Here is a 57,671-nt window from a genome sequence, read left to right as displayed (position 1 = left end):
GAAAAGTAACGGAAGAACTTTATCCTGCCCGACATTATGGCGGACACGTGAAAGAGAAGAAAGGTGACTGGATAAGGTTTGAGGATTTACGTGCGATAAATAAACTTGCTGTTCCCTTCTCCGGCTGGACGAAATGGCGTGAAAACGATACGATACTGTTTGAAGTTTTGAAAATGCAATAAGTGTATGAGGAAATGGACTGTTTACATATTACTGGCTGTATGTTTGTCGAGTTGCGGACAGGCGAGCGGAAATAAGCAGGTAAAGCAGGGAACAGATTCTTTGCAAAATGATACTGTTGCGTTCCATCCGGTGGATTCATTGGCATACGCTTATTTGGAAAGCGGAAATATAAAGTCTGGGAGTGGTGACAAATTGGGGGCTATTGCAGAATATAACAAAGCTATTGAGATTGATCCTCTTTATATGTTAGCCTATTATAATAGAGGACTAAGTAAATCAAAAGTAGATGATAATCAGGGGGCTATTGACGATTATACTAAAGCAATTCAAATTAATCCACAAGATTATAAAACTTATTATAATAGAGGGCTAATTAAATCAAAATTAGGTGATAATAAAGGAGCCATTGCAGACTATTCCAAAGCAATACAAATCAATCCTCAATATATAAAAGCATATTTTAATAGAGGAAATTGCAAATCAAGACTTGGTGATAATAAAGGAGCTATTAACGATTATAATAAAGCAATAAAATTGAATCCACAAGATATAGTAGTTTATATTAACAGAGGAAATTGTAAGTCTGATCTTGGTGATAACAAAGGAGCTATTAATGATTATAATAAGGCAATAGAAATTGCACCTCAAGATATTGATGCCTATATAAATTTGGGTGTGGCGCAATATGAAACAAGAGATTACGAGGGAGAAATAGCTACTTATCGTCTGGCGATAAAGAACTGCTCTCCCGATGCGGATTTGTATAATAATCTGGGGCGTGCGCTGTATGACCTGAAACGCTTCAAGGAAGCTGCGGAAACATACGGCGAAGGAATAAAGGCTTTTCCGAGTGACGGAAAGTTGTACTATGGTCGTGGGCTGGCACGTAACCAGTCGGGCGATAAGGATGGGGCTTGTGAGGACTGGCACAGAAGTAGTGAATTGGGATGCTTGCAGGCTAATGCGTTGTTGCCGTTGTGTGGTAAAAAATAACAAAATTACAAACATGAAATTAAGAAGTTATGAAAATGATCTTAATATTTATAGCCATAGTTCTGGCGGGAATACTCGCCAAACCATTATTCGATGCAATTGTATCGCTATCATTTCCAACATCCGGCAAGTATGACCCGCAGGGGGGTGGGGATGGTTATGGCATTGCGATAATCGGATTCATTGTAACTGTCTTGCTGCTTGCCGTTTTTCTAACGGCACTGATTGTTGCTGCTTGTAAAATATCCAATGGATGGGTACTTACCGGGGTATGGGCAGCAATCATTCTCTTATTTGCAATATATCCGACAATTCATTTTATTAAAGAGTATCCAGATAATCAATTTACGAAAAATCGATCCAAATTGTATAAAATGCTTGCAGACGGAGCGTCTGATGAAAAAATAAAACCACTTGCAGAAAAAGTTGCCAAGAAGTGTAGCGGGTGTGCCTTTGATAAATTGGTTACATACTTCAAGTTTGATATGGCTCGTGAAATGATTGAGAATGGATATGACATATCGAAGTCAAGCTATTTATTGAGCCATATGGTAGAAGAAGACTGCTATACCGACCCAGAATTTACGAGAGCTGTTTTCCTGATTGAAAACGGGGCTGATGTCAACGGAAAGGCACTTCGTGGCACTCCGATTTTTCATGCTATTGGATGGGGAAACCTAAAATCAGTAAAACTATTATTAGACAATGGAGCAGATGTAAATATTAAAAATCAAGAGGGAGATACGCCATTGTCTTTGGCTAAACGGCTGAGAGAAGGTGAGAGCGATATTAATGACCCCCAATTTAAGGCTGACATGTTACGGCAAGCAGATGAAATAATAGCGCTGTTACTCGAGTATGGGGCAACCGAAGACAATAAATGATGCACTCGGAAAGTTGTACTATGGTCGGGGGCTGGCACGTAACCAGTCGGGCGATAAGAACGGGGCTTGTGGGGACTGGCACAGAAGTAGTGAATTGAGATGCTTTCAGGCTAATGCGCTGTTGCCGTTGTGTGGTGAGAAATAGTTGATAAATATAAATTTGTAGGATTATAGAAACGTATATTCCGCCAGCAATCTGTCTGGCCGGAATATACGTTTTTCATTTATCACACATTCTTAATCAGGTGCGAAAGTTCGGGATCAGCCTTGATTCGCTCTATTTCGTCGGCAACAATCTGCTTGACCTCGTTCTTGATGCGGTAGTAGTTCTGTTCAATCTGCTGCTGCATGGTGTCGTTGCCGTCCTTGTCGGTGAAGTCGATAATCTGCGGTATCTTCACGTAACGGGCGGTTTCCCGTTTGACCTGCTCGTTATCCACGACAATCTCGGCGTGGAAAATCTTCTGCTCGATGCGCTCGTCGAAATTGTCCGCTACCGCCCCGACAAACATACCCTGTGTCAAGTTACTGATTTTGGATGCCGGGATAAGGCTATCCATTTGGGTATTGATGGAAACGGAAGTTTCGTTGCGGTTGATAGTCATGTTTTGCCGTTTCTGCAAGACCTTGCCGAAACGCTCCGACAAGGTTTTGGCGGTTTCGGCAACTACCTGACCTGCAAAGACATTGCCGACGGTATTGCAGATCACGGCACTCTCCTTGTCGCCGTAGTCCCTTTTTAACTGACTGAAATCCTGAAAGCCCAGCATGACAGCTACCTTGTTGCTTCGGGCGGTGGCAATCAGGTTATCCAGCCCACGCATGTAAATGGTGGGTAACTCGTCTATGATTACGGCGGATTTGAGCCGTTTCTTCTTGTTGATTAACTTCACGATACGGGAGTTGTACAGACCGAGAGCCGCACCGTAAATGCCCTGCCTGTCGGGATTGTTGCCGACAACCAGCACTTTCGGTTCTTCGGGGTTGTTGATGTCGAGCGTGAAATCATCCGCCGTCATTACCCAATAGAGAGCCGGGGAAATCATACGGGAAAGCGGGATTTTGGCACTGGCTATCTGCCCCTGCAACTGCTCCACCGCCGAGGATTCCCAAGCGTCCATAAAAGGACTTAAATAGTTCTCCAGTTCGGGGTAACTGGTGAGGATGGGGAAAATATCAGCGTACTTCCGGTTCAGGAACTCTATGGCATGGGGGAAGGTGCAATACTTGCCGTTCTTGTAAATTTTTAAATACCATATAATACTGGCTAACAGAATGATAGGAGATTCTACAAAGAAGTCGCCCTGCTTGCTGATCCAAGTGCGGTTCAAATTTAACATAATCGTGTACGCACTCTCGTAGGCATCGGATATGTCGGTCATAAAGTCCGGGTGAATGGGATTGCATCGGTGGCTACCCGCCGGATCATCGAAGTTTATCACGTAGAATTTCGGCTTGACCTTGTAACCGTCCAGATTGTTGAGCAGGTGGTTGTAAGCAATTTCGGAAAGATCGGGATATTTGAAATCGTACAAGAAAACGGAAAATCCTTTCTCTATAACCTGTTTAATGTATTGATTTATAATTGCATAGGACTTCCCGCTGCCCGGAGTTCCCAATACCATTGTCGCACGAAAAATATTAACAAGGTTAATCCACCCGTCATACGTCTTTCCCCTGAACCAAAAGCGAGTGCGGAGATTGACGGAATACTCGTTCTCTTTGAGTTCAGTTTCCTGCATAAAGCTCTCGTTCTCGATATTGAACACATCTTCAAGCAGGTTGGTTTTGAGCAGGCGGGACATCCACAGTCCTGCCATGAGCAGTAGGATATATCCTGCTGTGAGGGTGGCGATGTAGAACACCGTGTTTGCTGACAAGGGTAACGGGAGTGCGAGCAGCCACCAGTTGAAAAAGAACAACAGCAATCCCGACACACCGGAAAGAATAATCTTCCGCCAAGTGATCTTCTGCTCCTTCACGCCCTTTGTGCCTAAACAGGACAAGGCGAGGAACACCACGGCAAAGAATTTCGTCCAAAGGATATTGGAGAACAGCCCGGCGGTATGCTGGAAACCGAGCAGGATTCTATCGACCACGCCGATATTGATACCCCACTCCCGGATGGACTGGTAACAGAACCAATAAATATTGATAACTACAAATAAAATACTGATAGCACGCATGAACTCCATTACTTTGGCAAGTCCACGCAAATCGTCTTCGTTTTGCATATTGATATAAATTTTAAATTGAGTAAACTAAAAAACGGAAGGCTACTGCTGCCTGCCGTACCTGCGCTTCTTCTTCCTTTTCCGCTGCTGCGGTGCGGACTGGTCGCCGGATGCACCACCCTGCACGGGTGCGAACAGGCTGAAAGCGTTTGCCACATTTTCAGCGGTACTGTCCTTGTGGTCGGGCTGGTACGCTGTATCACGTTCCTGCCATTCAGGTGCGCCGGAATGTTCCTGCTGCTGTACAGAGTGCGTACCGTCCTGCCCAGCAAAAAGCTCGTTAAATACGCCTGCTGAAAACTCCTTGCCCAGACGGGAACCGTTGAAAACGGTCTTGTCGGCATGGTCGATAAAGGTTGCGCCATAGATGCGCCCGGCTTCGTTCTGACGGAACACCACACCGATACCCTGCCGGAGCAGTTCACGCTCGAAAAGTACCCGGTCATGCCCGGCGGTCTGCATGGCTGCCGCTATGCGGGCGGCGGTGTCGGCTGTAATGTCCTTGTGCTTCTTTACCCATGCAGCGGAAACCTGCATACGCTTTTCCAGTGCGTCGATGCCTGCCTCTTTGCCGAAGATGGAAGATTTGAAGGGCTTACCTACCTTGTTACCTTCCTTATCCGTTGCCGAATAGGACAAGCCGTGATACTCCCGTCCGCCATATTCCCCTTTGACTTCATTCACCGAAATACCGTAAAGCGAAAGTACGGCACGGTATTCGCCGAGCGACTGGAAACGCCATTCACGGGCTATCGGACGAATCACGCCCGCCAACTGCCCTTTGAGGTTGCCGCCCTCGTAATTGACGGGCGACAAGGGCAGCCCTTCCTTCCACTCCTTTTTGGTTGCCGGGGTAAGGCTGAACTGTTGTTCCAGTTCCCGGCAGACGGCCATCGAACGCTCGTGTTCGTAGCTGTCGGAAATGGCATGCCCGGTTTCGTCCACCCGGACGGAAACGATATGCAGGTGTTCCCTACCGATGTCGTTGTGGCGATAGACAATATAGGGCTGGTCGCCGAAGCCCATGCGCCGCATATACTCTTCCGCCAACTTGATAAACTGCTCTTCACTCACGCAATCTTTCGGATCGGGATTGAGAGAAATGTGCAGGATGGGTTTCTCGGTCTTGCGGTTGGCAGTCAGGTAGTCCTCGAACGAACGGGAAAGATGCTCTATTGTGTAGGGGTTATCGCCCTGCGGCTCGATAATCCGGTTACCGAAAAGCACGTCGGCATGAAGCTCGTCCACCTTTAACTGGTTGTACGAAAGCACGCCGTACAGACTGCTGCCGTGTGAAATCTTGGCTATCATCGCACCGGGTATTTGGTCTGAAACTCTTCCACCAGTGCGGAAATCTGTTTGCTAAGTTCCACCAGTTCGAGGGTGTACTGCTCCAATTTATAAAGGAAAGCGAGGGCTTTCTTCTCCGAGAAATTGGATTTGAGCGCACGCACGCATTGGTTATAGTTCACGCCGATGCTGCGAAACTGGGAGTGAAAAGAGGTCAGGCGCATGTAGAAATCCTGCGTGCCCTTATCGAGTTTCACGACCTTTATCTCCCTGCCGAAGAGTGCGGAAACGATAAATTCCGCACGGGTTGCCTTTCCTGATTCATCGAAAAGGGCAAGGAAACGGGCGTTGTCCCCGTCGTCCAGACGGAACACGTAGCGGTGGCGCATCTTGTCGGATTTGGGCTTTCGCCCGTGATTGTTGGAATACTTCTTCTGACTATCCATAGTCCTATCAAATTTTAAGTGAAACATGGGTTGAAACTGCCGTATGCCGGACGGCTCTCCCCCGCAAAGGAAAATCCGACTTCGGAGGATTTTGCACCAGCGGGGCAAGGTGGTGGTGAGGCACGGAAAGCGAAGCGAGTGCCGCAGCACACAACTTGCTATTTTCGGTTGAAAATAAAATCCGTCCTACCGGACAGATTGGGGATGCCCTTGTCTGTTGCGGACTGCCGGAACAGTCCTTCGGGCGGTTACTACTCTTCTTCATTTTCATGGTTCTTGGGTTCAACGCCGCAAAGTAACAGCCCTTTTCCCGTCCGGTCATTATGCCCGGATGCGACAACTATACAAGTAGAAAGACAATGCGTGACACGCTGATAATCAAGCGGATAATCTACCAATAATTTGATATTCCTTTGCGCCGTGGAAGCGGTAAAACGGCTATCCGACCGGACGGACAAACGGACGGTCAAGCGAGTGGATAACCAGACGAACAAGCAGTTAAACGGATGATGGTTTTGCCGGACGAATAAACGGACGAATGGCTGAACGGTTAGCCGGATGATTGGCTAAACAGCCAAATGACTAAACGGCTAAACGATTAAACGGATGAACAGCCGGATGATTGGGCGAATGAACGGGCAAACGGCTGAACGCATGATGAATTAGCCGGATGAACAAACAGCCAGAGGATTGGCTGACCGATTGAGTGACTGAATGAATGAACAGATAACCGATTGCTTAGGCAACCGAATGAATAACTAATTGATTGACGATATGGATAGACAGACATTGAACGTGGCTTTCGCCACACAAAAGGGGGGCAGCGGAAAGTCCGCCTTTACGGTACTGGTAGCAAGTTACCTACATTACAATTATGGCGTGCCGCTGGCGGTGATCGACTGCGACTTTCCCCAATACAGCCTGTACGAAATGCGGGAGAGGGACAGCCGGGAGGTACTGAAAAACGAATACCTGAAACAGATGGCTTACGGACAGATGCAGCAGCCGGGGCGTGCCGCCTATCCGGTGCAGAAGTGCCGGGTGGAGCAAGCCCCCGATGTGGCAAGGGAACTGACGGCGGGCGGAAACTATGACCTGCTGTTCTTCGACCTGCCGGGAACGGTGAACTCGTCGGGCATACTGCGCACCATCGCACAGATGGATTACATTTTCGCCCCGGTGGTTGCCGACAAAACGGTGCTGGAAAGCACGCTTGCCTTTTTAGACGTGCTGCAACGGATGATGTTAGGCAAGGAAACAAGCCGACTGAAAGGGCTTTACCTTTTCTGGAATCAGGTGGATAAACGGGAAAAGAGCAACGTGTACGAAAATTACGGGAAGGTAATCGCCGAAATGGGGCTGCCGATGCTTGCCACGCAGATTCCCGACACGAAACGCTTCCGCAAGGAACTGGACGCGGAAAACCGGGCGGTGTTCCGTTCCACGCTGTTCGCTCCCGACAAGCGGCTGGTTGTGGGCAGCGGGTTGCCGGAATTGACGCACGAAATATTATCCATACTAAAATCACCTACCTATGAAGAAACAGCAAACGGATAAGCCCATCGACGAGGAACTGCTGATGCGGATGATGGCGGGTGAAACGGCAACACCGGACGGAAACGGTAGTACTGCTCCAACAGAGCCGAGAGAAACAGAAGAACCAGAAACTGGAAAGAAAGAAACTGCCGTGCCTGCGGAGAAAGTACCGGACGGGAAACGGCGCAAAGCAAAGCAGGCGGCGGACTACGACAGCACCTTTCTTAAAGGAATGGATATACCCGCCCGTTACGGTAAGCCCGTGTACGTGCGGCGTGAGTACCACGAGAGGATTGCCAAAATCTCCATGATGCTGACGGGCGGCAAAGTGTCGCTTTCCGCCTACATAGACAACGTGCTGGCACAGCACTTCGAGCAGTACCGGGAAGAAATCGAGGCGGCTTACGCCGGAAAAATAGAAAACTTATTCTAACGCCGGGAGGAACTGCCATGATACTGAAAATGATAATCTCCGTAATCCTGCTCTACTACCTTGCCGTGCTGTGGCAATACTTCCGTCACGATTTGATGCGGTCTTTTTGGAAAACGGATGCGGAAGAAGCCGACGACGAACCGGAGGAAAAAACGGAAGAACCGTACACGGTTATCGGAAAAAGCACCTACCGGAAAAGACAAACGGACGAGCCGAACGACAAGCAAAGACACGCTGATAATCAAGAGGATAAAACGGATAAATTCGCACCCGGAACGTCCGGAAACGATGCGGGAAACCTGCCGGAAACGGCTACCGGAGAACCTGCGGCTGACGATACGGAACAACCGGAAGAAACCGCCCCGGCGGATGATGATGCGGACTACTCCGACATCGAGGTAGAGCCGGAAGAGGACGAGGCGGAAGAAGAGGAATATGTACCCACGCCCGAAGAGGTGGAAGAGGAAGAAGGACTGGGGGCTTATTACCCTGACGGCAACCCCGACTTTGCCACCGGGTACACCTTCGAGGACTTGAAGAAGGTACACCGGATCATGGTAACGGACGATGCGAACGAGCAAGAGAAACAGCAAGCCCGTGAAGTGCTGCCCGCCGTGATGGGTTCAGATGTGTGGGATGAAATGCTGGATGAGTTTGAAGGGGCACGGCAACGTCTCGCCCGACTGATGAATAACAACCATGTTTAATTTAATTTTTTGAGACAATGACTAAGAAGAGAATCTTTTTGATGGCAAGCCTTGTAATGGCTGCCGCAGGTGCAATGGCACAGGGTAACGGACAAGCGGGTATCACCGAAGCCACGCAGATGGTGACTTCGTATTTCGATCCGGGGACAAAATTAATTTACGCGATTGGTGCGGTGGTCGGGCTAATCGGAGGCGTGAAAGTGTATGGGAAATTCAGCAGCGGAGATCCCGATACGAGCAAGACCGCCGCATCGTGGTTCGGGGCTTGTATCTTCCTGATTGTTGCCGCCACTATCCTACGTTCTTTCTTCCTGTAAACAAGCGGTTTATGAACTTTGAAATCAACAAGGGGATTGGCAGGAACGTGGAGTTCAAGGGCTTGGAAAGCCAGTACCTTTTCGTGTTTGCCGCCGGGCTGCTCGCCGTGTTCGTGGTATTCGTAATTCTGTACATGGCAGGCGTGAACCAGTGGGTGTGCATCGGCTTCGGCGTGGCTGCGGCTACGCTGCTGGTGTGGCTCACCTTCCGGCTGAACGCCCGGTACGGCACGCACGGGCTGATGAAAGCCGCCGCCCGCAAACGGCATCCGAGGTACGTGCTGAACCGACTGAAAATTCCCCGATTATTTACCACCAAAAACAAGAAAGAATGAAAAACGTAATGAAAGCGGCAACGCTGGAAAGCAAGTTCCCGCTCTTGGCTGTGGAGAACGGCTGCATCGTGAGCAAGGATGCGGACGTGACGGTAGCCTTCCGGGTGGAACTGCCGGAACTGTTCACCGTTACCCAAACGGAGTACGAGGCGATACATTCGGCGTGGCACAAGGCGGTAAAGGTACTGCCGGACTACTCCATCGTGCATAAGCAGGACTTTTTTATCGAAGAGAAGTACCAGCCGGAGATTAACAGGGACGACCTTAGTTTCTTGTCCCGCTCGTTTGAGAGGCACTTCAACGAACGCCCGTTCCTTAACCATTTCTGCTACCTGTTCCTTACCAAGACAACGAAGGTGCGCAGCCGTCAGGAAAGCACGTTCAGCACGCTGTGCAAGGGAAAGATTATCCCGAAGGAGATCGAGGACAAGGAAACGGTAACGAAATTCCTTGAAGCGGTCGGGCAGTTCGAGCGAATCATGAACGACAGCGGGTTTATCACGCTCCGCCGCCTGACAACGGACGAGATTGTCGGGACGGAAACGACAGCGGGCATCGTGGAGAAATATTTCTCCCTCTCGCAAAGCGATACTACGGTGCTGAAAGACATCCAGTTGAACCCGGAAGAAATGCGCATTGGCGACGACATCCTTTGCCTGCACACCCTTTCGGACGCAGAGGACTTGCCGGGCAAGGTGGGTACGGACAGCCGCTATGAACGGTTGTCCACAGACCGGAGCGATTGCAGGTTGAGTTTCGCCGCCCCGGTGGGCGTGCTGCTCTCCTGTAACCATTGCTACAACCAGTACCTCTTTATCGACAACCACACGGAGAGCCTGAAACGCTTCGAGCAGACCGCAAGGAATATGCAGTCGCTATCCCGCTATTCCCGTTCCAATCAGATCAACCGGGAATGGATAGAGGAATACCTGAACGAAGCGCACAGCAAGGGGCTGACCTCGGTACGCTGCCATTGCAACGTGATGGCGTGGGCGGACGACCGGGAAGAACTGAAACACATCAAGAATGACGTGGGCAGCCAGCTTGCCCTTATGGAGTGCAAGCCCCGGCATAACACAACGGACGTGCCGACGCTGTTCTGGGCGGGCATACCGGGGAACGAGGGGGATTTTCCTTTCGAGGAAAGTTTCTACACGTTCATCCCGCAAGCCCTGTGTTTCTTCACGGAAGAAACGAACTATAAAGATTCCTTATCGCCTTTCGGTGTCAAGATGGTGGATCGGGTGACGGGCAGACCGCTGCATCTGGATATTTCAGACTTGCCGATGAAACGGGGGATTATCACGAACCGCAACAAGTTTGTCTTGGGGCCTTCGGGTTCGGGAAAATCCTTCTTTATGAACCATTTAGTCCGGCAGTACTACGAGCAGAACAGCCACGTGGTACTTATCGACACGGGTAACTCGTATCAGGGATTGTGCGAACTGATACACCGCAAGACAAAGGGCGAGGACGGGGTGTATTACACGTATTCGGAAGATAAGCCCATCAGTTTCAATCCTTTTTTCACTGACGATTACAAGTTCAGCGTGGAAAAAAAAGACAGTATAAAGACGTTGCTGCTCACCCTATGGAAGAGCGAGGACGAGAAAATCACGAAGACGGAAAGCGGCGAGCTGGGCAGTGCGGTGTCGGCATACATCCGGAAGATACAGCAAGACCGAAGCATCGTGCCCTCGTTCGATACCTTCTACGAGTATATGCTGGGCGATTACCGTGCGGAACTGGCGAAAAGGGACATCAAGGTAAGCCGGGATGATTTTAATATCGACAACTTCCTTACCACGCTGCGGCAATATTACAAAGGCGGTCGTTACGATTTCCTGCTGAACTCGAAAGAGAACATCGACCTGCTGAACAAGCGGTTTATCGTCTTTGAGATTGATGCTGTGAAGGATAATTCCGAGCTTTTCCCGGTGGTAACGATTATCATCATGGAAGCCTTCCTGAACAAGATGCGCAGGCTTAAAGGGGTGCGGAAGATGCTTATCTGTGAGGAAGCATGGAAAGCCCTTTCCTCACCGAGTATGTCAGAATATTTAAAATATCTCTACAAGACCGTCCGCAAGTATTTTGGTGAAGCAGTGGTAGTTACGCAGGAGGTGGACGATATAATCTCGTCGCCCATCGTGAAAGAGGCTATCATCAACAACAGCGATTGCAAGATACTGCTCGACCAGAAAAAGTATATGAACAAGTTCGACGGCATACAGGCGATGCTCGGACTGACGGAAAAGGAGAAAGCGCAAATCTTGTCCATCAACCTTGCCAACCATCCCGGACGGAAATACAAGGAGGTATGGATCGGGCTGAACGGGGTGCAGTCGGCGGTATATGCCACGGAAGTAAGCCCTTCGGAATACCTGACGTACACCACCGAAGAGAGCGAGAAAACGGAGGTGTTCAACCTTGCGGAAGAGTTGGGCGGCGACTTGGAGCTTGCCATCAGGCGGCTGGCGGAAACGAAGTACAAGTAAATAATGTGCCAATGGGTAAATAAATGAATAACCGGATGTACGGGTAGCCGGATAGTTGATTGGCTGGCTGGTTAATCGGCTGAACGGTTGAACAGCCGGACGGCTGGCTAAACGATTAAACGGTTGGTTGGCTGAATGACTAAACGGCTAAACGTACAAACGGCTGGTTGTACAAATCATCATTAAAAACGAAATCATTATGAAACGATTGAATTTAATCCTGCTGCTGTCAGCGGTGACGGTGGCATTGGCGTTCGTCACTTCCTGCAAGGAAACGAACGCCGACAAACTGGAAAAGATGCGGGGCGACTGGGTAAGCACGGGCAGCAAGCCGCCCTTTACCCTTTCGGAAGAAAACGGGCAATACCGGGTAACAGTGATAAAGAAAAGCCATGCGGGAAGCACCCGGACGGAAACCTACCTGATACGGGAAACGGACGGCTACTTCTTCATCGAAACGGGGCTGGCGGTGATGCTGACCTACGACAAGGAGAAAGACCGCATACACCTGTCGCCCGGCGGAGAATATAAACGGAGTAACCATCAATTAAACAAGTAAGAGTATGAAACAGATAAAAGCGATAGTCATGGGGTTGGCGTGCCTGCTGGCAGCGGGTACGGCTAACGCACAATGGGTAGTGAGCGATCCGGGGAACTTGGCGCAAGGGATTATCAACACCGTTAAACAGATTGCGCAGACTTCGACGACTGCCAAGAACACAATGGACGGGTTCAAGGAAACCGCCAAAGTTTTTGAACAAGGAAAGCGGTACTATGATGCGCTAAAGGATGTACACGACGTGATTAAGGGCGGTGTAAAAGTGAAGAAAAGCATCGAACTGGTGGCGGATATTTCGGAAATCTATGTACGGAACTACCAAAAGATGCTGGGTGATCCGAACTATACGCCGGACGAGTTAAGCACGATCTCTTTCGGATATGCAAAGCTGCTGAACGAGAGTGCGGACGTGTTGCAGGATTTGAAAAATGTGGTGAATATCACCGGAATGTCGCTATCGGATGCGGAACGGCTGGCGATTATCGACCAAAGCTATAAAAGGCTGCTGGAATACCGCAATCTCGTGCAATACTACACGAACAAGAATATCTCGGTGAGTTACCTGCGGGCGAAAAAGAAGAAGGACACCGACCGGGTGATGGCGTTGTACGGCTCGGCGGACGAACGCTACTGGTGAGAACGGATTCCTGTACATATATATAATAAGGTAAGATGATGTTATTATCAATAGACTTTGAGAACCTGCACCAGATATTGCACACGCTATATCAGGAAATGATACCGCTATGCTCCAACCTGACGGGCGTAGCCAAAGGGATAGCCGGGTTGGGTGCGCTGTTCTACGTCGCCGCCAAAGTGTGGCAAGCCCTCGCCCGTGCCGAACCTATCGACGTGTACCCGCTGCTGCGCCCGTTCGCCATCGGGCTGTGCATCATGTTCTTTCCGACGTTCGTACTGGGCACGATCAACACGGTGCTTTCGCCCGTGGTGAAAGGCTGCCACGGGATGCTGGAAACACAGACCTTCGACATGAACAAGTACCGGGAACAGAAAGACAAGCTGGAATATGAAGCGAACAAGCGGAATCCGGAAACGGCGTACCTCGTGGATAAGGAAGAGTTCGACAAGAAACTGGATGAACTCGGCTGGTCGGCTGGCGACCTGATAACGATGGGCGGCATGTACATAGACCGTGCCGAGTACCGGATGAAACAGAACATACGCAAATGGTTTCAGGAACTCTTGGAACTGCTGTTCCAGTCCGCCGGGCTGGTGATAGACACGATACGGACGTTCTTTCTGATCGTCCTCTCCATCTTAGGGCCTATCGCCTTTGCGATAAGCGTCTATGATGGATTCCAAAGCACCCTGACGCAATGGATAACCCGGTACATTTCCGTCTATATGTGGCTGCCCGTGAGCGACCTGTTCAGTTCGGTACTGGCAAGGATTCAGGTGCTTATGCTCACCAAAGACATAGAGGCGATGAGCGATCCCACCTTTATACCGGACAGCACGAATACGGTGTACATGGTATTCCTGATTATCGGGATATTCGGGTACTTTACAATACCTACCGTTGCGAACTGGATCATCATGGCGGGCGGTGTAAGCGGTGCGAACCGTGCGATGAACACGACTGCCGCCAAAGCGGGGAATGTCGCCGCTGCCGGGGCGGGTGCTGCCGTGGGCAATGTTGCCGGAAAACTTATCAAGTAACTAAAAAATCAATCAAGAAATGGAATTTAAGTCATTAAAGAATATAGAAACGAGTTTCAGGCAGATACGGCTCTTTGCGCTGGTGTTCATCTGCCTGTGTGCGGTGGTGACGGGCTTCGCCCTTTGGAAATCGTACAGTTTCGCCGAAGCGCAACGGGAGAAAATATACGTCTTGGATAACGGAAAGTCGCTGATGCTGGCACTCTCGCAGGACGTGCAGCAGAACCGCCCGGTGGAAGCACGGGAACATGTGCGCAGGTTTCACGAACTGTTCTTCACGTTGTCACCCGACAAGTCGGCTATCGAAAGCAATATCAAACGCTCGCTGATGCTGGCGGACAAAAGCGCATTCAACTACTACAAAGACCTTTCGGAAAAAGGGTATTACAACCGGGTAATCAGCGGCAACATCAACCAGATGGTGCAGATTGACAGCGTGCGGTGCGACTTTGACAAGTACCCGTACAACGTGCGGACGTTCGCCCGGCAGATTATCCTCCGGGAAAGCTCGGTAACGGAGCGAAGCCTTGTCACCCGCTGCCGGTTGCTGGATGCCGTAAGGAGTGACAACAATCCGCAGGGGTTCATCATCGAGGGCTTCGAGATTACCGAAAACAAGGACTTGCAAACCATCAAACGCTAACGGCATGGTCGGAAAATTTATGGCAAAGGTCATTGCTGATATGCAGGACCGGGCGGACGTAAAGCTCCGCCGCCTGTGCGGGCGTATCACGCCGGATCAGCGGGTGGTGGTTATCCTTGTGATGTTCGTGGTGTTCGGCGGGTTGTCGGTGTACATGACCGTCGCCGCCATCTACAACATCGGCAAAAGTGACGGTCAGGAATTGGGGATAGAACATATCGACCAAATCCGGCTAAAGAATGACAGTATAATCAATCCTTTTAACAATCAGTAAATCATGGAAGAACAGAATCAGGAAAAAGAAACAGCAACGCAGCACGTGACGGTGAGCGATGCCGCAGCCCCGGAAACGGGGACGGAGAACAAAGGGAAGAAAAGCGGTGAAAAGGACAGGAAGCCCGCCAGAGAACTAACGCCCAAACAGATGCAGCAACGGAAAAAGCTGCTGGTGTACCCGCTGATGGGGTTGCTGTTCCTCGGCTCGATGTGGCTGATCTTCGCACCTTCGGACAAAAAGGACGAAAGCGGGGAAACGGTGGGGGCGTTCAATGCCGACATTCCCTTGCCGGAGAATGACGGGATTATCGGTGACAAGCGGAAAGCCTACGAGCAAGCCGGACTGGAAAAGAAACAGGCGGACAAGGTGCGTTCGCTGGAAGATTTCGCCTTTTCGGGCAATAACAATGCGGACGGGGTGGAACTGGAACTGCCGGACAGCGAACCGGAACGGGAGCCGTTCAAGGATTATTCGGGAAGCTCGCGGGCAGGCGGCGTAAGTTCTTCAACGGCTGCTTACCGGGACATCAACCGACAATTAGGCACGTTCTACGAAACGCCGAAGGTGGACGAGGAAAAGGAGGAACTGAAAAAGCAGGTGGAGGAACTGACAGCGAAACTGGAAGCACAGCAGGGACAGGCGGGTGGCATAGACGAGCAAGTCGCCCTGATGGAAAAGAGCTACGAGCTTGCCGCCAAGTACATGGGACAGAACGGGCAGGCGGGACAAAACGGCACAATCGTGCAAGTTCCCGTTACCGGACAGAGTACCGGGCAAGGGACGGGAAAGCCCGCTGTTGCGGTACAGGCGGCACGGCAGCAAACGGTGTCGGGACTGCAACAACCGATGAGCGATGCGGAGTTCATGCGGGCGTACAGCCAGCCGAGAAACTACGGGTTCAACACGGCAGTGGGCGACGGTTATGCTATGGGAAAGAACACCATTCGGGCGTGCATCCACCAAGACCAGACAATCATGGACGGTCAGACGGTGAAGCTCCGGCTGCTCGAACCGCTGCAAGCGGGAAACCTTGTGATCCCGCAGAACACCCTTGTTTCGGGAACGGGCAAGGTACAGGGGGAACGGCTGGATATTGTGGTATCGTCCATCGAATACCGGGGCAACCTGCTGCCCGTGGAACTGGCGGTGTATGACAGCGACGGGCAAAAAGGCTTGTCCGTGCCCTCGTCACTGGAACAGGAAGCGGCAAAGGAAGCTCTTGCAAACATCGGCGGCGGGCTGGGGACAAGCATATCGTTTGCGCAGTCTGCCGGACAGCAGATCGCTATGGACTTGACAAGGGGCGTGATGCAGGGCGGCAGCCAGTACCTCGCCAAGAAATTCCGCACGGTGAAAGTGCATCTGAAAGCGGGCTACGAACTGATGCTGTACGCCAAAGAGTAGTACTTTTTCTTTTGTCTTGATACAAAAGAAAAAGATACCAAAAAGAAAAAATCAAGACTGCATTTTCTACGCTACTCTCTTCCTACGTTTCGCTAAAGAAAAAGAACTCGCTACGCTCAAACAGCTTTTTCTTTTTGACGCTACACTGCGGTCGTTCGCTTCACGCTGCGAAAATGAGGTCGGGATGCCATGCGGATTGGATGCTATGCAGGCTTAGAATGTAAAAATAATAATAATTAAAAAGAAAAGACAATGAAAAAGATTTTTGGATTGGTCGCCCTGCTTATGGGCGTGGTGATAGGTGCGAACGCACAAGTGAATGACACGGTACGGACGGTTGCCGGGAACGACCTGTATCAAGGGATAACGCAGAAGTTACCCTATCGGCAGATGGTGACGCCTTACGGGGTGCAGGTGACGTTTGCAAAAACGGTACACATCATTTTCCCGTCTGCCGTGAAGTATGTGGACTTGGGCAGTAATTGGATTATTGCCGGGAAAGCGGACGGGGCGGAAAATGTTGTCAGGGTGAAAGCCACGACAGAAGGGTTTCCGGGGGAAACAAACTTTTCCGTTATCTGTGAGGACGGAAGTTTTTACAGTTTCAACGCCCGTTACGCCCATGAGCCGGAAATGCTGAACATCGAAATGAAGGACTTTCTGGAAAATGAGGACACGACGGATTTCAGCCATACACGCATGAATATCTATTTCCGTGAACTGGGCAGTGAAAGCCCGCTACTGGTGAAGCTGATTATGCAGGGCATCTATAAAGCCGACAAGCGGGAAATCAGACATTTGGGTTGCAAACGCTTCGGGGTGCAGTTCCTTTTGAAGTCCATCCATTCGCATAACGGGCTGTTCTATTTCCACACGGAAACGAGAAATCGGTCGAACGTGGCTTTCAACACGGACTTTATCAAGTTCAAGATCGTGGACAAGAAAGTACCGAAACGTACCGCCATTCAGGAGAGGGCAGTTGATCCGGTACGCAGCTATAACGAGGTGCTGGTAACGAACGGGAAAAGCAACGTGCGCACGGTGTATGTCGTTCCGCAGTTCACCATACCGGACGATAAGGTGCTGGTAATCGAACTCTTCGAGAAGAACGGCGGCAGGCATCAGACTATCCGGGTGGAAAATTCGGATATAGTGGCGGCAAAAGTGATTAACGAACTGAAAATAAAGTAACACATGAAAAGAGTACTGTTCATTATCATGCTCTTCGGGGTGTGCCTGCATTTTAACCAGGCACACGCCCAAAGATGCCTGCCCGGAATGAGGGGAATCCAATTCACAGGCGGACTTTCGGACAATATGCGCTGGAAAAGCGGTGACGGTTTCGGCTACCATGCCGGGATAGCGGTAAGCACTTACACGAAGAACGCCCACCATTGGGTGGTCGGTGCGGAGTATCTGGAAAAGCGGTATGACTACCGGGGAAATCTTTATCCGGCAAGCCAGTTCACGGGGGAAGGCGGGTATTACCTGAACTTCCTCTCTGATAGGAAAAAGACATTCTTTGCCGCACTGGGGTTGTCCGCCCTTGCGGGGTATGAAACGGTGAACTGGGGCGAAAGCCGTCTGCCGGACGGTTCGCTGCTCACGGACGGGGATCATTTCATCTATGGGGGTGCGCTGACGCTGGAATTGTCCGCCTACCTGACGGATAAGGTCGTGCTGCTGGTAAACGGGCGGCAAAGGATGCTGTTCGGGGGCGATTGCGGAAGATTCCACTCGCAGATAGGTGTGGGTGTCCGGTTTATGATTCGATAACTACTATAATATAATAATGTATATGAAGAAAAGATTTTATCAAATGCTCGTGGGCTGCTACATAGTGGCCGCCCTCGTGCTTGTCGCTGCCTGTAATGACAAGCTGGATATTCAAACGAAATACCCGTTCACCGTCGAAACGATGCCCGTCCCGAAGAAACTGAAGGTGAACGAGACGGCGGAAATCCGCTGTGAACTCAAACGGGAAGGACGCTGGGAAGATACCCGGTACACTATCCGGTGGTTCCTCTATGACGGAAAAGGGACGTTGAAAACGGAGGACGGCACGGTGCTGCTGCCGAATGACCGTTACCCGTTGGAGAAAGAAACGTTCCGGCTGTACTATACCTCGTTATCGGACGACCAGAGCAGTTTGAAGGTGTGGGTGGAAGATTCGTTCGGGCAGGCGGTGGAACTGGAATTTTCGTATAACAATGACAATTCGGAAAAAGAGAGAGATAGCAGCGATGGATTATTCAAAATATCTGCGAAGCAACAAGGGTGACGAGAAGTACACGCCCCGCTATGCGGTGTTGCCGATCATCAAGTATCTTTCCAAAAAGACAAAGGTATGGTGTCCGTTCGATATGGAACACAGCGAATTTGTACTAACACTGAAAGAGCATAGATTTAAAGTGGATCATTCCCATATTTGCACTGAGCAGGATTTTTTCAAGTATGAACCGGAACATTGGGACGTAATCGTTTCTAATCCTCCGTTCAGTAACAAGGTAGCGATATTCGAGCGTTGCCTTAGTTTCGGCAAGCCGTTTGCCCTGCTGATGTCTAACTTCTGGCTGAACGATTCTGCACCCTGCCGACTGTTCAAGGAGAAAGAACTGGAATTACTGCTATTCGACAAACGGGTACAGTACAATGACCTGAATAGAGTGCCGTTCGGGTCGAGCTACTTCTGCCATCGGCTATTGCTGAAGCAGATTGTCTTTGAGAACCTAACGGTAGAAAAGGGATTGAGCCGGATGCACGGTGATATGGACGAACTGGTGAAATCATTAACCAAATATAGGGAAAAAATCGAATGGGAGAAGAAATGAAACAAGTTCCTTTGGAATTTATATGCAGGCATGAGCGCACGGCAGAGGTATGCCGTGCTGCCATCGAGGAAGAAGGCTGGCAGTTGGAACATGTGCCGGAAGAGGTGAAAAACGCTCGAACTATACTGCCTCTTTCTTTACATCAATTTAAAATGAGAGAAAAAAATAATTTTATGTTCATAAGAATTTTATTTTTTATATATTTGCTTAGTGTTAAACCTTTAAATTTAAAAATATGACAAATGAACCTATAATAAATGCACGCTTTAAAAAATTTTGTGAGAATTATGAACTCCAAGGAATTCCTGAAGATGAAGCATTTGAACAATTTGTGAACATTGCGATATTGACTCAACATCAACCTGATGCATTTAATGCTGACTCTGAATTAGTTGATTTCATAGGAGTTGGAGGACCTGGTGATACTGGAATAGACGGTATAGCTATAAAGGTAAATGGAATTTTAGTTAAGAGTACTGATGAGATACGAGATATTATCTCAAAATTCTCAAGAATCAGTATTGAGTTTATTTTTATACAATCTAAAAATAAATCCCATTTCAGCGTATCGGAAATGAATTCTTTTATTTCAGGTGTCCGTAATTTTTTATCTGCAACACCAGATTACCCTTTTAATGATAAGATCAAGGAAATATATCAAATAAAAGAGTTTTTGGTTAGTGAAGACATTACTTTCTACTGGAAAGAATCTCCTATAGTTCGATTGTACTACGTTGTTATGGGAAAATGGAATAATGATCCATTACATGAAGGGACGAAAAAACAAGCAGAAAAAGATATATTATCAAATAATTTTTGTTCAAAAGTAGATTTCCAAATTATTGACAGTGAAAGATTTAAATGTATTTTAGATGAAAATGAGAACAAATTCTCTACTGTGATAGAAGTTATTGATACGATGGACTTAACCCCAGTAGAGAAAGTCGAAAATTCATGTGTGGCATTATGTAAGGCAAGTGAATTATATAAGCTACTTGTTGCAGATGGCGACGTTATACGTAAGTCTCTTTTTAATGATAATGTTCGAGACTATCAAGGTGACAACACTGTAAACTCGGAGATATATGATACAATTAATAGTGATCCTCAAAAGTTCGTTTTATTAAATAATGGAATTGCTGTTGTTTGTGATGAATTTGTTCCCAATAATAGGAAATTAAGAATAGAAAATCCTCAAATTGTAAATGGATGTCAAACTTGTCATGTGATTTATAATGCTAGAAAAGAAGGATTGGATTTGAGTGATACAACAATAGTAATGAAAATTATTGCTACAAAAAATGTTGAAATATCAAATGAAATAGTTAAAGGAACAAATAGGCAAAGTATTGTGTTAGAGGAAGCTTTTGAAGGCACCAAAAAATTTCATAAAGATTTAGAAATATTTTTCAATGCCTATGTTTCTGATTTTCAAGATAAAATATATTATGAAAGGAGAGCAAAACAATATAATCATAATCCACTTATTAAACCAATTCAGAAAATAAATCTAAGAATATTGACACAATACTTTGTGGGCTCCTTAATGTACAACCCACATCTTGCCCATAAACATGAATCAATATTGCTTAAAGAGTTTGGGAAAGATATTTTCTTGGAAGAACATTCTAAATTACCATATTTTGCAATAGCTTATGCTTTTTATACCCTTGAAGGCTTCTTTAGAAAAGGAAAATTCAGCAGAGATTTGAAGCCATTCAAAGCACATATCTTGATGATCTATTGTTGGATGGTTGCAGGAAAAAGACCGCATTTATCTCAAGAAAAGAGTATAGACAAATTCTCAGAAAGTATATTGAAAAGTCTATATAATACCGAGACCGCAAAAGGGATATTTAATGATGCTATAAATTTATTTAATACCTGTAAAACTGAATGGACTCAGCATATGAAGAAAAGTAAATATGCAATGAAAGATGTTCAAGAGTTTACAGAATTAATACTCAAAACATTGAATAATGGTAAAAAAATTAATATTTCGAAAACAGAAGGTGATATTATTAAGAATATTGGAGTAGTGAAAAAGGTTATGAAAAATAGAGCTGGTATTTATTGCGGTTATATAAAATTAAGATCCGAAGAATTCTTTTTTCATTTTTCGAATAATCCAGAATTGGATTATTCGAATCTTGAAGGAAAGAAAGTTTCATTTGAAATATCTAAGCCAGATACAAAAAGAAGGATACAAGCATTGAATATAAAAGTTATAGATTGATATTTATACATCATGATAATAAATTTGAAATAATAGTTAAGTCATTCCATTTATTTACATTGCACTATTCCAAGTTAAGTAGATTCCGGTTTAGAGATAAAAAAAAGAAAAGGGTGTTCCTTTGAACATTCTTTTCTTGAACTGACTTTTTAAAGTGGTTTCTTTGCTTCTTGTCTTTTCCGCTACGGCTCACGAAAGAAAGAAGTCCGGCAAAATATCCGGTGAAAAACAAAAGAACGGTAAAAAAGAAGTCCGGGCGGATCGCTACCCGTCCCGGACTTCCGGCGATGAAACAAAAGGAGAATGTTATGGCTTGATTTCTCCCGTTGTGACTAATTTTCCGTCTGAATAATATTCTATCTTCCCGTAAGTAAATCCCATGTCGGGAATGGCTATGTAACGTATATAGTCTGAATATTCCTTCCCTTTAAAGTTCTTTCTCGTGAGATTGTTGAAAATGACGGGAATACTGCAACCGTCCTCGCTGTGGAGTATGGTTATATTATTTTGTCTGATTTCCTGTTTCATTGCTAAAAAATTAGAAAGTTAATAAAGTGGTTTCTTTGCTATCTTTCTTTTTCGCTTCGGCTCACGAAAGAAAGTAGCGGCCGGATTGCTCCGCCCTTGCTCCCTGTTTGGTTAGGCTGCAATCCCTTCGGGTTGCTGTTGTTCTTCGGCTTGGGTGATTTCATGCCCTTTTGCCCTTGTCTTTTCCTGTACCAAAAGAACGGCTTTGCGTTCCTCGATGCGCTGGTGTCGTTTCTCGTAAACTTCGTTATATCCGCTTTCGATGGCTGAAAGTTCTTCGGGCATGTGCTTACGGGCGAAGTCAAGTAAAAGGGATGCTTCGGTATTGTTGCCGTATGCGCTTCGGAAATTGGCTATCAGATAATCCCTGCGGATGATAGTTTTTATCTTGACGGTGAGATTAGGCACAATATTCATTTTATCCTCGTCCGTGAGGTAGTGTTTCCCTTCTTCGGTGATGCCTACGGCTGTAAAATGCTCCTCCCGCAAATGGGATAGCATGAAGAAATAGAGTATCTTTTCCTCGTCCGCACTGAACTTACCGCCCGTGATGTCGGCTTCCATTATTTGCCGTTTGGTATCTTCAACCGTCTTTTCAAGGGCTATCTCCTTGTTGCGCTCGTCCTGTTTCTCCAATTTCTCCACGGGTGAAAGCGGTACTTGTACGGCTGTCCCGTCCGCTGCCTGTTCCGTCACGTTCTCCACATAGCAGAAAACAATCTCCTTTTGCCCTATCTTGGAGTAAACGGTGATTTCTCCGGCTTCGCTCCTGCGGGTGATTTCTTCCTCCTTCTCCATGTAGTCAGCCCATTGCTGCTCGTAACGGGTACGGGCTTCCTCGTACTTTTCGGTGTCGTTAAAATTCTCGGCTTTGGGTTCTTGGGGGCTGTTGGGGAAAGTGGTGTACGTTTCAAGGTTTTCGACCTCGTAGCCCAAAGCGATTAACCGTTCTATTACAGTGTCGTTTGTGGTGTAACGGTCACGGCAAAGTGAAACGTTCGGGTTCTGCTGCATGATTTGAACGGCTTTTTCCATGAGGAAAGATGCGTTCATTTCGGCAAGACACGTGCGGTTGGCGCAATGTCCGCACCCTCCGTCACAGAACAACAACAGGTTGTTCGTGTTGTGGGCGCACGTGGCGCACTCGGTCTTGTCAAAGGAGTAATACCGTAAATCGGTGGTATAATTGCTCTCTATTCGCTTGGCAACATCGGCAGCTTTCAGCCCTCGCCAACTGTTGTATGCGTTACCGTCCTGCAAATGTTTCTCGTACACCTCTTTTTGTATATCCTCACCGTATCGGCAAATCTCGGTTGCCACGCTGATAGTCAGTTCGTCCGTTTCCAAAAGGGTGGCGATTTCGGGAATTAGGGCGGTGAATTTCAGACGGGTGCGGATATAGTTCTCGTTCTTGCCGAAAAGTACCGCCAATGTTTCTACGGTGTGCCTTCCTGTTTCAATCATGCGTTGGTAGGCGTTGGCTTCCTCGATAGGTGTCACGTCCTTGCGCTGCAAGTTTTCCGTTATCGCCATTTCTTCGGCTGCCTCGTCCGTGAGTTCCGAAATAATAGCGGGTATATCTTCCATTTCTGCCATGACGGAAGCACGGTATCTGCGCTCACCGAAAACAATCTCGTAACGGTCTGTTTCCGCTATGGGGCGCACGGTGATAGGTTGTAAAACTCCCTGCTGTTTGATACTCCCGGCAAGTTCGTACAGGTTCGCTTCATCGAAGTGCTTGCGGGGGTTAAAACTGCTCGGCTGGATGTTTGCCAATGCTACCAATGTGATGTTTCTCTCTGCTGCTGATTGATTTACTGTTGCTTTCATAATTCTGTTATTTTTTAAGTTGATTAAAATTCTGTTGATAAAAATGGTTTCTTTGCTATCTTTCTTTCACCGCTTCGGCTCACCGAAAGAAAGTAGCGGGCGGATTGCTCCGCCCTTGTGAGCCTTATTTGCGGTTGTAACATACGTTTTGAAACTCTATTTTCCGTTCCATTGCATGGCGTAACGTGTAGGCAGTTCCACCCGTTGGGGTGCTGTCGTAAAATACCACGAGATAAGCGGAGTTATCCAACAGGTAGTTGTTACGTCGCAAGAAACAACGGTCTGAATATTCATCCTGCAATATTATCACCTCGTCCGCTTGGGCTAAAATAGCGTTATAACGCTGCTTGTCGGCTTGGGTGTATCGGTCTGCCTGTCCTTTGAACGGGATAACGGCTTTTAGCTGAATGTATGGAAATTCCTTTTTTGCGTTTAGAACTTCCTCGGCTGCGATAAGGTCGAAGCCGTTCGCCATGCCCGACAAAAATGTATGGTAGTCACGTTTGCAAAGTTCGGTTATTGCTGTATAGGTGTCGAAGCCTATATCTGTCAATCGCTTTTGTGTGTCGGGGCTGTTCCTTGTCATTCTCTCGGCTCGGTGTCCCGAAAAAGAAACGGTCTTTTCCCTTAACCAAAAATCACGCTCGGCACGGCATTGTATCAACGTCCTGCGTAGGGTTGTGAACTCCTGCCCGTTGGTATGGCGGTATTTGTAATCGAAATAAATTTCCCCTCTGAATGCTCCCAAACAGCATTGTTTATAAGTTTCCTCGCCAAACAGTTTTGTTTCGGCTGTTCCGTTCTTGATGAATGTCTTTGTTTCCATATTGGTATATTTTTGAATGTTATTACTTGGTTATTTCTTCCCATATTCCACGCTGTTTGTCAAAATCAACGTTGTAATAATAGGCGGTCTTTGTCTTGGGCTTCTTGCGTCCGCTGAATGTTTGGGTTTCTAATACCTTGTACCCTCTGCGGGTTTCCGCCACGACTTCACAGGTGAGATATGACAAATATTTGTGCTTGAATTTCTTTCCTTCCATAATTCAGAATATTAAAAGAATGATTATCAGCACAAAAACGATACCCACAAACAACCGCCAAACAAGGGCGAGAATGAACCGTGCCACGAAGTAAAACAGGAGTACGGCAAACAGTAAAGCGAAAAACTGCCCTGCGGTGGTGGTGAAAAAGTAAATCACTACAGACCAAAGGATAAGGCGGTAAATCAGTCTTGAAATGAGTATCGTTTTCATGTTCTTGGGTGTTGCGAGCGGATTGCTCCGCCCTTGTTGTTAATAGTTACCTTTCGGGAAAAATTGATTGTCAGCTATTAACCGAAATTTATTATAATCAGTCGTACCGCAATAACAAAGGGCTAACTCGTAAGAAAGATGTCCTTCTTCTATGTAGAAAGTGAAACATAATCCGTTGCGGGTAATCGTTCCTTTTGAATGGTCTTGTTTCTGCCATCTTATAGGTTCATTTTCAATATTTTTGAGAAACTCCGCTACTTTTTGCGCATTTTCCGTTTCTTCTTCCGCTACTTGGTTGTATATCGAAGTATAGTAGTTTATCCAGTCGTTCACTTTCTTGGCGGTGAACGTACCGATATTACACGGCTTTTCATATTGCTTGGTTACTCTCTTGATGTCGTAGCGATTGACGTTCTTAAAATGTCCCATGTCGGGGGCAATCTTGTATTTGTTTTCTTTGTATATTTTATCCAAATGAAAGCGGATGCCGTTTTGCGTGAACTCGATTTGGACACCGTAAAATTCGGGATATTGACCGCCTATCACATGATAGCCGTATTCCACACCGGGTATGTACTTCCGTATTTCCTGCATGACGGGCAACAGGTCTTTCTTTGCCTTTTCCGCCCTGTCCGTGAATAATCCTTTTGCGTTGAACTCGTTAAATTCCTTTTCTGATAGTGTTTTCATCTTCTTATGTTTTTAGTGGGTGGATTGCTCCACCCGTTTGTTAATATTCTTGTTCCTGTTATCGTTTAGGCTGCAACAGGTTCGTTTATCGGCTCTGTCACTCGCTCGGTTATCATCTTTGCAGCCTTGTTCACATCGCCTAAAATATCTATTAAAAAGGCGGGTTCTTGCTTTAGCTTGGTGAGCCAGTGTTTCAGATAGGCAGCGTTGTTGTCCTGCGGTGCGGTGACGATACCGAAGAAAGCACCGCAAAGGGCTGATGTCAGTTCGGCTACAAGTTCCTCACGGGCGTATAATTCATCCCCGAAAAAGCTGCCGAACGTGCGGTTCAGGCGTTGGGAGTTGCCTGTGCTGTGTGCCATTTCGTGCAAAAGTGTTCCGTAAAATTCCACGCCCTGCGGGAACTGCTCTTTTTCGGGGCAAACGATATAATCATTTGAGGGTACATAAAAAGCACTATCGGAATATTTCACTTTGATAGGACAATACCAATTTTGCATATATATCAGTTCGTCCAACATTCCGCACTCGATACCGTCCGAATGGTTTTCGGGCTGCTCGCCTTGTTGCATCTTGGCGAAACGTTCGGGGTATTTCTCCGCAAAATTGGTTTGGTCGAGATTGAACACATTGTAATATTTCATTTGGGGTATTACCTTGTATTCGTCCTTTTCCGCTTTGGATAGCTTGCAGTATTCCTCGTAGGGTATGGATTTGTTGCTCTCCTTGTGTACCACGAACTTGAACCAATAGTAAACGGGGAACGAGTGTGCGCCCTTGTTGATGTTCACTTCTTCGGCTTTGGCTTGGTTGAACGTGAGGAACACGGGCAAAGTGAATTTCATAAACTCGGTATAAAACAGCAGCATTAAAATGTTACCGCCATTGTAAACCGTTCCTCTTAGGTTGCGGGGAAAACCGTGTTTAAGGCTCGTTATCCACGGTTTTTGCCAGTCGCTTTTCAGACTTTCGATTTTCTTGATAAATAAATCGGTGAACACGGGAGAAATTTTCTCGATGGTGTTGTTTGTTGTCGTTGCCATAACTTTACGCTTTAAAATTGTTACTACTTGTTTTTGTTATCATCGCTTGTCGCCCCCACCAAATTTTTTCCCTTTGGCTGATTGGGAAGAACATTGACAATAATCAAGAGCGGAAAGGGAGAATTGCAATTATCTGAAAAAATGGTAAATACTACCCGCAGGGTGGAGATTTGGCATTTTTTGCGGATTTGCTTTCTCCCCCGCCTACCTTCGTCAATGTTTTCCCAATCAGCCTTAAGGGGAAAAATTCAGCCCTTTAGTAAATGGAATGAATGATAGATTACTTACCGGTACAAGGCGGGAAAGTTCTGTTTGGAAAACCGGGAACTCCGGTTTCCGGAAAAGAAAGAAATACGGGTTGGTGATTGCGGGGTGGAAAGACAACTCTTTGCCACGCAAGTATTCTTCTTTTGCCGATTTATCGGATTAGAAAGAAAAATGCTTGCGTGGCAATGTGTTATGCGGGTTGGCGAGGTGCTTTTCGTCCGGTTACGGTAAACGGACGTAGCAATCAGCTATCCGGCTTTTGCGGATGGCCGTGCGAAGGTAGTGGCGGAAACGGGCGGAAAGTTCCGCAGACAAAGGATTATCCTGTTAGTCATGGCAAAGCCCCAAAAGAGGAAAATAACGGTTGGAAAAACGGGTAAGACAATAAGGGGCTGCCGGGACAAACATCAAGGGAACTTATTCGGACGGGATGGCGCACGGAAAGTTTCGACAGCAGGCGAAGCTCCGGGTGGCAGCACGGACGAATGTGTTCCGTTTGTCCTGCCCGGCTTTGCGTTTACCTTCTGGCATGTAGCCTGCCGGAGTGCTTGAAGGGGAACGGGAAGCAGGGACAGACCTATACCACTGACGGGTGGGCGGGAGTAAATGAAAAAAAGAATGTAATGTAGGTAAAGCCGCATTTACACGTTAGGGATTGTAGGGGAAAGCCCACAGATCCGGCGAGGACTTGTAACGGAAAGCCCGACCGTTTACGGGAACGCCCCAAAAACATCTACAAATACATAAAAAAACAGAGATATTGGCTTCTACAAGATATTATAATTTACAGACAATTTATTTAGTGTACAAGAACGAGAAGCAAACTGTTATTTTTCAAGAATTAATTCAGATTTATTGCTCTTTTCAGTAACTTTGAAACCAGTAACTAATGTAGCCATGAATAAAAACATAATCAACTTTTTAAATGAATACGTCGAAATACCCAATCCACAATATGCAATTATGCTAAGAGGAGCTTGGGGGTGTGGTAAGACATTCTTCATTCATCAATGGATGAAGCAGTTGAACAACAACAAGGATGCAGACAAGTTAGAATGGCAACCTATTTATGTTTCTTTATACGGTTTGACCAATATCCAGCAGATTACAGAACAAATCAATAAAGAAATTTCTCCGTGGTTATATAGCAAAGGAATGAAGTTTGCTAAGAAAATACTAAAAGTCGCTTCAAAAATCGCATTAAAGTATGATCTCGATATGGATGGTAATGGAAAAAATGAAGGAAGTGTAACCTATAATCTGGATTCCATTCTATTATTGAAAGAGGACAATATCGAGATAAAAGGGAATAAGATTTTGATTTTTGATGACCTCGAAAGATGTGATGTAAAATTGGAAACCTTGTTAGGATACATCAATTACTTTTCAGAACACTGTAAATGCAAGGTTATCATCATTGGTGATGAAGATAAAATTACCGCAAAGGAGAATAAGGATAGTAATTTGAAGTTTAAAGATTTCAAAGAGAAAACTATCGGACGAACTTTCGAAATTACAGTAAACGTAGAAGAGACACTCGATTTTTTCATTAATGAAATATCTACTAACAACAGAAATCTTCTGTCGGAAAACAAAGAGCTAATAATCAAAATATTCCATGCCTCTAAATTTAATAACTTGAGAGTACTCCGCCAATGCTTGAACGACTATCATAGAATAGTCATGGCGTTACCCGAACATTATCATAAATCTTCTAAATACAAACTTATCATAACATCGTTATTGGCAAACTTTGTCGCTGTTTATTGTGAATATAAAAGTGGAAATACCCAGATTGGAAGTTTATTTAATAGTTTATCCAGAATGTTTACCGATAAAGAAAAAAACGAAGAACGTGAAAAAATCATGTCCAAATACCGCTTTATAGAAATAGGTAAGAAGTTGGATATTTTCAGTGATTTTCTTGTCAATGAAATTGTTTGTTACTTGGAAAGTGGATATTTTGATACAACATACTTGCGACAATATTTTGCTGCTGAAAATGCCAGTTTGAAAAGTTGGGAATACCTATATGACTATTGGAGGTTAGGTAACGAAGAATATGAAAAATATTACAATGAAACGGTACGATATTATTTGGAGGATAAAAGTACAGATTTAAAAGAACTATTTGTCATTATATCAATTCTATCGGTCTTATATAATGACAATCTTGTTTTTGTACCCAAAAAGGACATCATTGCCCAAGGTAAACATTCCATAGACAGGCTGATGGAAGGAATTTACGACATTGACGATTTATTGAATTGCAAATCAAAAGTACATTCAGGTACAAAAAGTCATAATAATGGCGGTTCTAACAAGATTTTGAGTGACCTGATTGTGTATTTTGAAAAACTGTTTGAGCAAAGATTTGAAAAATGCCCCAATAAAGTATCTGTTATGTTGGAAAATCTGACGGATGAAACATGCGAACGTTTGAGTTTGGCACTTAATGACGTACTTCCGGTTAAACAGAAATCTTATAAGGATACTTCGATATTTCAAGAGGCTGATGTTGATAAAGTTTCGAATAGTATTTTGGGATTATCAAATGAATCACGAAATACTTTCCTGCATTTCTTATTATTCCGTTATAAACTTACCTCTTCCGGCAATGAAATAGAATGCTTGAGCAAATATTGTCAATCAGATTTATCGCAACTAAAATTAATCAACCAGAAATTAAAGATAGAAGCGGCAAACAAAAGATTTATAGAAAAGTATTCTATTGAGAAAATCACGAACCTAATAGATGAAATTACTGCAAAAACAGAATAGCTATTCCTGTTCGTCCTCGAAAGCTATCGTCTTGGCAAGGAACAGACCGATTACGAATTTCGCACCGTGTTCGATCAGCTTACGGCGGGTTTGTATGAAGCCCTCTCCAGTCGTGAGCAGATCGTCGGTAAGCAGAACGCATTTGTTCTTGAAATATTCGGGATGAAATTGCAGGTTGGCGGTCTTGTCCTTCCCGTGCGTACCTTTGAGTTGGGGACGGTCTGCGGTCAGGGTGATGGCTTCGTAGCCGTCGGCTACCCCGATGTCCGCCGACAGTTTGCGGCAAAACTCTTGGTAGCGGATGCAGTTCTTTTCACGGGTGGATGCGGGAATAGGTATCAGGACGGCACGATGCTTGTTCTCCTGAATGACACGAATGCGGCTGATAGCGATGGAAAAGAGTTTGGTGGTGAGGTCGGTTACCTGCCCGGACTTGAATTTGAAAATAAGGTTGGAAATTTTCTTGCCTTCAAAAGTGATCTTGTCGTTACGACGGACGGGGCAATAATCATACAGGTATAGGCACAGGCTCCCGTCCAGACGGAAGAAACCCTGAAAACGGTTATCCAACGGGAAAAAGGCTTTGCGGAAGTCCTTGAAGAAAGTAAAGATAAGTATGCTGTTCCACAAACGGGCTTCGTCCTCGCTACCGGACTTCAAATAATACATGAAACCTGCCAAATGCCCGCTCTCGTACAAGCCCATGCCGATAGTGAGCCTTTCGTTGAAATCGCTCTGGCTGACGATGTACCAGCCGTAACGGGCGAACTGTGCCTCGTAATCGGAACGGGTTTCGAGAAGGAAATAGAATTTGCCGTCGTCCTCGAAACGGATCACGTACTCGCACCGGAGGGCGACCTTGCCTAAAATGCAGCGTTCTTCCTCGATAGTTTCGGGAACGGCAAGGAAGGTGTATTGTGCTACAAAAACGGGTTGTTCCATAGTTAAATGTATTGTTCTGCTGCAAAGGAATGGATTATCGGAGAACCGGGCAATTAAAAACGGAGAAAATATGCTGGTTGCAAAAAAATATGTTGCTCTCTGCACCAATTTACACGGTATCGGACATGACAAAGCTACATACGCAACGCAAAACAAGAACAAGCGGTACATTATTGGTATAATGAGGTTAGATACTGAAACCGGATTTCGGTTTACGGCGCATACTTTTTTGCATTGAAGCTAACATTTGGTCATAATTCTGTTCGGAGGTCTTTTTTTGCCCATTCTCAATCCACGCCAATAGTTCATCTTCGTAAAAGTAGAGTTTCTTTCCTTTCTTGTAATAGGGGAGAAGCCCTTTGCGTACAAGGGTATAGATGGTAGACTTGGCCTTTTTAATGATTCGTGATGCATTGTCTATCTCTATCAATACATGCTTCTCTGATTGCGTTGGTTGCAGCTTCAACACCATTTGTTTTAACTCAGCGACCTGTTCGATCAAATAAGTTATCGCTTGCGGTAACTTATCGAAAGTGATTTCATCATTATACATAAGCGCATCTTTTTTTAAGTTCGACGCACAAAGAAAATAAGTGATTTTACGGTGGATTCTTTCACTGGGATATAACTGTTGTAAGCTTTAATATTGATGATTGTGGCTGTATATCAGGATGTTAAGGCGTATGTAAGTCTGCCCATGTAATGTTGCCGCCCAAAGCGAGAGTAGAAATTAATATTTATAGTTTCTCCTTAATCTTGATAATGCATGCTCCTTCTGCTCTTAGTTTTCGTTTTATTGTGGAAATCTCATTCTCCTTTAGTCTTTCGGCAAATACCCGTTTAACAAAAGTTGCTGTCTCTATTCCTGTTTTCTTGAACTGGTTGCCGATATTCCAACCGAAGTGCATTAAATCTATTGATTTTAATGTAGCATCAATAGCAATGGGTGTTTTTATCTGTTTGTACTCATTCTCAGTAGCATATTGAAAGAAGCGGATATGCTCACAGAGTTGTTGCAACTCACTCTCGGTCAGATATAACGCAAGTTCTTGTACGGTGTAGGTGAGGACGTTTTCTAAAACCTTTGCTTGTTCTTGCTGAATCTTTTGCTGAGCATACTGTTTATACTCGTCGTAGTTGGGAACAGAGATTTCTCCGTTGGGTATAGACTCAATAGGCTCAACCTCCGGTTCCCATTCTATTTGCGGATACTTCTTTCTAAAGGTCCGCTCTATCACAGGCAGCAACCATACGTCAATAATGGATTGAAAGCTGAGATAAGCGGCTCCGAGCAACAAACACACTATGACAAAAGCCACAAGTCCGGAAAACTCATCCATTTGTAGTTCCGAAATCACAAGCAGGCGCACCAATACAGCAATGCTGAGTATTGATGCAAATAGAATACTGTAAATAATAATGTAGTCGTACTTTTTTGCTGCCATATTAATCAATAGTTATCATTTGTGCGCAAATATATACTAATAACTTATTGATTTAAAATTTCCGGGCTAAGTGACAGCTTATGTCGTTGAAGTAGTAGTATTTGTCTACCCTTACAAGAGGAAAATCCACAATAGCAAAAGTTGCTACTGTGGATTTATAGACTATTCAATACCGAAAAGCTTCGGCATTATCTTCTTGTTCAGAACGTGAAATTCCATATTGGGTGGCAAGTTGTTGCCAATTTGATACTACTTTCTTTGTCTGATTTATTATTTCATTCGAGGTTGCATTATCTAATCCGAAATAGGCAGCAACACTCAATGCTAATTCGAAGTCAAGAGAATTATCATCTTCTGAAATATTTAGTTTTAATCCCATGCCATGTTCATCTGGGTTGATGTCGTATGCAGGTGAGAGTGTCCAGCCTTTAGGCGTAAGTAGGAAACCATGATTGCGAAGATGGTCATCGCAATTCGATACAGCGATATTGAAAACGATGCGTCGCCATAATTGTTCGAGATTCTGCAATACCTTGTCGCAATTTCGTCCAATCCACTCTGCAAGTTCTAAATAGCTGACGCCTTCTGCTGAGTTGGTACCATCCGTATAACCCAACAATGTCATAGCAGAAGCGAAGTGTATTCGTCTTCCATTTATCCTATCAAATCGTTTTGTGAGAAAAGTATGCTGTCTGTTGCTGAACTTTTGTGCCCTACTTTCAGACATCTCAATACCGCATTTTCTTGCCATCTCTGCGATAACAGCTTCCCATGCTCCCATATCTTTGGTATCGTGTCCGCTTGGGAATTTTGCAATCCAAAGTGCTCCATTATTATCCAGAATATTTGCTTTTGGGCGAGCTCCTCCTAATGAGGAACCGGGTGCTATGAGCATATTGAGCCACTTTGCATATTCTGCATCGTCTTTCAAATTCTCTTTTTCCAGTTGAAGACTTGCATATTCAAGGTCACGAATGGATGTCCACGGTGGTGTTGCCATGGCTTTATTATTGTCCATAAATTCATCATCGGGCGATAGTTTAAATCGTAAAGCTCCCATTCGGTTGCCATCGTAAACACCTAATAGATAATCAGCTTCGGTGAGTGTTCTACTCGGTCTGTTTTCTATGCGGGCGTTGATCGCTTCCCGTCTGCGCATCAGCATACGCCCCCAACGATCCGGGGATGAATCGAGAAACATTCCAAAATTACTTTTGTCGGCCGGCAAGTATTGTTTCCCTGAGAATTGAGCTAAGTCAGGATCCAAGGCTCTGAATTGTTTGTAGGTTAGCCAGTCAGTGTTATTCTCAAAAGAAAACACTTCTTTGCCGCGTAATACTTCACTATGCAACACACCCATTTGAATTGGAGAATCGCTTTCTTGCCAATCCATATATACATATATATCTTTGATCTGTGCCATTTTCTATTTTTTTGAAGCTCGTTTTTTTACTGTTAATTTAACGTCTTGCAATCTACGACCAAGTTCATCATCTTTTGCGACTAATAAAATATCCTTGTCCAATCCAAGGACTGCTAACACACGAAAATAATACCCGATAGCGACACCCTCGTCTCCTTTTTCTATCTTGATGAGTGTGTTTCGTGATATTCCGGCACGCTCTGCAACTTGTTCTGAAGAGAGGTCACGGCGGAGGCGTGCATATTTGATATTTTCTCCTAAGGTTGTCAGCGTTCGCTGTTGACTGGGTAATAAAGCTCTTTTCATGATAATAATGTATCTAATAATGCGCAAATATAATTAATATTGTTCATGATTGCAAGCGTTATTAATCTATTTTAGAGAGATCTTATTTGCTGATTCTCGTTTCTTTTCACTTACCAGTTCCGCATATATTTGCGTAGTCGATACGTTCCGATGGGTCAGCATTTTGCTGACGGTGTAAATATCTGTTCCAGCAGCAATTTGAATGGTCGCAAAGCTGTGCCGGAAGCAATGGAAAGTGATATGTTTATTTATCTTAGCTTGCTTTAGCCAGTTTTTAAGTGGGTAATTTATCATGCTTCGGCTAAGTCCCTTAAACACTTTCCCCATTCCGACTTCTCCGCAGAGTTCAAAAGCCTCATGGCTGATGGGGAGCGTGGCTTCGGTTTTGGTCTTTTGAGTGCGGATACGAATACAATAGCCGTGGTCGGGGGCAATATCGAAGTCCGACCATTGCAGGTTTATGATATCACTGATACGAAGTCCCGTCAGACAAGAGAACAGAGAGGCCGCTTTGAGAACAGGGATGTCGCACGGTGTTGCAGCTAACTGTTTCACCTCGTCCAATGTTAGATACTCTTTCTTTACGTCCTGACATTCTATCTTATCCAGAAAGTCGTTGATATTCTCACGTAGCAATTTATCACGATACGCTATTTTTAGCAAACCTCTGAATGTGGAGTAGTACCCTGCTGCGGAGTTCAGAGATACTTTGTGCCGCGTATGCTTTAGCTGTTTGGCATTCAGCAGATAAGTTCTGAACCGCTTACATAGATCAACATTCACTTCACCAAACGAGCATTTGCCCTGCACGAAGTTAGAGAAATGGGCGTAGACCACTTTCCATTTCTGGTCTTTGCTACGCATCATTTTGGCAAAGTAGGCCAGGAAATCAGCTTTCATCTTGTGCTTGTCTAAGAAGCCGAACTCTTCATTGATTAACGACTGTACCCGGATACAGCGAATCGCTTCTGCCTTGTTCAGCATATCGTTGTTGAACTCACGCTCCATTTCATTCTTTGGGTGAGCGTAGATATAGATACCGAGATATTCCCGACGGCTCATTTGCATCGTTTCGGGGTTACGAACTGCCGGATAATAATCCAGATAAAGTGAAATTTTGTCGTTACGGATCGCTCTTTGACGTACTGTAACTTTGGTACATGTGTGTGTCATACAATTGTTATTTAAAAAGTTATACATATAAATTGGGTGGCAAAGGAAATCAGTGATGCAACGGTGACCACCATCACCGTCGAATAATTCACTCTATTTTGGGCGCTTCAAAAAGCTTATCGAGTTCAGGCCGTGATATTTTGACGTATTTGCCCACTTTTACCCGTGGAATATTGTGATACTTGGAATAATGATAAAGTTGATCACGTGTAAGGTTGAACTTCGCCATTGCTTCAGCCACCGTATAATATTGCGGTTCATCAGGCTGAGCTATTCCTTTGGCAATATCAAAGTGCTTTTTAGAGTAACTTACCATAACCCCCTCTTTCTTTTTAGGAACTGCATTCTTTGAAGCAAGCGTATAGATGGCTGCTAAACTCATACCGAATTTATCCTGAATCTCCTGTACGCTGTACCACTCAGTGATTTCCGAGTCAGCAGCTTTCTTGCCGAAATAATTATCAATATGCTTTTTACTCCAGTAAGTTTTACCACGATTAAAAGTTCGTGGAATGTTATGCTTCTTAGCAACCACAAATATCCACGAATCAACTACATTATATTTCTCTTTGACTTCGGCGGTGGTGTAGAACTCGGTGATAGGGGCAATATCTTTTTTATTTCTTTTTTCGTAGGGTTTATTCTCAATCATATTCTCAATATCGTTTCGTTTGATAAATGAAAGTCTGCTGCTGATTTTAGATGCTTTCAAATGTCCTGCTGCAACTATTTTATAAACAGCTTGCCTTGATATACCTAATAAAGTTCCTGCTTCCGCAAAAGATAAGAACTCTTTGTCCTTTATCATCTGTATGGGTTGCTGACTGATAAGAATATCTGTTTTTGTTTCAGTATCCTGAATTCGCTTGTTGCGAGTAATTTCTTTATAAGCTTTGCTATTACAGCGATGAGAACAATATCTCGTTGTTGTCTTCTGTGCGTAAAAAACTTCTCCACACCACTCGCATACCTTCTTAATTCTAATGCTACTACTTGCCATTTTTGCTCATTTTTAATGTTATACTTCGCTTTATTTCTTCCGATTTCTGTCAACCATCGTAAATCATTGTCAACCATTGTCAACTTTCTCCACGACCTTTCCAACCTGTTTTCTGTTGCAACCCTCCGAGGCTCAAATACGGTACAAAAATGAGCTGAAAAACGAGTATCAACGATGACTATCGCTAATACGAGCAAAAAGAAAGGCGCTCATAATGAACGCCTTATCAATCAATAGTAATCTATGCTAATCGTTGGTAATCACTATCTATTTTCCGATGCAAAAGTGTTGAAATATATTTTGTAGCACCATATCATTCGTCACCTCCCCCGCGATGTCGCTCAAGTGGAAGATGCACTCCCTGATGTCCTGGGCTACGAAGTCCCCGGAAAGATTGTTTGCCAATCCCTGTTGTACGCGTCCGATGGCTTCTAAAGCATGCGTAAGGGCTTCGTAATGGCGGGCATTGGTCACTATCACGTCGTTCTGGGTTATCGCAGGCAGATTGGCGGCAGCTATAAGTTTCTTCTGAAGCACATCCGTATTTTGCCTTTTCTTGGCGGAAATAAAAATACATTCGGCGTCAGGAATGATGGAAGAGGCCGCAGACAACACCTCATCAGAATGAGCCGTACCCAATAAATCCGCTTTGTTGAATACCAATATCAAATGCTTTCTTTCCAAGCGCGGAAGTATCTGCCCCGATAGCTGATTCATTTGCGACGTTGCGTCCGTTGCATCAATCATCCAAAGCACGATCTCCGCTTGTTCCAGTTTTTGGAACGTACGCTCTATGCCCAGGCTCTCAATCGTATCATTGGTTTCGCGGATACCTGCCGTGTCAATGAAACGGAAAGTAATACCGCTGATATTGGTCGTATCTTCAATCACGTCGCGCGTAGTACCGTGAATGTCGCTCACGATAGCCTTGTCCTCGTTCAGTAATACATTGAGGAGCGTTGACTTCCCGGCATTCGTTTCGCCGATGATGGCTACCGGTACGCCGTTTTTGATCGCATTTCCTACGCTGAACGAATGTACCAGTCGGGAAATGACTCCCTCTATGTGATCCGCCAGTTGGCAAAGCTCCGTTCTGTCCGCAAACTCCAACTCTTCATGGTCGCTGAAATCAAGTTCCAGCTCAATCAGTGAAGTGAAGTGTAGCAACTGGTTGCGTAGCTCCGTAAGTTCCTTGCTGAATCCGCCACGCATCTGGCTCATGGCAAGGCGGTGGGTGGCGGCAGACGAAGAAGCAATCAGGTCCGCCACGGCTTCGGCCTGGCTCAAATCCATCTTGCCATTGAGAAAGGCGCGTTGCGTGTATTCTCCCGGTCCCGCCAGGCGGCAACCGTGCTTGATGAGCAATTGCAAAACCTGTTGCAAGATATAGCTCGAACCGTGGCAGGTGATCTCCGTACTATCTTCGCCCGTGTAAGAGTGCGGGGCGCGAAACAGGCTGACAAGAACCTCGTCGATGATTTCTTCTCCATCATGTATCTTTCCGAAAGTCAATGTATAAGGTTTGCAATCCGCCAGCGTTTTACCGGATTTTGCCGGGGTGAAAATGCGACTGGTGATACGAATGGCGTCCGCTCCTGAGACGCGAATGCTTCCGATTGCTCCTCCTTGAGCCGTGGCAATGGCACAGATGGTATCCTGATTCATCATAAAAATTGTTATTTGAGTTGCAAAGATAGCCTTTTGGGGTAAAAAAAAGAACGCGATTGTATATTACTTACTCTTTTTTATTACATTTGCTTAATTTTCGTAGCCTTTACATGATACACTTTGTTATTATGGCGCAAGACAAAATAAAAATGCATGATTCCGCTTCTCTTACTACCGAGAAAGACGAGAACACGGAACTACTGAAAGAGAAATTATTGAAGGTCAACTCCGTTCTGGCTGCCCATCAGATAGCTCTCTGGGAGATAAATATCAATACCCTGGAGTGCACTTTCACTCAGGAATATTTCGAAAGTTTAGGCTTGGATAAAGTCGGCATCCGTTATCAGAATTTGGAAGAGTTCTGTAGCTTTGTGCATCCCGATGATAAGCATTTGGTGTCGTTGGATGGCTTTCAAAAGAAATTGGATGGCTTTGATGAGTCCAATGTCTTACGGGTGCGTTGCGTAGGCGCGCATGGCGAAATAGTCTGGTTGGAGGACCACCTCTTATCTGTAGAGAAAGATAAAAGTGGAAATCCGGAAAGGCTCTTATGCTATACCGTGAACGTCACCGGGCAGTGCGAACGCGAAGCACACTTATCGCGCGTGGAAGAGCGAAACCGGAAGATAATACAAGCATTGCCTGAGTTCATCTTCATCTTCGATGAAAATTTCTTTATCACCGACGTGTTAATGTCCTCCGACACCATTTTGCTCCATCCCGTTGAACAGCTACGGGGAGCGGACGGACGCACCATCTATTCTCCGGAAGTCAGCGACCTGTTTCTACGGAACATACGTCAATGCCTCGAAGACGGGGAGTTGAAGGAGATAGAATATCCCCTGGATGTGGATGATTCCGAAAGGCATTATTTCCAGGCACGCATCGCTCCGTTCGAAGATAATAAAGTGATGGCATTGATACACGATATCGGTGACAGGGTGCAACGCTCCAATGAACTCATCGAGGCGAAGCAGCGGGCAGAAGAGGCCGACCGCATGAAATCGGTGTTCCTGGCCAATATGAGTCACGAAATCCGCACTCCTTTGAATGCTATCGTGGGATTCTCTGAAATCATAGCTTTGACGGAAGATGAAGTGGAGAAAGCCGAATACCTGAACATCATTCAGAAGAATAGCAACCTGTTGTTGCAACTCATAAATGACATTCTGGACCTTTCCCGCATCGAGTCGGGAAAATCGGAAATGAACTTCCAGTTGGTCGAAATGAGCGGACTGATTGACGAAGTGGAGAAAGTGCATCGCCTGAAAATGAAAACGGGCATCCGACTGAATGTGATGCGTCCCGATGAGGAAATCTGGATTATGGTGGACCGGAACAGGATCACGCAAGTGCTGTTCAACTTCCTCTCCAATGCCATTAAGAATACCCATGAAGGGGCCATCACCCTGGGGTTGGAGGTCTGCGGAGAATGGTTGAAGGTTTATGTAACGGATACCGGTTGCGGCATTGCAAAGGAGAAATTGCCCTTGATATTCAACCGCTTTGAAAAGCTGAACGATTTTGTTCAGGGAACGGGTCTGGGGCTTCCCATCTGCCAGAGCATCGTGGAGAGATTGGGAGGAAAGATTTCCGTAGAGTCCGAAGTAGGAGTGGGGAGCACTTTCGTGATGACTCTTCCTTACCGCCAGTTTGTGCAGGGGACGGGTGAACTTGTTGAGGCCAATACTTACGTAGAGCAAAGATCAGACGGCAGGAAGAAAATTCTGATAGCCGAAGATACGGAATCTAACTTTATGCAGATAAACATTTTGCTGAAGAAGGACTACACCATTTCGTGGGTTACCAATGGCGAAGAGGCCGTAAATAGTTTCTTGCGCGAGCGTCCCGACCTGATATTGATGGACATCCGCATGCCGGTGATGAACGGTATTCAGGCTACGGAAAAGATACGTACCATTGACATCGATCTGCCTATCGTTGCGGTGACGGCCAATGCTTTCCTGATAGAACAACAACAAGCATTAGCCGCCGGATGCAATGATATTATTGCCAAACCATATACTTACGAAAGATTAAAGGAAACAATCATCAAGTATATTTGAGTGGCCATATCTTAAATTCTGTCCAGTACGGTTTTTATCAATGTGTCAATCGTATTCTTGTAGCCCGTATTGGCTTCTTTAATCAATCGGTTGGCTATGACCATGCATACCGTGGTTGCCTTGTGTCCCATCAGGCGGCTCAAACCGGCCAGTGCGGAGCTTTCCATCTCGAAGTTCGTAATACGATAGCCATTGTATTCGAAGTTCTCGATCTTTTCATTTTGCTTCGGGTCGGCCAGCGGAATGCGTAGCTCGCGTCCTTGCGGGCCAAAGAAACCACCGGCGGCAATCGTTACGCCGCGTACCATATCGTCTCCGGCAATACGCTCTATCAGTTCGGCATTGGCGTCGATCACGTATGGAGCAGGAGCGCACATATTCCCCGACCATCCCATGTGGTTCAGGAATGCACGTTCAAATGGCAGGTCGCACACTTCATTGCGCCCTGAATAGAAGTTCAGCAGGCCATCGAAACCGATGGACTTTTGCGAGCAGATAAATGTACCTACGGGCGTATTCGGTTGCAAACCGCCACAAGTACCGATGCGTACCAGTTCTAACTGGCGAAGTTGGGGCTTTTCTTCACGTGTGTTGAAGTCAATGTTGGCCAAGGCATCCAGTTCGTTCATCACAATATCGATGTTGTCGCAACCAATACCCGTAGAAACCACCGTGATGCGTTTGCCCTTATAGGTACCTGTAATGGTTTTGAACTCGCGGCTTTCCACTTCACATTCTTTATTCTCAAGGTGTGAGCCTACCAGTGCCACTCTGCCCGGGTCGCCCACCAGGATTACTTTGTCTGCCAGCCACTCAGGCTTTACGTGCAGATGAAAAACTGAACCGTCATCATTGATAATAAGTTCGGAAGATGCAAAATACTTTTTCATATTCTGGATTTTTTTGGTTGATATGTTTATAAATAGAAAACGCCGGAACGGGATTACTGTTCACCGGTTCCGACGTTTTTCTGGGGCAATAATTCTACCGGTTATTTACTCAACGGCTGGTTTGAGTTGTTTCCCGATGGTTTGGCTATGGTTTCGCGCATGGAAGTATCAGCTTCGATGTTCTTCATCCGATAATAATCCATGATGCCCAAGTTGCCGTTACGGAATGCTTCTGCCATGGCCTTAGGTACTTCGGCTTCCGCCTCGATCACCTTGGCGCGTGCTTCCTGAGCTTTCGCCTTCATTTCCTGTTCGCTGGCCACGGCCATTGCACGGCGTTCCTCAGCTTTGGCCTGGGCGATATTCTTATCGGCATTTGCCTGGTCTATCTGCAAAGCCGCACCGATGTTCTTACCTATATCGATATCAGCGATATCAATGGACAGGATTTCGAAAGCCGTACCGGCATCCAGACCTTTGCGGAGCACAAGTTTGGAGATTGAATCCGGGTTTTCCAATACTGATTTGTGGTTTTCGGACGAACCGATGGAAGATACGATACCTTCGCCTACACGGGCCAAGATAGTGTCTTCACCGGCACCACCCACCAACTGGCGGATATTGGCGCGTACCGTTACACGGGCTTTGGCTATCAACTGGATACCATCTTTTGCTACGGCGGTCACCGGAGGAGTATCGATCACCTTCGGGTTTACCGACATCTGAACGGCTTCGAACACATCACGTCCGGCAAGGTCGATTGCGGTAGCCATCTGGAAGGATAATTCAATATTAGCTTTAGAGGCAGATACCAAGGCGTGCACCACTCTTTCTACGTGTCCACCGGCCAGGTAGTGAGCTTCCAGCTCGTCGCGGGTAATGTTGCTCAGTCCGGCTTTGTGTGCTTCAATCATACCCGGTACAATGATGTAGGGAGGTACGTTACGGATACGCATTAAAAACAATTGCACCAGTGAAATCCTGACTCCCGAAACTTTGGCGGACAGCCATAGGAAGAAAGGAACATAGTGGAAGAACAGTACGATGAAGATAATGCCTCCTATCACAAGAAAGGCAGTTAGGTACATAGTGTCTACGTTCATGATTTATAAGATATTAAGTGTGAATATTAATCTTTTTTCTTTTCTACCATGATAACGCCGTCCGTAATACGGTTTACAATGATAGGGGTTTTCTCATTCAGAAATCCGTCCATGGATTTCACTTCCACAATGTTGCCGTCAATTTCGGCATTGCCGATCAGTGCCAGGCGTGTAATGGCCACACCCGTATCGCCTACTTTTACTTGATCTGCGGCCGTACGGTCCACCTTCGATGTGATATTCTTCTTCAACGCCACTTTATCCAAGGTCTTGGAGCGCATGAAGAGTATCAATGAGCCTATGCAGGCTATTGCCGATACACCGAGCGTGATGAAACCAGCCGTTGTACCCAGATAGGCAAAGGCATAGTAGTTGGCATAGATCATGCAAGCTCCGGCCAGAATTCCGGCTATGCTGATGCCCGGGATGACGAACAGTTCTACCAAGAACAGGATAACCGCCGCAACAATGAGTACAATGATGATAAGTATGTCCATAGTTTTCTATTTAAAGGATTGTTTTTCTGTATTACGCACTTCAATGGCGGCCTTCTCCAATTCAACTGATAATTGTTGTATCTGCTTTTCCAGGTCGAGTATGGCGGGAGCCAGTTTGGCTTTATCGCTTTCCTTGGCACGGGAGTACAAGGAGCGTTGCTCTTCCAATTTGTTTTGCTGCTCTTTGAAAGCCTTTTCTAATTGGAGGTATTTGCCGAACAGTTTTTTGGCTTGAGGAGATTTGAAATCACTTTGTTGATAATAAGTATTCTGGTCATCGATTACAAACTCAAACTCATGACTTTTCGTGGTTTGTGGCTTTTCATCGAATGCGGCTTGTAGTCGATGTTTGGCATCGGCTACGGCATCCTGATCTGTCCACGTATCTTTCAGAGAATGAATCCGGGCAAGTCCGATTGCTTTTTTCGGATCCATTGCTTCATAATTATATACCCGTTTGGAAGAATTTGGAATGAATACATAGATGCAAACTTTTCCTTCCGGCTGGTAGCGGTCGGAGGCAAACCATCCGAGATTATTATATTCGTCGATAACGAACATATAGTCATTATAGGGAGAGTTGAATGGCATACCCACATTTTCCGGAGTGAGGTAGGTGTTCGTATTGGTATTGTAACGGGTGACGAATATGTCGTAACCACCTATCGAATTTTCACCATCAGCGGCATAATAGATGGTAATGCCATCTGTCAATACATACGGATAGTTGGCATTGATGGAATCATTTATACTACCGGGTAGCAAGTTACCTTTGCCCCATTCGTCCTGCATTTTGTTACGCGAGAGGATGCTGAGTTTACCGTCCGGTTGGCGCTCACCATAATAAATCTTATTGCCGAGTTCCGTTTTATATACGGTAGCCTCAATTTCTGCCTCATTCTGGAAGAAATCGTTGTACATGAATAGTTTACCGGACTCAGGACTGATTTTATAAGCTTCCAGAAAACGACCTTTGTCTATTACGATGCTATCGATAATGCAAACTTCTTCAACCCCTTTCAACATGCGGAAATTGGCTTTACTTTTCTCCAATAGCTTTTCGGCTTCTGCGGTCGGCCTTTTCCGTTTGGTCAGGTCGCTGATGTAGTCTTCGTAGCATTTGATGGCATCTTCAAAGCGATACAGGTCATTGTAATTTCGCGCCAGATAGAGTTGTCCGCTGGGCACTCGTCTTTTTACGGCGGTTTCCAGATATTTCAAGGCAACTTCTGGTTCTCCTGTTTCCAGGCAACATACGCCGTACCATAAGTTATAATTTCCATTTGCCGGTTGTGTCTTTACGAGTTTCTGGAAAATCGGTTTGGCTTTCTCGTATTGCCCTTGGTTGTAGAAAGCTCTGGCTTCCTCCAACGTCTGTGCTGATACACCGACTAATGTGAGACAAAATAGAAGGAGTAAAATATATCTCTTTTTCATACTAGTTATCCAACTTACAAATTCGAATGTTCAAAAATACAAATTAATCGGGAATAATGCTGATTTCCGTTATTCTATTATGTTAATTCTTCTTTAAATCATTCTTTTCTCTTACTTTTGCAACCGCAAAGAGTAAAAGGGCTGCAAGCTACATGAGCTACGAGCAACAAGTAGCTACGCAACGTCCGCATGGAACTTGTAGCTCATAGCTCGTAACTCATAGCTTACAATCATTATGGCGCAATTCACCGAAGAAGAGAAAACCGTCCGCCGCATTGAAAAGCGTTTTAGTAAAGGGCTGGTAGAATATGGTCTGATAGAGGATGGGGATAAGATCCTTGTCGGACTCTCGGGCGGCAAAGATTCTTTGGCGTTAGTGGAGCTATTGGCAAGACGCGCCCGAATTTTTAAGCCCAGGTTTGCGGTGATTGCCGTCCATGTGGTGATGAAGAATATTCCGTATCAGAGTGACTTGGCATATCTTCGTGAATATGTAGAGTCGTGGGGAATCCCTTTTGTATTGTATGAAACGGAATTTGATGCAAGTACAGATACACGCAAATCACCTTGTTTCCTTTGTTCATGGAATAGGCGCAAGGCCTTGTTTACGGTAGCTAAGGAGCAGGGATGCAACAAGATAGCATTGGGACATCATATGGATGATATTCTGGAGACGCTATTGATGAATATCACCTTTCAGGGGGCATTCAGTTCCATGCCGCCCCGTCTGGTAATGAAGAAATTTGATATGACGATTATTAGGCCGATGTGTTTGGTGCATGAGGCTGATTTGGTGGAACTGGCCCAAATAAGAGGGTATCGCAAGCAGGTGAAGAATTGTCCTTATGAGGCGCAATCTCACCGTAGTAATATGAAAGAGATTCTACATCAGTTGGAGGCTATGAACCCGGAAGCTCGCTATAGTCTTTGGGGAAGTATGGCAAATGTTCAGGAGGAACTTCTTCCTCAGAAAATTGATAATTTAGATTAATCACCCCTTAAATATTCATCACTGAAATGAAAGGTCTTTATACGATTCTGCTTTTAATAGTGTCTAATGTCTTTATGACTTTTGCATGGTATGGTCATCTGAAGTTACAAGATATGAAAGTGATTACTAATTGGCCGCTTTATGCCATAATTTTATTTTCATGGAGCATCGCTCTTGCGGAATATTTTTGTTTGGTTCCAGCCAATCGTATCGGGTTTATAGGTAATGGTGGTCCTTTCTCGCTGATACAATTAAAGATTATTCAGGAAGTAATTACACTCATCATTTTTACGGTATTTACTACGGTTCTTTTCAAGGGTGAAAGTCTGCATTGGAATCATTTTGCGGCATTCATTTGTCTGGTACTTGCGGTGTATTTTGTATTCTATAAATAGGTAATTTATCGAAGCGTAGCTTCGTAGTGATTAGTGATTAGTGTTTAGTGATAAGTGATTAGCACCATGCGGAATACTAATCACTTATCACTAAACACTAATCACTTGTTATAAACCGTTCCATCCCTTTTGTATAGTATGTTTGAAGTTCTCCATTCTCATCCGTGTAGATAAAGCAGGCATCAATATCCGGATGGGCATCGGCAAAACGTTCGGCTTCTTCCAATCCCATCACCATGAAAGCGGTAGCATAAGCATCAGCACTCATGCAATCTTTGGCTATTACCGTGGCGGATAAGATGTTGTGTTGTACCGGATATCCCGTTCTTGGATCTATGGTATGTGCATATTTCTTTCCATCCTTATAATAGAAATTACGGTAATTGCCTGAAGTAGCAATACCCACATCCGTTACATTCAGTACCGTTTGTAATTCCTGATTGATAGATAGCGAATCATCCACCGGTTTATTGATACCGATGCGCCACAAATCTTTCTTTGGATTTTCTCCCTGGGCTACAATTTCTCCACCTATATCTACCATGAAATTTTTAATACCTTTCTTTGCGAGAAATTGTGCTATTACATCTACGGCATACCCTTTAGCAACGGCACTACATGATAGCATCATGCGTTCATCCTGCTTCACAACCTTTCCCTCATTGGATAGGGCTACTTTGGTATATCCCGTAATGTCCAGCAGACTATCTATCATGGCCGAATCGGGAAATGCGCCTTTCTTGAAACCAAACCCCCAGGCATTGGCCAATGGGGCAACCGTAATGTCGAATGCACCATCCGTTTCTTTGGAAATTTCCATACTACGACGGAATACATTCGTGAAAAAAGTGTCCGGTACAATATCCTCGTTGCGGTTGATTCGCGTAATCGTGGCCGTATCATTAAAGGGGGATAGAGAGCCGTCAAACCTCTTCAATTCTTCGTCTATTTCAACTTTCAAGTCACCATCATACTGATAGGTTATATTATAAACCGTACCGAATATCAATCCGTTTATTGTATAATAAGGTTGCGTACGGTTGTGACGTGCAAGTATCCAGATTGTTCCCAATACAAGCAGGGCAATCCACAAGAAATTTCTCTGTACCTTCTTTTCCATAAGCAAAGTTTAGTTGAAAAACAAGTGTTCTATTAATATTTTGGTTCCGATGATAATCAGGATAATACCTCCCCAGAGTTCTGCCCGTAGTCTTCGTGCAATGCCACATCCAAAGCGGATACCGAATAGTAGTCCTATAAGAGACATGGCGAAAGATACAAAGCCAATGATAGAAATAGGAGGGAGTATTTCTGAGAAATCACGTATACCCAGAAATGCAAATGAGACTCCAATGGCTAATGCATCGATACTGGTTGCAACGGCTAATGCGAGCACTACTTTCAAGCTTTTCGGGTCGTATTCTTTTTTGCAATCTTCGTCCTTAAAAGACTCTCTGACCATGCGTCCGCCCAGAAAAGCAAGAATAGCGAAAGCGATCCAATGGTCCAGACTCTCTATCAGATGGCTGAATGTGCTGGCACCTATCCACCCGAGGAGTGGCATGATAGCTTGGAATAATCCAAAGAAAAAAGCCATGGTCAGCATAGGCCGCCATAGCGTACGTTTCAGAAGAATACCACTGGCTATGGAAATAGCGAAACAATCCATCGCGAGTCCCACGGCAAGAAGCCAAATCTCTAATCCGGTCATAGTTTTAGAATGGTAGTTTATAAGTGATTGTATAAGTTACGCCCATTGTGTTGGAGCCATATTTGCCGAATCCGGGTACATACCAGGGATCTCCGTACTCTCCTGTAGATGAACTTGTGCGGAATTTGAAGCGCAATCCCCAGCCCATATAGAGCTCTTTCCATATATGTGCACGAATGCCGACACAAAATTCAAACCATTGCATGGATCCTTTCATTCCTTTGTGGTTGAAGGGTAAGCTCCCTCCCCAGATATCATCTACCTGGTTCGGATTACCAATGCCTCCGCCATAGATAGGATCATCTACCGAGAGGGTTGCTATATCATACTTGAAACTGCTCATGGCGTAACGTAGTCCCACAAACAGGTAATTCTTGAATTTCTTTTTGAAAAGAGCGTTGTAATTCATTCCGATGCGGAAATAAGGCGCATTGCTCTTGTAGTGGGTACCATTATCATTCCATGCATCGGTGCCACCATATCCAAGTTCTACTATCGGGAAGAAACGGTTTTTGAGGTTAACATCCACCGCTACTTCCGAATTTAAAAAATCACTTCCGAAAGCTTTGCTTCCGATACCCCATAAATCAACACTGACGGTCATGCCATTGTATAGCGGGAAAGCTTCCTCATCCACTTCTTTCTTTTGCTCTTTCGGCGGATTAGAGGCAGGAGGACGGTTGCTGTTTTGTGCTTGTACCGGAAATCCGGTCAACAAACAAAGCACCAGACTAATTACGATAAAAGAGCTTAAGATTTTCCGTTCCATAAATGCTTACTTCTGCTGTTTGAATATATATGGAGTCAAGTAGATGACGGCTATATGATCTGCCTGTGATGCTTTGCTTCATCTGGTAGCCGCAATCCATTGAAAGGAAATAAGGCGTATTCTTCTGGCGGATGACAATCGTATCTTTTTTAATCTTAACGTCTTTGCTATAATGGAATACCAGTACGGTGGAGTCTGGCGTATAGCGTAGTGGTAATGATAATCCGTGTACTCTCTTCTGGTTATTGAGGATGATAGAATCTGTGCCGAATGCGGTGATGGTGAGCGAGTCAAGAGTATCATTCACAACTCTTTCTGTCTCTCCGTCTATTTTATAAAGATAGCATTGCATCATCGGGCGTGCATTCATTGAGCAGTCTTCTTCTTCCGAACAGGAAGAAACGATACTGATAATAGGATAAGCAATCAGACAAAGCAATATCAGTTTTACTAATTTTCTCATAGTCTTATATTGTTTTTTCTATTTGATATTTATTTCGTTCAGGAGCATTGCGTGAAATCAGTTCGCCAAGGAAGCCGGCAAGGAACAATTGTGTTCCGATGATCATGGCGGTCAGCGATAAGTAGAAGTAGGGGGAGTCGGTAACCAAACGGTAAGGCATCCCGCTATGCATGTGATATAGTTTTGTAGTGCCTACGATGATCACCGCAATAAAGCCGAAGATGAACATAAGTGAACCGAGAAGTCCGAAGAAGTGCATCGGTTTTACTCCGAAGGCTGACAGGAACCAAAGTGAAATCAAGTCCAGATATCCATTAAAGAAACGATTCAAACCGCCGAACTTAGTCTTGCCGAATTTGCGTGCCTGGTGTTGAACAATCTTTTCTCCGATTTTTTTGAAACCAGCATTCTTGGCAAGGTAGGGGATATAACGATGCATTTCGCCATACACTTCAATGTTCTTCACAACATCTTTTTTGTAGGCTTTCAGGCCGCAATTAAAGTCGTGCAGGTTCTTGATACCGGATACTTTGCGTGCCGTTGCATTGAATATTTTGGTAGGAATGGTTTTTGAAAGCGGATCGTAACGTTTCCTTTTCCAGCCGGATACCAGGTCGTAATCATCCTCTGTTATCATCCGGTATAATTCGGGAATTTCGTCCGGGCTATCCTGTAAATCTGCATCCATTGTAATGACAACATCTCCTTGTGCCTTTTCGAAGCCACAATATAATGCCGGAGATTTGCCATAATTACGGCGGAACTTAATGCCATGTACTGCATCTGATTCTCGACTCAGTTCTTCGATAATTTGCCAGGAGCGGTCGGTACTTCCGTCATTCACGAAAATTACTTCGTATGAAAAGCCGTGGGCTTTCATCACCCGTTCAATCCATGCGTACAGTTCCGGAAGTGATTCTTCTTCATTATACAAAGGAACGACAACTGAAATATCCATCTTTCTATATTACGATTAAACTGTTTTCTATATACACTATTTCTTTATCCTCTATTTTATCTTCCTCCGATATAATCTGCCGGTGGGCGCTTCATAACGAACAAAGCGGTGGGAATGGCAAGTAATGATCCCACAAAAACATTCATCGACATCATTTGCATCGTGATTTCTATCGGAGTCAGTGAACGCACCTGGCTTAAGCCTTCCCTTAATTGTTCAATATATGCGTCAATGCCGGGCACAGCTTTATATGTAATTTCCCAAGAGTTCAACATCGTTTCATAAGAATTCAATATAAACCCTTGGTCAATAAAGCGAATATATATATAATGTGCCACGGCTGTAAGCAATGCGGCAAACATATACATAAATACGGTGAAAATCCATGCATGAAGAAAATTTATTGTCCCGCCACATACCACGTTCCGGTACATGCGCACGTAATAATACGCCATAAAGGGCACACATAAAGTAAGTCCTATAAAAATGGAAAAGAGAAATGGTACGGTGATACCCAGAGGGAACAGTATGAATTTCAAAATCCAAAAACCGCCCAAGTAAGTGCCGAACAACATGGCATATCGTTGCAAGTAACCTTTGTTTTCTGTCATCTTTCATTAGGAATAATGGCGCAAAGGTATAAATAATATTGTTTGTAGCCCGTGTATTCTTGTTAAAGTTGAAAAAAGTTTGGGCAAAGTATTGCATGTTTCATAAAAATGCCTACCTTTGCACCCGCAAACAAGAAAAATGGGTAAGTCCTATACGGCCAGCTCCCTTCGAATCCTCCAGGGCTTGATCGCAGCAAAGGTAGTTGGTTGTAGCGGCGCGATATAGTAAGCTTGCCCACCCGCCTCTTTAGCTCAGTTGGCCAGAGCACGTGATTTGTAATCTCGGGGTCGTTGGTTCGAATCCGACAAGAGGCTCAAAAGAAAAGAGATACGTTCTACAAAGAATGTATCTCTTTTTTTTATTTGTTTTTTGTAAAAAAAGTGATAGCTTTGCTTTGTAAAACCTAATATTATGATGCGGATATCCTCTTATTTCCTATATGTAACTCTTATTTTTCTTTTTTTATTCCCTTTTGGGAAGGCAGTTGCCAGTTGGAATAGCTTCATTGTTAATTTCGATAAAAGCCTTTATGGAAAAGGCGCTCAGACCTGGAAAATAGCTCCTTATGATGACCATTGGGTGTACTTTGCAAATAAGAACGGTATGGTGCAGTTTGATGGAAACGTCTGGACGGTATTTCCGATGAATAACTTTTCTGATGTACGTTCTGTACTGGCATCGACTGCTCAAAAGCGTATCTATGCAGGTGGTATTAATGAATTCGGGTATTATGAACCGTCGGAAAATGGAGAACTCGTTTATCATTGCATGTCCGATACGCTGGAAAGAGATTGCCGTTTTGTAGGTAATGTCTGGGGAATTCACGAAGCTGATAATATTCTTTATATACAAGGTGATGATCGTGTAGTGAAATATCTGAATGGTAAATACACCGCTATTGAAATGAATGCTAAAATAGATTGTTCCAATATGGTGAATGGAATTCTTTATATAGGTACTGATCATGGCGTGTGGGTATTGGTTGGAAATACTTTCTTCCCTTTACAGGGGGCTGATATTCTGGCTTCCAATCGTATTCGTGGAATTATTCCTCATAAAGGTGGTGGTGTTATTGTGGTCACTGCTTACAATGGTTTATTTTACTGCAATGGGCGCACCACAGTACCTTTTATCACTGGTGCCGAAGATTTTATGCGTGAAAATGAAGTTTTCTGTGTGGCTGCTCAGGATAATAAAATAGCTCTGGGAACTATTCATAAAGGTCTGTTATTGATAGATTGCTCCACGATGAACGTAAAATACTTTAATGAGAATAACGGATTACGTAATAATACAGTGCTTTCTGTAGCTTTTGATAGCCGGGGTAACTTGTGGGCAGGGCTGGATAGCGGTGTGGACTATGTTTCTTTAAGTTCCTCTTTCACCAATCTATATTCGTATCCTTATTCTTATGGTACAGGTTATACGGCTGCTATGGAAAACGGCTATTTGTATCTGGGAACTAATCGTGGTCTTTATTATACCTCTTATCCGGTGCGGTTGAACGGTAATTTGCCGGATATCCATCCCATCCCCCAATCCAGTGGTCAGGTCTGGAATCTTTGTAAGATTGGAGATGATCTCTTCTGCCTGCACGACCGGGGTATTTTTCAAATAAAAGGTACGAACATGTATCGGATCACGGATATCACGGGCGCCTGGTATTGCCAGGAAGTAATGGGGAATCCTGATCGTATGTTTGTGGGTGTCTATAACGGGCTTTATCTTTTGGAAAAACAATCGGGAGAGTGGCGTGTACTTTGTAAAGTGGATGGGTTTCAGGACTCGTGCCGTTTGTTTGAACAAGAATCGGCAAAAATATTGTGGGTGTATAATTCCGGTAGCATTAGCCGTGTAGAATTGAGTGAAGACCTGACCCGCCAAATTAGTGTGAAATCTTATGGTGTGGAAGAAGGGTTTCCGGTGGAACGCCAGATTTACGTTGCTAAAATAGAAGGGCGTGTTTATTTTACTACTCCTCACGGTATCTATAAATATAATGTCCATAAGGATATGATGGAGCCGTGTAATGATCTGAATAACTTATTAAATGGTGCTGTTCCTTATACCCGATTGCTGGAGTATCACGAACGTCTAATCAGCCTGAGTCCTCATGAAATATGCATAGCTAATCTGGGAACTTATAAAAGAGGAGCCAATACCAGCATTAATCCTATCCGCCAGTCTTTGCTTGAATTGGGACAGGATTATGAGGCAATCATTCCTTTGTCCGATTCGCTTATGATAATTCCCAATGAAGAAGGTTTTGCATTGTTTACGGCTCCGGAAGTAAAGCATAGGCAAGATCTGACCCATTCTGTATATATAAGGAGTATGTATCTTACTTATCCTAAGGATTCACTGGTGTATACTGCTAATTTTTTAGGAAAAAAGCCTTCCCTTCTGGTTGACTACACATCAAATTCCGTTCGTTTTGAATATGGACTTGCTTTTTTTGATTTGGATGGTGATGATATTCGTTTTCAGTATCGCTTAAATAAAGGAGTCTGGTCCGACTATACTACTGTGCGCATTAAAGAGTATAGCAATCTTTCTGAAGGTGACTATACTTTTGAGGTGAAGGTTATTTATCCGGATGGCACTACTTCGTCGGATGAACTTTCTTTCCGTGTCCTCCCGCCGTGGTATCGTAGTGTAGCTGCTTATGTCTGTTATATTATTCTTGCATTCTTAGGCTTGTGGTATATCTACCGTTGGGATGATATTCGTGTGAAGCGTAAAAAGGAGCAGGCAGTTGTAGAAAAAGATAAGGAACTGCATGAAATGGAAAAGGAGTTTGAAGCTGATAAAGCTCGCCGTGAGAAGCAGATTGTACAATTGGAAAAAGAAAAATTGGAATATGACCTTCAGCATAAAAGCCAGGAGATGGCCAACCTAATGATAAACTTTGTTCGTAAAAATGAGATGCTGACCGAGATTAAATCGGAGATCGTTAAAGTGGCTTCTTCGTTGAGAGGAGAGGGAGCTCGCGAAGGCAAACAACTCCTTTTAGTCATCAATAGCAAGATAGATTCCAATATCCAGAGTGATGAAGTTTTGAAGCGTATCGAAGATCAATTCGATTTGATTCATAATAATTTTATGAAGCGTCTTCATGCCCGTCATCCCGATCTCTCTAATAATGAACGTATGATGTGTGCCTATTTGAAGATGAATCTCTCCACTAAGGAAATTGCTCCTTTGCTGAATATCTCCGTTCGTGGTGTCGAGACCATTCGTTACCGCCTGCGTAAGAAGTTTGGTTTGGAGCGTGAAGATAGCTTGACGAATTATTTGAGTAATCAACTGTAGAGTTTGAAAAACAAGTTCTATCTTTGTCAGCGCTTTTTAATGTGCGTTTTAGATGCATAGAGCTTTCTTTGAATAATGTTTTTATTATAATAGAATATGAAACCCGATTTTGACTACAGCGAGGTGCCTTATGCCTTCGCCCATTGCTTTAACACAAAATGTCCACGCGCCGCCAAATGTCTGCGTTACTTGGTAACCTCCTACATTCCTTTGCAGCTCACCGTTGTTTGTGTTGTGAATCCTGCCCTCACAGCTTCTCAGGAAGTTGAACCCTGTTCCTTTTTTATACCTGATCGTATGAAACGCTATGCCTCAGGTATCACTCATCTGCTGGATAAGATTCCGCATGCCGAAGCTCTTGTCATTAAACGCGAGATTTATAATTTCCTTGGCAGAAATATGTATTATCGCATCAAAAACCGGGAACGTCTTGTTACTCCTGCCCAGCAGGAATACATTCGTCAGATTTTCCTTAATCATGGAATCAAGGAAGAACCTGTGTATGACACGTATGTGGAGAAGTATGATTGGGAGTAAGATCCTTGCTACTATATTAGGTGGTAACAGCTCTGCTTTTTCTCAACTATTCTCACCGTATTGAGAAAACATTCTCAATACGGTGAGAGTCTTTACTCAAAGTGATGAGTATTTCTTCTCAATTCGATGAGAATATATTCTTTCTATACAGAGAAAAAGTCGTTTAACTTAGATGGGAGTTGCTTAAAGCTTGCTCTGAATAAAGAAGAATTTCAATTAGATTGATTTTTTTGAGACTTGGCGAATTGTGATAATGAAAATATCCTTAACTTTGGCCGGATATTTTTTATAAAACACGAAAATAGCATTTTTTTTAAGATTCGCATTATGGTTGGAGATAACGACGAAAAACTAGTATGCCAAAGTTTTCATTTGACGGGAATTGATGGAAATCCGCTGGTGAGTGCATCAATTCATATTAGATACGTTGAAAGAAGACGTGAAGGGATTAATATAACCACTGATATTATTACTGATAAAAAAGGAGTAGCGGAAGTTGCTTTACCTGTAAATGGAACTGGGAGTTTTATAATCTCTCATGGGCATTACCATTGTAGGGGCCTGATAAATTTGGATGAAACGGATGTTTCTACAAGAATCAGTTTTAAAGGGTTTAAACTCGTTACTGCATCAATGACTTGTCCTGATATTCCAAGAAATGTAAAGGTCGATTTCCGGGTTTCGCCTCAGGTTGTAGCTTCTGCAGGGCAACTTAGCCATTTGCTGACTTATACTTCACCGCTTGTCAAGAATAAAATCGGTATTTGGAAAACCAGGATTTATGTTCCCAAAGGAGCTTCTTACTGGTGTTTTGGTGGAGATTCTGTGTACGCAATAGCTGATACTTTTGAGGTGAGAGAGAATGTAGAGGTAAAGGTTATATTACCTTCGTTCACTCGGATAACTTTGGGAATGAAGAATGCCCCCAGAAGGATAAAGTATAATGTACAGCTTAATCAAAATGGATTGAAAATAGGTTCCTATGCACCTGGCTCTAAGGTGTATTTGCCTGATGGTGACTATACTTGTACGATAGATTCTATGTACAAAGAAACTTCTTTCCAGAAATTTGATGTAAAGGGAGAACCGAAAACGATTTGTTTTGATTACGCCGTTCACTCTGAATGTGCACCGGTCAGGGTGACAGGCAAGGCGCCGGATATGAAGATGTGGATTCCTCTTCTGGATTTTATTCCATTGAATGCGGGCGGTTCTTGGGATAACCGTTACAGGCTGAGGATGCGTGCTTCAGGTATGCTGCCGGTGGGCACCTACGAATATCGTTCAGTTGATTCTCATTATCAGGTCAGAGGTGTATTTACTGTAGAGAAGGATAAAGAGAATCTGCTTGTTTGTGATGCGTCCAAACTTCAGCAAATCATATTTGAGAAAGAAAATAAGGAGGATGCCGGTGGGCAGGTAGAGCTGATTGATGAAACGATGTCATTAGTCGCATATACTGCAGGCGTGTCCGGTTCTTTCTGGGCTTCTCCCGGTACGTATCTTCTTCGTGGACTGAAAATAAAGACAGTGAAAGTGGTTTTAGGAAAGGATGCTCCGGCAAAAGTAGTGCTTGAACCCTGTAATATCATAGGGAAAACGGCTCTCTGTACTATTAAGCCACCCTGTGGAATTGCTTTAAGGGATGCTGTTGTAGAAATAGATGGAGAACCTTTTGTTTATTTAGGACCGGAATCTTATGCATTACATACATTTTCGGGTGAGCATATTTGTAGTGTCAAGAGGGCTGGATTTAAAACTTTCAAAGGAAAGGTGCTGTTGCCGGAATCGGCAGGTGCTTATAAAATTGAAATCGCTTTAATGCCCGATAGCAGGCCATAAGTGTTACTAAAAGGAGGGATATGAGATTTTGAACATATCCCTCGCTGTCATTTTTAGGGTTTAAGATCTTTCACTGTTTTCTCTAACCTTTCGAGAGGCATTTCTCCTGATTGTCTCCAAAGTTGTTCACCTTTCCTTATTAATATAAATGTAGGAACTGTTTCGATAGTATACAAATCAGCAAGCGCACTTTCCTGGTCGATATCAATTTGAACCACTTCAAGGATTCCTTTCACTGATTTCTTAAATTCCTCTACAATGGGTTGCATTCGTTTGCAATGCGGACACCAGGTTGCATAAAATTCTGCCATAACCCAATCAGCATTTGCCAACTTCTCTTTATTTCTTGCTTCACGTACTTCTTTCTTTTCTTCCATAATAATATGTTTTGAATGATTGATTGTTAATTCAACAATATTGAAAGAAAAAAAGTTTGTGGCATAACAATTATTTATGCTATAAAAATTGCTACTTTTGTCAGCAGAAACACGAAAGGACAAATAATATGTCACATTTAGCTACTTTGATAAATGATTTAGCGTTGATACTGATTTGTGCAGGAGTTATGACGCTATTGTTCAAGAAACTGAAACAACCATTGGTCTTGGGGTATGTAGTGGCAGGTTTCTTGGCGAGTCCTCATATGCCATATACCCCTTCTGTAATGGATACGGCAAATATTCAGACTTGGGCAGATATTGGTGTAATCTTTCTTTTATTTGCATTGGGACTGGAGTTTAGCTTCAAGAAAATTGTGAAAGTGGGCGGCGCAGCTATCATTGCTGCCTGTACCATTATATTTTGTATGATCCTTTTGGGGATTACTGTAGGTACAGGCTTTGGTTGGCAACGTATGGATAGCATCTTCCTGGGTGGTATGATTGCGATGTCTTCTACAACTATTATTTATAAGGCATTTGATGATCTGGGAATGCGCAAGAAACAATTCACGGGGTTAGTACTTAGTGTGCTGATACTGGAAGATATTCTTGCCATTGTGCTGATGGTAATGCTGTCTACTATGGCAGTGAGGCATAATTTCGAAGGAACGGAAATGCTGGGAAGTATTGGAAAGCTTCTCTTTTTCCTGATACTTTGGTTTGTGGTAGGCATCTATCTGATACCGGAATTACTGAAACGTTGTCGCAAATTGATGAGTGAAGAAACATTGCTTATCGTTTCGCTGGGCCTCTGTTTCGGAATGGTAGTTATGGCTGCCCGTACAGGGTTTTCCGCAGCTTTCGGTGCCTTTATCATGGGCTCTATTTTGGCCGAAACGGTAGAAGCGGAGAGTATTGAACGACTGGTAAAGCCGGTGAAGGATCTTTTTGGAGCTGTATTCTTTGTGTCGGTAGGTATGATGGTTGATCCTGCCATGATTGTGGAGTATGCGCTTCCGATTATAGTGATCACCTTGGCGGTAATTTTGGGACAATCCTTATTCGGTACATTGGGAGTTCTGCTGGCAGGACAACCTTTGAAAACGGCTATGCAATGTGGTTTCAGTCTGACTCAGATTGGTGAGTTTGCTTTTATTATAGCATCTTTGGGTGTATCCCTCCACGTGACGAGTGATTTTCTATATCCCATTGTAGTAGCGGTTTCGGTTATTACTACTTTCCTCACCCCTTATATGATTCGTTTTGCCGAACCGGCCTCTAATTTCGTTGATATGCATTTGCCAGCCAAATGGAAAAACTTTTTGTTGCATTATTCTTCCGGTTCTCAGACCATGAATCATGAGAGTTTATGGAAGAAACTTATTCTGGCTTTGACGCGAATCACGATTGTTTATTCCATAGTCAGCATTGCAGTAGTTGTTTTGGCTTTCCGCTTTCTTGTTCCGTTGTTTCTGGAACATATACCCGGTATCTGGGGAAGATTGCTTGCAGCAGTGGTGATCATTTTGTTTATCTCACCTTTCTTGCGGGCTATTATGATTAAAAAGAATCATTCTGCTGAGTTTGTTACTTTATGGAATGATAGCCGGGGGAATCGTGCACCGCTGGTGGCAACTATTGTTATCCGTATACTGATAGCTGTTTCATTTGTAATGTTTGTGATGGCCGGTTTGTTTAAAGTTTCTGTCGGCCTGTTGCTGGGTGTAGCGGTTTTACTGGTTACAATGATGATATTATCCCGTCAATTGAAGAAGCAGTCTATCATGATAGAACGGAAGTTTTTTCAGAATCTTCGTTATCGCGATATGCGTGCTGAATATATGGGCGAGAAAAAGCCGGAGTATGCCGG

Annotated in this window: 62 protein-coding genes, 1 tRNA gene and 1 pseudogene (2 of these 64 running past the window's edge); 34 read left to right on the top strand and 30 right to left on the bottom strand. The window is 44.6% G+C overall.

Annotated elements, in window-relative coordinates:
- The 4 genes in view from DW036_RS19940 to DW036_RS25610 are tightly spaced (at most 29 nt apart) and all read left to right on the top strand, a layout consistent with a single transcriptional unit that may run on beyond the window.
- Positions 1-182, top strand: the 3' portion of a protein-coding gene (locus DW036_RS19940; protein ID WP_147401518.1) for a hypothetical protein. 181 nt of this gene lie to the left of the window's left edge; only the last 182 of its 363 coding nucleotides appear in the window; its start codon lies off the left edge, out of view; it ends in the stop codon at positions 180-182.
- A 4-nt stretch (positions 183-186) separates the two neighbouring features.
- Positions 187-1,176, top strand: a complete 990-nt coding sequence (locus tag DW036_RS19935) for a tetratricopeptide repeat protein (protein ID WP_118465933.1) — start codon at positions 187-189, stop codon at positions 1,174-1,176.
- Positions 1,177-1,205: 29 nt separating this feature from the next.
- The gene (locus DW036_RS19930) at positions 1,206-2,060 is read left to right on the top strand and encodes an ankyrin repeat domain-containing protein (RefSeq protein WP_118465932.1); all 855 of its coding nucleotides are present in this window, start codon (positions 1,206-1,208) and stop codon (positions 2,058-2,060) included.
- The gene (locus DW036_RS25610; RefSeq protein WP_158585976.1) at positions 2,035-2,205 is read left to right on the top strand and encodes a hypothetical protein; all 171 of its coding nucleotides are present in this window, start codon (positions 2,035-2,037) and stop codon (positions 2,203-2,205) included. Before DW036_RS19930 ends, DW036_RS25610 begins: the two co-directional genes overlap by 26 nt.
- An 82-nt stretch (positions 2,206-2,287) precedes the next feature.
- Here the strand turns inward: DW036_RS25610 and mobC are convergent, their stop codons facing one another.
- From mobC to DW036_RS25605, 4 genes are all read right to left on the bottom strand, one after another.
- Positions 2,288-4,294 (bottom strand): conjugal transfer protein MobC, encoded by a 2,007-nt coding sequence (gene mobC / locus DW036_RS19925; RefSeq protein WP_118465931.1) that lies wholly within the window; start codon positions 4,292-4,294, stop codon positions 2,288-2,290.
- A 42-nt stretch (positions 4,295-4,336) separates the two neighbouring features.
- Positions 4,337-5,605, bottom strand: a complete 1,269-nt coding sequence (gene mobB, locus DW036_RS19920; protein ID WP_118465930.1) for a conjugal transfer protein MobB — start codon at positions 5,603-5,605, stop codon at positions 4,337-4,339.
- Complete coding sequence (mobA, locus tag DW036_RS19915) at positions 5,602-6,030, bottom strand: conjugal transfer protein MobA (RefSeq protein ID WP_187374647.1); 429 nt, start codon at positions 6,028-6,030, stop codon at positions 5,602-5,604. The genes mobB and mobA overlap by 4 nt, the downstream gene beginning before the upstream one ends.
- 251 nt (positions 6,031-6,281) lie before the next feature.
- Positions 6,282-6,524, bottom strand: a complete 243-nt coding sequence (locus DW036_RS25605; protein ID WP_158585975.1) for a hypothetical protein — start codon at positions 6,522-6,524, stop codon at positions 6,282-6,284.
- Positions 6,525-6,804: 280 nt separating this feature from the next.
- Between DW036_RS25605 and DW036_RS19905 the strand changes: the two genes are divergently transcribed.
- From DW036_RS19905 to DW036_RS19815, 18 genes and pseudogenes are all read left to right on the top strand, one after another.
- The gene (locus DW036_RS19905) at positions 6,805-7,587 is read left to right on the top strand and encodes a ParA family protein (protein ID WP_118465928.1); all 783 of its coding nucleotides are present in this window, start codon (positions 6,805-6,807) and stop codon (positions 7,585-7,587) included.
- Entirely contained in the window at positions 7,565-7,999 is a 435-nt protein-coding gene (locus DW036_RS19900; protein WP_118465927.1) for a DUF3408 domain-containing protein, read from the top strand. The genes DW036_RS19905 and DW036_RS19900 overlap by 23 nt, the downstream gene beginning before the upstream one ends.
- Positions 8,000-8,016: 17 nt before the next feature.
- Positions 8,017-8,706, top strand: a complete 690-nt coding sequence (locus tag DW036_RS19895; protein WP_118465926.1) for a hypothetical protein — start codon at positions 8,017-8,019, stop codon at positions 8,704-8,706.
- A gap of 17 nt (positions 8,707-8,723) precedes the next feature.
- Entirely contained in the window at positions 8,724-9,023 is a 300-nt protein-coding gene (locus tag DW036_RS19890; RefSeq protein WP_032594263.1) for a DUF4134 domain-containing protein, read from the top strand.
- A gap of 11 nt (positions 9,024-9,034) precedes the next feature.
- Positions 9,035-9,253 (top strand): annotated as a pseudogene (locus DW036_RS19885) (DUF4133 domain-containing protein); the annotation flags it as partial.
- On the top strand, positions 9,181-11,856 hold the full coding sequence (locus tag DW036_RS19880; RefSeq protein ID WP_369906827.1) for a TraG family conjugative transposon ATPase: 2,676 nt from the start codon (positions 9,181-9,183) through the stop codon (positions 11,854-11,856). The pseudogene DW036_RS19885 and the gene DW036_RS19880, both read left to right, overlap by 73 nt.
- Before the next feature lie 199 nt (positions 11,857-12,055).
- Positions 12,056-12,415, top strand: coding sequence for a DUF3876 domain-containing protein (locus DW036_RS19875; RefSeq protein ID WP_118465923.1), 360 nt, complete (start codon positions 12,056-12,058; stop codon positions 12,413-12,415).
- A 4-nt stretch (positions 12,416-12,419) separates the two neighbouring features.
- Entirely contained in the window at positions 12,420-13,052 is a 633-nt protein-coding gene (locus tag DW036_RS19870) for a DUF4141 domain-containing protein (RefSeq protein WP_118465922.1), read from the top strand.
- Between the two features lie 38 nt (positions 13,053-13,090).
- Positions 13,091-14,095, top strand: a complete 1,005-nt coding sequence (gene traJ, locus DW036_RS19865) for a conjugative transposon protein TraJ (RefSeq protein ID WP_118466000.1) — start codon at positions 13,091-13,093, stop codon at positions 14,093-14,095.
- A 19-nt stretch (positions 14,096-14,114) separates the two neighbouring features.
- Positions 14,115-14,738 carry a conjugative transposon protein TraK gene (gene traK / locus DW036_RS19860; RefSeq protein ID WP_118465921.1) on the top strand — a complete coding sequence of 208 codons (624 nt, stop codon included), beginning with the start codon at positions 14,115-14,117 and terminating at the stop codon, positions 14,736-14,738.
- Positions 14,739-14,742: 4 nt separating this feature from the next.
- Entirely contained in the window at positions 14,743-15,012 is a 270-nt protein-coding gene (locus tag DW036_RS19855) for a TraL conjugative transposon family protein (RefSeq protein WP_118465920.1), read from the top strand.
- A gap of 3 nt (positions 15,013-15,015) precedes the next feature.
- Complete coding sequence (traM, locus tag DW036_RS19850) at positions 15,016-16,419, top strand: conjugative transposon protein TraM (protein WP_187374646.1); 1,404 nt, start codon at positions 15,016-15,018, stop codon at positions 16,417-16,419.
- A 252-nt stretch (positions 16,420-16,671) separates the two neighbouring features.
- On the top strand, positions 16,672-17,610 hold the full coding sequence (gene traN, locus DW036_RS19840) for a conjugative transposon protein TraN (protein ID WP_118465918.1): 939 nt from the start codon (positions 16,672-16,674) through the stop codon (positions 17,608-17,610).
- A 3-nt stretch (positions 17,611-17,613) separates the two neighbouring features.
- Entirely contained in the window at positions 17,614-18,195 is a 582-nt protein-coding gene (locus DW036_RS19835; RefSeq protein ID WP_118465917.1) for a conjugal transfer protein TraO, read from the top strand.
- Positions 18,196-18,238: 43 nt separating this feature from the next.
- Positions 18,239-18,700: a DUF3872 domain-containing protein gene (locus DW036_RS19830; RefSeq protein WP_369906825.1), complete on the top strand. Its 462-nt coding sequence runs from the start codon at positions 18,239-18,241 to the stop codon at positions 18,698-18,700.
- Positions 18,663-19,250, top strand: coding sequence for a tRNA (adenine-N(6)-)-methyltransferase (locus DW036_RS19825; protein ID WP_118465916.1), 588 nt, complete (start codon positions 18,663-18,665; stop codon positions 19,248-19,250). Before DW036_RS19830 ends, DW036_RS19825 begins: the two co-directional genes overlap by 38 nt.
- Positions 19,235-19,489, top strand: a complete 255-nt coding sequence (locus DW036_RS19820; RefSeq protein ID WP_118465915.1) for a hypothetical protein — start codon at positions 19,235-19,237, stop codon at positions 19,487-19,489. The genes DW036_RS19825 and DW036_RS19820 overlap by 16 nt, the downstream gene beginning before the upstream one ends.
- Positions 19,486-21,486, top strand: coding sequence for an AIPR family protein (locus tag DW036_RS19815; protein ID WP_118465914.1), 2,001 nt, complete (start codon positions 19,486-19,488; stop codon positions 21,484-21,486). The genes DW036_RS19820 and DW036_RS19815 overlap by 4 nt, the downstream gene beginning before the upstream one ends.
- Before the next feature lie 306 nt (positions 21,487-21,792).
- Here the strand turns inward: DW036_RS19815 and DW036_RS19810 are convergent, their stop codons facing one another.
- The 7 genes from DW036_RS19810 to DW036_RS19780 form a co-directional block, all read right to left on the bottom strand.
- The gene (locus DW036_RS19810; protein ID WP_118465913.1) at positions 21,793-22,014 is read right to left on the bottom strand and encodes a hypothetical protein; all 222 of its coding nucleotides are present in this window, start codon (positions 22,012-22,014) and stop codon (positions 21,793-21,795) included.
- Positions 22,015-22,125: 111 nt separating this feature from the next.
- Entirely contained in the window at positions 22,126-23,844 is a 1,719-nt protein-coding gene (locus tag DW036_RS19805; RefSeq protein ID WP_118465912.1) for a ParB/RepB/Spo0J family partition protein, read from the bottom strand.
- 124 nt (positions 23,845-23,968) lie between these two features.
- Positions 23,969-24,670 (bottom strand): SLOG family protein, encoded by a 702-nt coding sequence (locus DW036_RS19800; protein ID WP_118465911.1) that lies wholly within the window; start codon positions 24,668-24,670, stop codon positions 23,969-23,971.
- 22 nt (positions 24,671-24,692) lie between these two features.
- The gene (locus DW036_RS19795; protein WP_118465910.1) at positions 24,693-24,887 is read right to left on the bottom strand and encodes a hypothetical protein; all 195 of its coding nucleotides are present in this window, start codon (positions 24,885-24,887) and stop codon (positions 24,693-24,695) included.
- A gap of 3 nt (positions 24,888-24,890) precedes the next feature.
- The gene (locus DW036_RS19790) at positions 24,891-25,100 is read right to left on the bottom strand and encodes a hypothetical protein (RefSeq protein ID WP_118465909.1); all 210 of its coding nucleotides are present in this window, start codon (positions 25,098-25,100) and stop codon (positions 24,891-24,893) included.
- A 39-nt stretch (positions 25,101-25,139) separates the two neighbouring features.
- Positions 25,140-25,790, bottom strand: a complete 651-nt coding sequence (locus tag DW036_RS19785; protein WP_118465908.1) for a hypothetical protein — start codon at positions 25,788-25,790, stop codon at positions 25,140-25,142.
- 65 nt (positions 25,791-25,855) lie between these two features.
- Positions 25,856-26,833 carry an ArdC family protein gene (locus tag DW036_RS19780; RefSeq protein ID WP_118465907.1) on the bottom strand — a complete coding sequence of 326 codons (978 nt, stop codon included), beginning with the start codon at positions 26,831-26,833 and terminating at the stop codon, positions 25,856-25,858.
- Between the two features lie 268 nt (positions 26,834-27,101).
- On the opposite strand from DW036_RS19780, the gene DW036_RS25600 reads away from it, so the two are divergent.
- From DW036_RS25600 to DW036_RS19765, 4 genes are all read left to right on the top strand, one after another.
- Positions 27,102-27,263: a hypothetical protein gene (locus DW036_RS25600; RefSeq protein ID WP_158585974.1), complete on the top strand. Its 162-nt coding sequence runs from the start codon at positions 27,102-27,104 to the stop codon at positions 27,261-27,263.
- Positions 27,264-27,279: 16 nt separating this feature from the next.
- A complete protein-coding gene (locus DW036_RS19770; protein WP_147401516.1) occupies positions 27,280-27,480 on the top strand; it encodes a hypothetical protein in 201 nt (66 codons plus the stop codon).
- Entirely contained in the window at positions 27,434-27,652 is a 219-nt protein-coding gene (locus DW036_RS25425) for a hypothetical protein (RefSeq protein ID WP_147401514.1), read from the top strand. Before DW036_RS19770 ends, DW036_RS25425 begins: the two co-directional genes overlap by 47 nt.
- A 345-nt stretch (positions 27,653-27,997) precedes the next feature.
- Complete coding sequence (locus DW036_RS19765) at positions 27,998-29,881, top strand: P-loop NTPase fold protein (RefSeq protein WP_118465904.1); 1,884 nt, start codon at positions 27,998-28,000, stop codon at positions 29,879-29,881.
- Here DW036_RS19765 and DW036_RS19760 read toward each other — a convergent pair whose 3' ends face one another.
- From DW036_RS19760 to mnmE, 8 genes are all read right to left on the bottom strand, one after another.
- Positions 29,882-30,928: a ComF family protein gene (locus tag DW036_RS19760; protein ID WP_233560497.1), complete on the bottom strand. Its 1,047-nt coding sequence runs from the start codon at positions 30,926-30,928 to the stop codon at positions 29,882-29,884.
- 82 nt (positions 30,929-31,010) lie between these two features.
- Positions 31,011-31,376 carry a helix-turn-helix domain-containing protein gene (locus DW036_RS19755; protein WP_118465902.1) on the bottom strand — a complete coding sequence of 122 codons (366 nt, stop codon included), beginning with the start codon at positions 31,374-31,376 and terminating at the stop codon, positions 31,011-31,013.
- A 184-nt stretch (positions 31,377-31,560) separates the two neighbouring features.
- Entirely contained in the window at positions 31,561-32,268 is a 708-nt protein-coding gene (locus tag DW036_RS19750; RefSeq protein WP_118465901.1) for a hypothetical protein, read from the bottom strand.
- A gap of 166 nt (positions 32,269-32,434) precedes the next feature.
- The gene (locus DW036_RS19745) at positions 32,435-33,628 is read right to left on the bottom strand and encodes a type II toxin-antitoxin system HipA family toxin (protein WP_233560496.1); all 1,194 of its coding nucleotides are present in this window, start codon (positions 33,626-33,628) and stop codon (positions 32,435-32,437) included.
- Positions 33,629-33,694: 66 nt separating this feature from the next.
- Entirely contained in the window at positions 33,695-33,997 is a 303-nt protein-coding gene (locus DW036_RS19740) for a helix-turn-helix domain-containing protein (protein WP_057088310.1), read from the bottom strand.
- 66 nt (positions 33,998-34,063) lie between these two features.
- Positions 34,064-35,170 carry a site-specific integrase gene (locus DW036_RS19735; protein ID WP_118465899.1) on the bottom strand — a complete coding sequence of 369 codons (1,107 nt, stop codon included), beginning with the start codon at positions 35,168-35,170 and terminating at the stop codon, positions 34,064-34,066.
- An 88-nt stretch (positions 35,171-35,258) separates the two neighbouring features.
- Entirely contained in the window at positions 35,259-36,170 is a 912-nt protein-coding gene (locus tag DW036_RS19730; protein ID WP_118465898.1) for a helix-turn-helix domain-containing protein, read from the bottom strand.
- Between the two features lie 267 nt (positions 36,171-36,437).
- Complete coding sequence (mnmE, locus tag DW036_RS19725; RefSeq protein ID WP_118465998.1) at positions 36,438-37,835, bottom strand: tRNA uridine-5-carboxymethylaminomethyl(34) synthesis GTPase MnmE; 1,398 nt, start codon at positions 37,833-37,835, stop codon at positions 36,438-36,440.
- A gap of 113 nt (positions 37,836-37,948) precedes the next feature.
- On the opposite strand from mnmE, the gene DW036_RS19720 reads away from it, so the two are divergent.
- Positions 37,949-39,904 carry an ATP-binding protein gene (locus DW036_RS19720; protein ID WP_118465997.1) on the top strand — a complete coding sequence of 652 codons (1,956 nt, stop codon included), beginning with the start codon at positions 37,949-37,951 and terminating at the stop codon, positions 39,902-39,904.
- Between the two features lie 11 nt (positions 39,905-39,915).
- Here DW036_RS19720 and DW036_RS19715 read toward each other — a convergent pair whose 3' ends face one another.
- The 4 genes from DW036_RS19715 to DW036_RS19700 all read right to left on the bottom strand — a co-directional run bounded on the left by DW036_RS19715 (position 39,916) and on the right by DW036_RS19700 (position 43,831).
- Positions 39,916-40,794: a nucleoside phosphorylase gene (locus tag DW036_RS19715; protein ID WP_007215880.1), complete on the bottom strand. Its 879-nt coding sequence runs from the start codon at positions 40,792-40,794 to the stop codon at positions 39,916-39,918.
- Positions 40,795-40,895: 101 nt separating this feature from the next.
- The gene (gene floA, locus DW036_RS19710) at positions 40,896-41,897 is read right to left on the bottom strand and encodes a flotillin-like protein FloA (RefSeq protein ID WP_007213154.1); all 1,002 of its coding nucleotides are present in this window, start codon (positions 41,895-41,897) and stop codon (positions 40,896-40,898) included.
- A gap of 26 nt (positions 41,898-41,923) precedes the next feature.
- On the bottom strand, positions 41,924-42,394 hold the full coding sequence (locus tag DW036_RS19705; protein ID WP_007215881.1) for an NfeD family protein: 471 nt from the start codon (positions 42,392-42,394) through the stop codon (positions 41,924-41,926).
- 6 nt (positions 42,395-42,400) lie between these two features.
- On the bottom strand, positions 42,401-43,831 hold the full coding sequence (locus tag DW036_RS19700) for a M48 family metallopeptidase (protein WP_118465897.1): 1,431 nt from the start codon (positions 43,829-43,831) through the stop codon (positions 42,401-42,403).
- A gap of 235 nt (positions 43,832-44,066) precedes the next feature.
- On the opposite strand from DW036_RS19700, the gene DW036_RS19695 reads away from it, so the two are divergent.
- Together DW036_RS19695 and DW036_RS19690 are read left to right on the top strand one after the other, a co-directional pair.
- Entirely contained in the window at positions 44,067-44,822 is a 756-nt protein-coding gene (locus DW036_RS19695; RefSeq protein ID WP_118465896.1) for an ATP-binding protein, read from the top strand.
- Between the two features lie 26 nt (positions 44,823-44,848).
- Complete coding sequence (locus tag DW036_RS19690) at positions 44,849-45,217, top strand: DMT family protein (RefSeq protein WP_022392402.1); 369 nt, start codon at positions 44,849-44,851, stop codon at positions 45,215-45,217.
- 97 nt (positions 45,218-45,314) lie between these two features.
- Here DW036_RS19690 and DW036_RS19685 read toward each other — a convergent pair whose 3' ends face one another.
- Genes DW036_RS19685 through DW036_RS19660 form a run of 6 tightly spaced genes read right to left on the bottom strand, consistent with a single transcriptional unit; the run spans position 45,315 to position 49,729 of the window.
- Entirely contained in the window at positions 45,315-46,337 is a 1,023-nt protein-coding gene (locus DW036_RS19685) for an FAD:protein FMN transferase (protein WP_118465895.1), read from the bottom strand.
- Positions 46,338-46,346: 9 nt separating this feature from the next.
- Positions 46,347-46,928, bottom strand: coding sequence for a manganese efflux pump MntP family protein (locus DW036_RS19680; protein ID WP_118465894.1), 582 nt, complete (start codon positions 46,926-46,928; stop codon positions 46,347-46,349).
- A 4-nt stretch (positions 46,929-46,932) separates the two neighbouring features.
- Entirely contained in the window at positions 46,933-47,697 is a 765-nt protein-coding gene (locus DW036_RS19675) for a DUF6048 family protein (protein WP_118465893.1), read from the bottom strand.
- Positions 47,660-48,160, bottom strand: coding sequence for a DUF6452 family protein (locus tag DW036_RS19670; protein WP_118465892.1), 501 nt, complete (start codon positions 48,158-48,160; stop codon positions 47,660-47,662). The genes DW036_RS19675 and DW036_RS19670 overlap by 38 nt, the downstream gene beginning before the upstream one ends.
- A gap of 4 nt (positions 48,161-48,164) precedes the next feature.
- Positions 48,165-49,118, bottom strand: a complete 954-nt coding sequence (locus DW036_RS19665) for a glycosyltransferase family 2 protein (protein WP_118465891.1) — start codon at positions 49,116-49,118, stop codon at positions 48,165-48,167.
- A 56-nt stretch (positions 49,119-49,174) separates the two neighbouring features.
- Complete coding sequence (locus tag DW036_RS19660) at positions 49,175-49,729, bottom strand: DUF4199 domain-containing protein (protein WP_118465890.1); 555 nt, start codon at positions 49,727-49,729, stop codon at positions 49,175-49,177.
- Positions 49,730-49,970: 241 nt separating this feature from the next.
- On the opposite strand from DW036_RS19660, the gene DW036_RS19655 reads away from it, so the two are divergent.
- The 4 genes from DW036_RS19655 to DW036_RS19640 all read left to right on the top strand — a co-directional run bounded on the left by DW036_RS19655 (position 49,971) and on the right by DW036_RS19640 (position 55,421).
- A tRNA-Thr gene (locus DW036_RS19655) sits at positions 49,971-50,044 on the top strand.
- A gap of 97 nt (positions 50,045-50,141) precedes the next feature.
- Positions 50,142-53,042: a triple tyrosine motif-containing protein gene (locus tag DW036_RS19650; RefSeq protein WP_187374645.1), complete on the top strand. Its 2,901-nt coding sequence runs from the start codon at positions 50,142-50,144 to the stop codon at positions 53,040-53,042.
- Positions 53,043-53,138: 96 nt separating this feature from the next.
- Entirely contained in the window at positions 53,139-53,579 is a 441-nt protein-coding gene (locus DW036_RS19645; RefSeq protein ID WP_118465888.1) for a DUF6078 family protein, read from the top strand.
- A gap of 327 nt (positions 53,580-53,906) precedes the next feature.
- Entirely contained in the window at positions 53,907-55,421 is a 1,515-nt protein-coding gene (locus tag DW036_RS19640) for a hypothetical protein (protein ID WP_118465887.1), read from the top strand.
- Positions 55,422-55,474: 53 nt separating this feature from the next.
- Here DW036_RS19640 and DW036_RS19635 read toward each other — a convergent pair whose 3' ends face one another.
- Positions 55,475-55,798: a thioredoxin family protein gene (locus DW036_RS19635; RefSeq protein ID WP_118465886.1), complete on the bottom strand. Its 324-nt coding sequence runs from the start codon at positions 55,796-55,798 to the stop codon at positions 55,475-55,477.
- A 128-nt stretch (positions 55,799-55,926) separates the two neighbouring features.
- Between DW036_RS19635 and DW036_RS19630 the strand changes: the two genes are divergently transcribed.
- Positions 55,927-57,671: the 5' portion of a cation:proton antiporter gene (locus DW036_RS19630; protein WP_118465885.1), read on the top strand. It continues 526 nt past the right edge of the window; 1,745 of the gene's 2,271 nt are visible here — the first part of the coding sequence; the start codon lies at positions 55,927-55,929; the stop codon falls past the right edge of the window.

It is taken from the genome of Bacteroides sp. AF39-11AC (assembly GCF_003474285.1).
Lineage (GTDB): Bacteria > Bacteroidota > Bacteroidia > Bacteroidales > Bacteroidaceae > Bacteroides.
This window is presented reverse-complemented; position numbering and strand designations above follow the sequence as displayed.

Coding starts and splice junctions, on each gene's coding strand:
- DW036_RS19935 (WP_118465933.1), top strand. CDS start 187: ATGAGGAAATGGACTGTTTACATATTACTGGCTGTATGTTTGTCGAGT.
- DW036_RS19930 (WP_118465932.1), top strand. CDS start 1,206: ATGAAAATGATCTTAATATTTATAGCCATAGTTCTGGCGGGAATACTC.
- DW036_RS25610 (WP_158585976.1), top strand. CDS start 2,035: ATGGGGCAACCGAAGACAATAAATGATGCACTCGGAAAGTTGTACTAT.
- mobC (WP_118465931.1), bottom strand. CDS start 4,294: ATGCAAAACGAAGACGATTTGCGTGGACTTGCCAAAGTAATGGAGTTC.
- mobB (WP_118465930.1), bottom strand. CDS start 5,605: ATGATAGCCAAGATTTCACACGGCAGCAGTCTGTACGGCGTGCTTTCG.
- mobA (WP_187374647.1), bottom strand. CDS start 6,030: ATGGATAGTCAGAAGAAGTATTCCAACAATCACGGGCGAAAGCCCAAA.
- DW036_RS19905 (WP_118465928.1), top strand. CDS start 6,805: ATGGATAGACAGACATTGAACGTGGCTTTCGCCACACAAAAGGGGGGC.
- DW036_RS19900 (WP_118465927.1), top strand. CDS start 7,565: ATGAAGAAACAGCAAACGGATAAGCCCATCGACGAGGAACTGCTGATG.
- DW036_RS19895 (WP_118465926.1), top strand. CDS start 8,017: ATGATACTGAAAATGATAATCTCCGTAATCCTGCTCTACTACCTTGCC.
- DW036_RS19890 (WP_032594263.1), top strand. CDS start 8,724: ATGACTAAGAAGAGAATCTTTTTGATGGCAAGCCTTGTAATGGCTGCC.
- DW036_RS19875 (WP_118465923.1), top strand. CDS start 12,056: ATGAAACGATTGAATTTAATCCTGCTGCTGTCAGCGGTGACGGTGGCA.
- DW036_RS19870 (WP_118465922.1), top strand. CDS start 12,420: ATGAAACAGATAAAAGCGATAGTCATGGGGTTGGCGTGCCTGCTGGCA.
- traJ (WP_118466000.1), top strand. CDS start 13,091: ATGTTATTATCAATAGACTTTGAGAACCTGCACCAGATATTGCACACG.
- traK (WP_118465921.1), top strand. CDS start 14,115: ATGGAATTTAAGTCATTAAAGAATATAGAAACGAGTTTCAGGCAGATA.
- DW036_RS19855 (WP_118465920.1), top strand. CDS start 14,743: ATGGTCGGAAAATTTATGGCAAAGGTCATTGCTGATATGCAGGACCGG.
- traM (WP_187374646.1), top strand. CDS start 15,016: ATGGAAGAACAGAATCAGGAAAAAGAAACAGCAACGCAGCACGTGACG.
- traN (WP_118465918.1), top strand. CDS start 16,672: ATGAAAAAGATTTTTGGATTGGTCGCCCTGCTTATGGGCGTGGTGATA.
- DW036_RS19835 (WP_118465917.1), top strand. CDS start 17,614: ATGAAAAGAGTACTGTTCATTATCATGCTCTTCGGGGTGTGCCTGCAT.
- DW036_RS19830 (WP_369906825.1), top strand. CDS start 18,239: ATGCTCGTGGGCTGCTACATAGTGGCCGCCCTCGTGCTTGTCGCTGCC.
- DW036_RS19825 (WP_118465916.1), top strand. CDS start 18,663: ATGGATTATTCAAAATATCTGCGAAGCAACAAGGGTGACGAGAAGTAC.
- DW036_RS19820 (WP_118465915.1), top strand. CDS start 19,235: ATGGGAGAAGAAATGAAACAAGTTCCTTTGGAATTTATATGCAGGCAT.
- DW036_RS19815 (WP_118465914.1), top strand. CDS start 19,486: ATGACAAATGAACCTATAATAAATGCACGCTTTAAAAAATTTTGTGAG.
- DW036_RS19810 (WP_118465913.1), bottom strand. CDS start 22,014: ATGAAACAGGAAATCAGACAAAATAATATAACCATACTCCACAGCGAG.
- DW036_RS19805 (WP_118465912.1), bottom strand. CDS start 23,844: ATGAAAGCAACAGTAAATCAATCAGCAGCAGAGAGAAACATCACATTG.
- DW036_RS19800 (WP_118465911.1), bottom strand. CDS start 24,670: ATGGAAACAAAGACATTCATCAAGAACGGAACAGCCGAAACAAAACTG.
- DW036_RS19795 (WP_118465910.1), bottom strand. CDS start 24,887: ATGGAAGGAAAGAAATTCAAGCACAAATATTTGTCATATCTCACCTGT.
- DW036_RS19790 (WP_118465909.1), bottom strand. CDS start 25,100: ATGAAAACGATACTCATTTCAAGACTGATTTACCGCCTTATCCTTTGG.
- DW036_RS19785 (WP_118465908.1), bottom strand. CDS start 25,790: ATGAAAACACTATCAGAAAAGGAATTTAACGAGTTCAACGCAAAAGGA.
- DW036_RS19780 (WP_118465907.1), bottom strand. CDS start 26,833: ATGGCAACGACAACAAACAACACCATCGAGAAAATTTCTCCCGTGTTC.
- DW036_RS25600 (WP_158585974.1), top strand. CDS start 27,102: ATGAATGATAGATTACTTACCGGTACAAGGCGGGAAAGTTCTGTTTGG.
- DW036_RS25425 (WP_147401514.1), top strand. CDS start 27,434: ATGGCAAAGCCCCAAAAGAGGAAAATAACGGTTGGAAAAACGGGTAAG.
- DW036_RS19765 (WP_118465904.1), top strand. CDS start 27,998: ATGAATAAAAACATAATCAACTTTTTAAATGAATACGTCGAAATACCC.
- DW036_RS19755 (WP_118465902.1), bottom strand. CDS start 31,376: ATGTATAATGATGAAATCACTTTCGATAAGTTACCGCAAGCGATAACT.
- DW036_RS19750 (WP_118465901.1), bottom strand. CDS start 32,268: ATGGCAGCAAAAAAGTACGACTACATTATTATTTACAGTATTCTATTT.
- DW036_RS19745 (WP_233560496.1), bottom strand. CDS start 33,628: ATGGGTGTGTTGCATAGTGAAGTATTACGCGGCAAAGAAGTGTTTTCT.
- DW036_RS19740 (WP_057088310.1), bottom strand. CDS start 33,997: ATGAAAAGAGCTTTATTACCCAGTCAACAGCGAACGCTGACAACCTTA.
- DW036_RS19735 (WP_118465899.1), bottom strand. CDS start 35,170: ATGACACACACATGTACCAAAGTTACAGTACGTCAAAGAGCGATCCGT.
- DW036_RS19730 (WP_118465898.1), bottom strand. CDS start 36,170: ATGGCAAGTAGTAGCATTAGAATTAAGAAGGTATGCGAGTGGTGTGGA.
- mnmE (WP_118465998.1), bottom strand. CDS start 37,835: ATGAATCAGGATACCATCTGTGCCATTGCCACGGCTCAAGGAGGAGCA.
- DW036_RS19720 (WP_118465997.1), top strand. CDS start 37,949: ATGATACACTTTGTTATTATGGCGCAAGACAAAATAAAAATGCATGAT.
- DW036_RS19715 (WP_007215880.1), bottom strand. CDS start 40,794: ATGAAAAAGTATTTTGCATCTTCCGAACTTATTATCAATGATGACGGT.
- floA (WP_007213154.1), bottom strand. CDS start 41,897: ATGAACGTAGACACTATGTACCTAACTGCCTTTCTTGTGATAGGAGGC.
- DW036_RS19705 (WP_007215881.1), bottom strand. CDS start 42,394: ATGGACATACTTATCATCATTGTACTCATTGTTGCGGCGGTTATCCTG.
- DW036_RS19700 (WP_118465897.1), bottom strand. CDS start 43,831: ATGAAAAAGAGATATATTTTACTCCTTCTATTTTGTCTCACATTAGTC.
- DW036_RS19695 (WP_118465896.1), top strand. CDS start 44,067: ATGGCGCAATTCACCGAAGAAGAGAAAACCGTCCGCCGCATTGAAAAG.
- DW036_RS19690 (WP_022392402.1), top strand. CDS start 44,849: ATGAAAGGTCTTTATACGATTCTGCTTTTAATAGTGTCTAATGTCTTT.
- DW036_RS19685 (WP_118465895.1), bottom strand. CDS start 46,337: ATGGAAAAGAAGGTACAGAGAAATTTCTTGTGGATTGCCCTGCTTGTA.
- DW036_RS19680 (WP_118465894.1), bottom strand. CDS start 46,928: ATGACCGGATTAGAGATTTGGCTTCTTGCCGTGGGACTCGCGATGGAT.
- DW036_RS19675 (WP_118465893.1), bottom strand. CDS start 47,697: ATGGAACGGAAAATCTTAAGCTCTTTTATCGTAATTAGTCTGGTGCTT.
- DW036_RS19670 (WP_118465892.1), bottom strand. CDS start 48,160: ATGAGAAAATTAGTAAAACTGATATTGCTTTGTCTGATTGCTTATCCT.
- DW036_RS19665 (WP_118465891.1), bottom strand. CDS start 49,118: ATGGATATTTCAGTTGTCGTTCCTTTGTATAATGAAGAAGAATCACTT.
- DW036_RS19660 (WP_118465890.1), bottom strand. CDS start 49,729: ATGACAGAAAACAAAGGTTACTTGCAACGATATGCCATGTTGTTCGGC.
- DW036_RS19650 (WP_187374645.1), top strand. CDS start 50,142: ATGATGCGGATATCCTCTTATTTCCTATATGTAACTCTTATTTTTCTT.
- DW036_RS19645 (WP_118465888.1), top strand. CDS start 53,139: ATGAAACCCGATTTTGACTACAGCGAGGTGCCTTATGCCTTCGCCCAT.
- DW036_RS19640 (WP_118465887.1), top strand. CDS start 53,907: ATGGTTGGAGATAACGACGAAAAACTAGTATGCCAAAGTTTTCATTTG.
- DW036_RS19635 (WP_118465886.1), bottom strand. CDS start 55,798: ATGGAAGAAAAGAAAGAAGTACGTGAAGCAAGAAATAAAGAGAAGTTG.